Raw genomic sequence first — 55,877 nt, 5'->3', positions numbered from 1 at the left:
AGTGGCGAAGGCGAAGTTCGAGCGGACCAAGCCGCACGTGAACATCGGCACCATCGGTCACGTCGACCACGGCAAGACCACGCTGACCGCGGCCATCACCAAGGTGCTGCACGACAAGTTCCCGGAGCTCAACCAGAGCTTTGCGTTCGATCAGATCGACAAGGCTCCGGAAGAGAAGGCTCGTGGTATCACGATCAACATCTCGCACGTGGAGTACGAGACCGACAAGCGTCACTACGCACACGTTGACGCCCCCGGTCACGCTGACTACATCAAGAACATGATCACCGGTGCCGCTCAGATGGACGGCGCGATCCTCGTGGTCGCCGCCACTGACGGCCCGATGCCGCAGACCCGTGAGCACGTGCTGCTGGCCCGCCAGGTCGGTGTGCCCTACATCCTGGTCGCCCTGAACAAGGCCGACATGGTCGACGACGACGAGATCATCGAACTCGTCGAGATGGAGGTCCGCGAACTGCTGGCCGCCCAGGAGTTCGACGAGGAAGCACCGGTCGTGAAGGTCTCGGCGCTCAAGGCGCTCGAGGGCGACGCCCAGTGGGTCAAGTCGGTTGAGGAGCTCATGTCGGCCGTCGACGAGTCCATCCCGGACCCGGTCCGCGAGACCGACAAGCCGTTCCTGATGCCCGTCGAGGACGTCTTCACCATCACCGGCCGCGGCACCGTGGTCACCGGTCGTGTGGAGCGCGGCGAGGTCAACGTGAACGAGGAAGTCGAGATCGTCGGCATCCGTGACAAGTCCACCAAGACCACCGTCACCGGTATCGAGATGTTCCACAAGCTGCTCGACTCGGCACAGGCGGGCGACAACGCCGGTCTGCTGCTGCGCGGCCTCAAGCGTGAGGACGTCGAGCGCGGTCAGGTCATCGTGAAGCCGGGCACCACGACTCCGCACACGGAGTTCGAGGGCCAGGCCTACATCCTGAGCAAGGACGAGGGTGGTCGTCACACCCCGTTCTTCAACAACTACCGTCCGCAGTTCTACTTCCGTACCACCGACGTGACCGGCGTCGTGACCCTCCCCGAGGGCACCGAGATGGTCATGCCGGGCGACAACACCGAGATGAGCGTCAAGCTCATCCAGCCGGTCGCCATGGACGAGGGCCTGCGTTTCGCCATCCGTGAGGGTGGCCGCACCGTCGGTGCGGGTCGAGTCACGAAGATCAACAAGTGAGGTTCTCCTCCTGACGATCTGACTCACTGAGTCGAGAAGGCGCCCGGTCACGAGAGTGGCCGGGCGCCTTTCGCATGTCCGCCCGCCGGCGCGGGTCGGCCGGGTTCGCGCGGGTTCTCTTCGATCGCGCGGGTCGGTTCGGGTCACGCGAGTCGTCGACCAGCCGCGTTCTCCGAGGTGACCTGCGGCATCGAGAGAACCTGCGTCCTGTAGTCACTCCAGCAACATGCGCCACTTTGGTAACAGGCCGGTTTCGGTCTGTCGCTGCTCTGGTCACAGCTGTGGCGACCCAGTCGCGCAACGGATTACGGTTCTGCGGTGCCGGTACTCTCCATGCGCCCACGCCGTCTGGCGAAGAGGCGTCGATTACTCGTCTGTCTGCTCGTCATGGCCACCATCGTCGGGTTCGGCTCCTTGGAGGCCGGGAGCGCAAATGCGGCGTCCTTCGGGCGGTTCTATGTCTCGGGGTGCGGCATGCCGGCCACCCCGGTCGACATGTGGACGCGGTGGGGCAACTACAAGACCGTCATCGCCCTCGACGGGCTGCGCGCGACCGGCGACATCAGCGGTTGGCGGCATGAGACGAACATCCAACGAATAGCCAACACGGGCGTCAACGTCGTGGAGCCGGTCGGTGGTCTCGCGAGCTTCTACACCGACTGGAACGCCGCGAGCCCGCGAAGCAAGGTGAAATACCGCTATCGCTGGACGTGTCGGCTGAACACCATCATCCGCGAGCTCGATGCCCGCGGGTTGGCCGTGGGTCCCCGCGCCAAGTACGCGATGATGGGAATCTCCATGGGCGGCAACGCCGCCATGATCTTCGGCGCCTACCACCGCAAGCGGATCTCGCATGTCTTCTCGATGTCCGGGTTCCTCAACCCGTCGGCGCCGACCATGCGCACAGCCGTTCGGTTGGCCCTGATCGATGCGGGATTGGCGGCCGGCGTGGGGCCGTTCAGCGCCGACGCCATGTGGGGTCCGCCCTGGGATGCGCGCTGGATCGCCAATGACTCCGTGGCACAACTGCAACGTATGCGGGGTATGCGCATACGGGTCGGCGCGGCATCGGGGCTATGGGGCAAGTACAACACCGACGCCATCGGGTCGGTCAAGGGCACACCGCTCGAGGTCGTCTCGCTTGCGCAGACCCGTACGTTCGAGGTGGCGGCCGCTGTCCAGGGCATCCGCATCAGCACCGACTTCCCGGCGGTCGGTACCCACCAGTGGGGCTATTGGCAGGACATGGTGTTCACGGCCAAGCGCAGTGGGTGGTTCCGCGACTGATCAGGTTGACAGTCGACCGTCACGGATGGACACCGCGCTTGTTGAGCCAGACCTGCGGGTTGATCTTTGTGCCGTTGGCATCCCAGACCTCATAGTGCAGGTGGGGGCCGGTGGATTGGCCGCGGTTGCCGACGGTCGCGATCTTCTGACCGGCGCGTACCTTCTGGCCGGGATGAACGAAGCTCTGATCGACGTGACCGAAGACGCCGATGGTGCCGTCGTCCTGCTTCACGCGAACCCACTGCCCGAACCCGGAGGCCGGGCCGGACTCGAGGACCACGCCGTCGGTGACGGCGTAGATGGGTGTTCCGACCATGTTGGCGATGTCGACTCCGTTGTGGTGGGTGCCCCATCGGGGGCCGTAACCGGAGGTCACGGTGCCGCTGACCGGCTTAACTGCGCTCTTGATGCCTGGCGTGCCGGGGGCGAACGCCGACGGGGGCAGGACATCGTGGGCGAGGTCGTCGATCTCAGGCGGCAGTACCAGTCCGGCCGGTAGCTTGACGTCGTCGGGCAGCGCGATCTTCGTCGGGATCTGCGGCTGGGGAGCGGGCTGCGCATGTGCCTGTGCTGCGGTGCCGGCCGTCAGCCCGACGGCACCGACGAATGCCGCGAGCGCGCCGGTTCGGAGGGTCGTCCGGGTGCGGGACTGCGGGGTTGCCCGATGCCGACCGGGTGGCCGGGTTCGCGATGGTGCGTCGAGGAGTGCGCGGGTGGTGGGCCGCGTCGAGGTGTGGGGGTTCAGGCGGTGGTGAGGCACAGCGTCGTCCGTCTCGGTTGTCAGTCTCGGTTTGAATAACGTTTCGGTATCGGCAAGGACACGGCGAGGTTACCCATATGGACATAAGCAGAGCCTGAGAGGTGAGCCATCGCGTGCCAGAAAGCACTGGTCAGACGGTGTGGGAGAGGTAGGTCACGCCCGCCGAACATCTCCGTGGCACAGTGGAACTCGTGGCCGATCCAGAACGAACGCCAGACGGCCGGCATGTCATCGTCGACGGTCGGAAGTGGCGCGCGACCGATCCGCTGATCCCCGAGGAGCGGCGGTCTGAGTTGCAGTCGATCCTGATGGCATGGCGTCGCGAGGTGAGACGTACGAGGGGCGCGCCCGAGTCTCGGCGGGGTGTGCAGGCGGCGAAGGTTGCGTTGGGGGAGCGTGGTACGCCGTGGTGGGAGCAGACCGAGGACGAACGCCGGCGGAGGTGGGAGGCCGACGTCGCGCGACCGGGAGGCGAAGACTGACGTCGCAGTGTTCTGTTGCTCGTCGTGATGCTGACAGAGGCACACCCGAACTTGCGGTCCGTCCGTCGACTGGCGTAGGAGACAAGGGTGCGTGTGCTGCATCGATCGAGCTCGACCGGCGACCTGGCCCTGGCGGTTCGGGTGTCCGGTGACGACGAGCGCCGCCCGCCAGTGCTGCTGGTGCATGGCATGGCCGGCGATCACACGACGTGGCGTGGGTTCGCGGCTGCGCTCCGTCGCGAGGGTCGGCGGGTGATCTCGGTCGACCTGCGCGGACACGGTCGCAGCGGTCACGCGCAGACATATCTGCTCAACGACTTCCGCGACGACCTTCATTTTGTGCTCGACGAGCTCGACATCGGGGTGGCAGACATCGTCGCACATTCGCTGGGCGCGCACACCGCGCTCCGCTTGGCGATGGAGGCACCCGGACGCGTCCGCCGCCTCGTCCTCGAGGAGATACCGCCGATGCCGCGCGATCAGGCGCATGTGGACGAGGGCATTGTCGTCGCGGCGACGCTCGGTGAACGGGTACGTGGCATCGGTGCCGCGGTGCGTAACCCGTGGCCACTGATCCGGTTCGATCGGCGGGTGGGCGAGGAGGTGGCGCCACAGTTCGAGACCGCCGACCCTCAGTGGTGGGCACGGTTGGGCGTCGTCGCCGCTTCCACCCTGATCATCTCCGGTGGCGCGCGGAGCTTCTTGCCGTCACGTCATCTGCGCACCCTCAGCGAGGCGCTGCCGGATGCGCGGTTCGTCGCGATCGATGCGGGCCACAGCATACACCGCGACAAACCGGCCGAATTTGCTTCTGCTGCTGGGGGATTCCTACGGCAACACTAATCGGGGCAATTCGACGGAACCGGTCGGCCCTCGGCTGCGTCCAATGAACATGACATCCAAAGCCGTCCACCCGCCAACCGTCCTCACCGAATGGCTTGCCGCCGGCGACCGCGGCGCGGAGCTCCTCGCCGACTCCGTGGTGATTGACCGCCCCTGGTGGTCGGATCAACTTGCCGAGCATGGGTTACCCGGAGCGCTGATCGGTGACACCATCTCGCGCACACAGCTGTTCGGGCTCGCCGAGGCCGCGTTGGCATCACCCGAGGGCGCCATCAACCTGCTGTGGAACACCATTGCCTTCTGCCATGGTCGACGATGGAACGAGAACAAACGACGCATGGTCGCCGTGGCGACAGATCGTCAGCGGATCGGCGGCCTCCTGCAGGAGGCCGCGCAGGCGGGTCGGGAGGACCCGGCGGTGGCCTTTGATCTGCTCAAACCGGATCGCGGAAGCCAGGAGATCGATCGCCTCGGCCCAACCGGATTCACCTGGTTCCTCTACTTTGCCGGCGCCGGCGCTCCCCGCCATCCCAGTCAGGTACTCGACGGAAAGATCGCGCGCACCGTCCGACGTGCCGGATGGAAAAGGTTCTCGGCCACCAATTGGAATTCGCAGGACTACGCCGCCTACACCGAACTGGTGTCCCGCTGGCGAGTCGAGTGTGGCGCCGACCGCAACGACGTGATCGTCCGCGGGCTCTACTCGGTGTCACCACCCGCTGACGCCGACTACCCGTGGCAGGCCTGGCAGCGGGAGACCTGGCAGTCCGACAACTGGGTCAACGGTCCGCTGGCCGCCGACGACCTGCGTCAGATCCACCACTGGATGGCGTTGATCGCCGATGCCTATCCGATGTCCACGGCCGCTGCAGATTTCGCCAGGATCGGACCCATCATCAGCAAAGCGCTCGACGGGGATCTGGGCGCCTCGCCACGCGTCCGGCCCCCGCGGGAGACATACGTCGACGAGGACTCGTATCGCTACGACAGTCGCTACCGCGCGGGATGATGACCCACAAGACCAGGTTCTCGTGCCCAGTCGACCGAAAACGGCGCCCAGTCGACCGAAAACGGCGCCCAGTCAAACGCCGGAGCGGCGCCCGGTCGACCGGCGGTGGTCCCCGGGCGAGGAGACGTCGGTGCCTTTCAGGCGGCCGGCGTGTTGTGCAGTGGTCGCGGGTCCACGCCGACCTCCCGCCACGCGCGGTAGGCCCACGGCACGTAGAGCCACCGCAGCGGCAGACGGTTGAACACCGGGTTCAGGGTCCGCATGATCCGCGCGAAGCGTTGGAAGTTGCGCTCGCGCTTGTCGTTCCACTCGAGGCCGCAGACGTCACGCATCTGTTGCGGAAGGGTGCCGACGATGACGGTGCGCAGGAAGGCGTTCAGTGGTGCGGAGACGACATTCCACACCGGTGCCGGAACCTTCTTCGGCCGGGGGAGCCCCTGCCGGATGTAGCCCGTCGCGTAGACGACCGTCTTGTGCGGGATGAACCGGCTGAGCATGTCGTCCCAGTACGCGAGGAATTCCTCGTAGGTCTGCGGTTGACTGCGCGCGCTGACCCCGTAGAGCTCGTACCAGACCTTGCTTTCCTCGAAGATCTGTACCTTCTCGGCGTAGCTCAGCCGGCGGATGAAGGTGTCGGTGATGTAGAGGACCTGGTCGACGAACGTCGCATGTGCCCAGTAGAACAGTTCCGGGTTCAGGGCGTGATAGCGCGAGCCGTCGCTGATCTCACCCTTGATGTTGCGATGGAAGTCGCGGACTGTGCGCCCCCACTTCTGCGGCTCGGTGCTGTACACGGTCTTCATCACCGGGGGGCCGGTGCGCTTGGCCCGGCCGAGGAAGTCGTCGAAGATGACCGAATGGTCGAGCACGGCCTGGCCGAGCTGCTCGATGCAGTTCTCGGTACCGGCCAGCCGCTGGAACCCGAGAACGCCGCGGCTGTCTCCGTAGAACTTCCAGATCAGCGAATCCGCGCCCAGTCGTGGCGATGGCAGGGCAGAGTCCGGGTCGTCGGCGGCGATGACCGGCTCGGCTTCGCGGATTGCGCGCTCGTAGTCCTGGTTGACTGACATGACACGAACACTAACCCAGGTTGGAACGGAATGGAAGATTTGTTTCAACGCGAACCCCGTAGGGAGATGGAATTCGTGGCTGACCCGCCCGAGCTCGGCGTCCTGCTGGCCGACGCCCACGTCATCCGCCTGCCGATGCGGACCCGTTTCCGCGGGATCACCGAGCGCGAGCTGATGGTGTTCCGTGGGCCCGCCGGGTGGGGCGAATTCGGGCCGTTCACCGAGTACGGCGACCACGAGGCCGCGAACTGGTTGGCAGCCGGTATCGAGGCTGCCCATCTCGGTCCACCCGCACCGCGCCGCGATCGGGTGCCGATCAATGCGACGGTGCCCGCGGTCCCCGCCGACCAGGTCGCCGAGGTCCTGTCGCGGTACCCGGGTGCCGCGACGGCGAAGGTAAAGGTGGCCGAACACGGACAGAGTCTGGACGACGACGTGGCCCGGGTTGCGGCCGCGCGCGAGATCGTCGGCTCGGTGCGCGTCGATGCCAACGGCGGGTGGTCGGTGGACGAGGCCATTGCCGCGATCCGGACCATCGGCGAGGTGGAGTACGTCGAGCAGCCGTGCGCGACGGTGCCGGAACTGGCCGCGGTACGTCGCGCGGTCGACGTCCCGATCGCCGCCGACGAGTCGATTCGCAAGGCCGACGACCCCTATCGCGTGGTGGCCGCCGACGCAGCCGATATCGCGGTCGTCAAGGTCGCCCCGCTCGGCGGCATGCGCGCGACGCTGTCTCTGGCCGAATCGATCGGCCTACCCGTGGTGGTGTCCTCGGCGTTGGACTCGGCGGTCGGGATGGCGGCCGGGGTCGCCGCCGCGGCGGCGCTGCCGACCCTGGACCACGCGTGTGGGCTGGCCACCGGAACGCTCTTCACCAGCGATGTTGCGGAGCCGTTTGTGCCGTCCGAAGGGGCTGTGCTGCCACGGTGGTTGCGTGAGGACCTGGTCTTGCCGGCCGCGGTGCGCGCCCCGGCCGACCGCGATCGTTGGTGGCGGGAACGCCTCGGGCGATGCCACGCGATCCTGGCGTCCCGATCTGGCTGCTGAACGTCGTGAGGGCATGCGCGTATGTCCTCACCGGCACCATCGGTGTCCCGGGCCGGAACCCCTAGAAACATTTTGCGTTTTCTGTTCCAATAGAGTTCCATGCGATGCGGCTCACAGCTGTGCGCCGCGGTGCAGAGCATCGATGGTGATGTTTCGGGGAATGAGGAGAATGGCAATGGTCTCGACGGGTACGGCAGCCAAGTCCACGGTGTTCGCCGCGGCGCCTGCGGGCAGTGATCTGCTCGAGGTGCCCTGCGCGCAACGCAACGGTGTCCTGGAGATGATGGCGATGCGTCGCGACCCGTTCGCCTTTGGCGACGAACGCCTCGCCCGTCTCGGTCAGGTCTCCGGACTCAATGCGCTCGGCGTCAAGATGGTGATCGCTGCCGGACCCCGCGCCGCCGACGAAATCCTGATGAACCGCGACAAGGCTTTCGCCAATGGCCCTGCGTGGAGTTACTTCATCGGCCCGTTCTTCAACCGCGGCATCATGCTCCTCGATTTCGACGAGCACCGTCATCACCGCCACATCCTGCAGCAGGCCTTCACCCCGTCGGCACTCAAGGGCTACATGCAGGAGATGCAGCCGATGATCGCCGAGCGGGTCGCCGACCTCCCCACCGGCAACGTGAAGATGTTCGAGCAGTTCAAATCGCTGACCCTCGACGTCGCGCTCGAGGTGTTCCTCGGGCTGGAACTGCCGAAGGACCAGGCGGACAAGATCAACAAGGCGTTCATCGACACCGTGCGCGCCGGTGTCGCCTACGTCCGCAAGCCGGTGCCCGGTGGCCGGTGGTGGAAGGGATTGCGCGGACGCCGGGTGCTCGAGGAGTTCTTCTACGACAACATCGCGGCCAAGCGGGCTCGTGAGACCCCCGACCTGTTCTCCGTGCTGTGTCACGTCGAAGGCGATGAGGGGGAGCAGTTCACCGACGCCGATGTCGTCAACCACATGATCTTCGTGCTGATGGCCGCCCACGACACGTCGACGATCACGATGACCCAGATGGCGTATCGGATGGCGAAGTCGCCTGAATGGCAACGCCGGGCACGTGAACAGTCGCTGGAGCTCAACCCGGAGCTCGGCTACGACGATCTCGGAAAGCTCTCGGTTCTCGATCTGGTGCTCAAGGAGTCGCTGCGGATGTGTCCGCCGGTGCCGGCGCAGCCACGGATGGCGGTCAAGGACACCTCGGTGCAGGGATTCTTCGTGCCCAAGGGCTCGATGGTCACCGTGCCGCAGATGACCAATCACCGTGATCCGGAGTTCTTCACCAACCCCGACATGTTCGATCCCGAGCGCTTCAGCGCAGAGCGCAAAGAGGACAAGGGCCATCGCATGGCCTGGACCCCGTTCGGTGGCGGCGTGCACAAGTGCATCGGGCTGTATTTTGGCCAGATGGAGATCAAGACGATCCTGCATCACCTGCTGCGCAATTACGAATGGTCGGTGCCCGAGGGCTACCAGATCCCGATGGACTACAGCGCGTTGCCGGTCCCGAAGGACAAACTGCCCGTCGACCTCCGACGCCGATGAGCCCCGGGCGGATGTCGCAGACCAAAGCGCCGCGCAAGGCCCGCAACACGGCGAGCCCCGAGGACCAGGAACAAGCGATCCTGGCGGCCGCGGAGGTCGAGTTCACCGACGTCGGAGTGCGCCGCGCGAACATGGACGAGGTGGCCGCGCAGGCCGGCGTCAGCCGTAGCACCCTCTACCGCCGGTTTCCCAACAAGGAAGCGCTGCTGCTCGCGGTCGCCAACGACCTGTACGAGCGCGGTATGCAACGTCTGATGGCGGCGGTTGTGGGCCTCGGTCCGGCCGAAGCGGTGGTGGAGGCCTTCGCCGAAGGTGCGGTGATGATCTCCGAGGATCCGTTGATGCGACGGCTGGTGCTGACCGACGCGGAGATGCGACCGATCACGTCGGCGGTGACGTCGTTGTTCATCGACATGGTCACCGACCGGGTCGCAACCACACTGCGGGAGTCGGGGGCGACAATGCCCGACGACGACCTGCGTCAAGCCGTGGAATTGCATGTCCGCCTGGTCATCTCCTTTCTGGAGGTGCCTGCGACCGACGAGCGCAAACAACAGCCCGACGCGGTGCGCGAACTCGCTGCCAAGTACCTCGCGCCGATGATCTGGTGATACCCATCCGCGACCACGAACCCGTGGTCGGGGTCTGCTGATGGAGGGATTCTGATGGCCGTTCGAGATCTGCTGCGCCGCGGGCCGGATCACGGAGAAGTTCGTGATGCGCTGCGCGGCAAGGTGATCGCGATCACCGGTGGTGCGCGCGGTATCGGCTTCGAGACCGCGACACAGTTGTTCGAGGCGGGTGCGGTGGTCGCGCTCGGTGACATCGACGACGACGCGGTGGGCAAGGCCGCCGCCGATCTCGGCGTGGAGGGATTCGGTGTCGACGTGACCGACCGGTCCTCGTTCGAGGAGTTCCTCGACGCGGTGGAGTCCGCGGTCGGGCCGATCGACGTGCTGATCAACAACGCGGGCATCATGCCGGTCGGTGACTTCCTGTCCTACGACGAGGCGTTGATCCGCCGCACCTACGACATCGACGTGATCGGCGTGATCACCGGTACCCAACTGGCCGCTCGTCGCATGGTGGCCCGGGGTCGCGGCCAGATCGTCAACATCGCCTCGGTCGCCGGACGGCTGCCCACGCCCGGACTGACCATCTACAACGGCGCCAAGGCGGCCGTCATCGAGTTCTCCGAGGCCGTTGACGCCGAACTCGAGAAGACCGGCGTGCGGGTCAGCACCGTGTTGCCGACATTCACGCGCACAGGTCTGATCTCCGGGCTGCACACCAATTCGATGGTCCGCGCGATCGAACCCGAAGACGTGGCGGCCCAGGTGCTCGCCATCATCGCTCGTCCGCGGGTTCGCTTGACGGCTCCGCGATCGATGGCGTGGACGCATGCCAATGCCCTGTTCCCGCAACGGATGAAGCGGGCATCGCGGCGGATGACCAAGCTGGACAGCATGTTCCTCGACTATGACCACGAGCAGCGCGCCGCCTACTCGAAACGGATCGGTTCGCGATAGCGCGGCGCGCTCGATCCGACGGGTATCAGCGTGGCAGGATCAGCACCGGTACCGGCGAGTGACGGATCAGTTTGCTGGCCCGTGATCCGAGGAACACCTGCGCGAGTACGCCGTCGCGGGCGCTGCCGAGGAACAGCACCTCGCCACCGATCCACTCGATCGAGTCGAACGCCTCCCGGTAGCCGCGGCCGGCGGCCACCACACAGTCGGTGCCGGGGGCGATCACGCCGTCATCGAGCAGCATCCGGTGTGACTCGGCGGATTGTGCCTGCCATTGGGAGAGCACGTCGTCCTCCGTGCTCAGGCCGACCAGCGGCGGGTACATCGCCCCGCCGCGCACCGCAAACGACACCACCCGCAGTGGCGCATCCATCCGATCGCAGAGGCCCCGGGCGCGGGCAATGACCGACCGCGATTCGGGTCCCGATCCGCTGATCGCCGCGGTGACCCGGGTGAGCAGGCCGTCCTTGGGCGACCGGTAACCGCGCGGACTGATGCCCACCGGTACCGGCGAGCGATGCATCAGCGTGTCGGCGGTCGAGCCGAGCACGATCTGACCCAGCTGACCGTCACCGGTCGAGCTGATCGCGATCGCATCGGCGTCGAGGGCGCGGGCGTGCTCGATGAGTGCCGATGCCACCGTTCGATGATCGAGTCGGGTGAAGCGCCAGCTCAGCTCGGGCGGATAGATGGTCATGTACTCGGCGACCTCCGCCTCCGCCGTGGCCGCGACTTCGTCGGTCCACGAGGCGAACTCGGCATCGACCTTCGCCATCGACGGCGTGGTCCAGGGCTTGGGGACGACCGTGGCCACCACGAGGTCGGTGTGCAACGATTCGGCGGCCATCGCGCCGAGTTGCAGCCCGCCCAGGCCGCCCTCGCCCTGGACGTAGCCCACCAGGATCGTCATGTGTGAGCCCCGTCCGAGTTCGGTGTCGTCGCGTTCAGCTTGCTGTGGCGGCGTCCCCACAGGGCGTAGAACAGCAGGGCCGCGGCGACCCACGCGCCGAAGAAGGCGAAGGTGACCGGCGCCAGACCACTCAGAATCCACACACAGGCCGCCACCGACAGCACCGGCGTCACCGGGTAGCCGGGCACACGGAACGGTCGTGGCAGGTCGGTCATGGTGCGGCGCAGGATGATCACGCCGATCGACACCACGATGAATGCCGCCAGCGTGCCGACCGAGACCAGATCCCACAGCTTGTCGATCGGGACGAAGCCGCCGAGCACGGCGATCACCGCGCATACCACCACCGTGTTGTTCACCGGCACCATCGTTGTCGAACTGACCTTGGCGAAGGCGGATGGCAGCAGGCCATCTCGTCCCATCGCGAACAGAATGCGCGTCTGGCCGTAGATCACCACCAACGTCACCGAGAAGATGGAGATGACCGCACCCGCCGCGATGATGGTGCCGACCCAGGTGGAACCGGTTACCGAGTTGGCCAGCACCGACAGGCTGGCGCTGTCGTCGGGATCGAAATCGGTCCAGGCCTGTGCGCCGATCGACGCCACGGCGGTGAGCAGATAGATGCCGGTGACCACCAGGAGGGCGCCGATGATGGCCCGTGGCATGGCCTGCTGCGGGTTGCGCACCTCGTCGCCGGCCGTGGATACCGCGTCGAGGCCGATGAAGGTGAAGAAGATGACCGCGGCTGCCGACGTCACCCCGGCCATCCCCTCGGGCATGAACGGCGTGAAGTGGCTGGAGGTGAACGCGGTGAGGCAAACTGCCGCGAACAGCAGCAGCACACCGAGTTTGATCAACACCATCACCGTGTTGACGATCGCGGACTCGCTGGCGCCGCGAATGAGTAGCAGACCGCACAGGACGACGAGGATCACCGACGGCAGGTTCACGATTCCGGGATCATCGACGCCCCAGGGCGCGGCGTTGAGGGCATCGGGGATATGCCAGCCGAACAGGTTGTCGAGCAGCTCGTTGAGATATTGACCCCAGCCGATCGAGGTGGCTGCCGCCGACACCCCGTACTCGAGCATCAGGCATGCGCCGATGCCGACCGCCACCACCTCGCCCAGGGTCGCGTACGCATAGGAATAGCTCGACCCGGACACCGGTACCGCCGAAGCCATCTCGGCGTAGCAGATCGCCGCGAGGCCGGCCGCGACCCCGGCAACCACGAACGCGATCAGCACCGCCGGGCCGGCTTTGCTGATGGCCTCGGGGACGACGATGAAGATGCCGGTGCCGACCGTCGCACCGACACCGAAGAGGGTCAGTTGGAACGTGCCGATACTACGTTTGAGGTGCGGATCGTCGGTCGCCTCCCCGGGCGCCCCGGCACCCCGCACAGGTTTGCGGCGGAATATCGTGGCGGTGATCGATTGTGGTCGCGTCATCGGCGCCTCCTCGCAGGTAATAGACGATTCTGCGCCGGATTCGCCGGACTCGCAGCCCGATGGCCAGACCGGGTCGCCCGAGCGCTGCCGATGCCGTCGCCGGTGGCGTGTCTAGGGTGGAGTCCGCCGACACCGGTGAACGGGTCGGCGGAAAGGGGTGTTGGATGGCCCGGGACGCGGCGATCGAGGCCGAGCGGGCTGCCCGCGGTGAGTTGCGACGGGCCGTCGAGGCGCTCGGCGAGGCCCAGGTGGCCGCGGGGATGCGACGCCGGTCCCGCGCTCCCCGATGGGTGGCGCTGGCAGCCGCTGTTGCGGTTGTCGCTGCAGTGGTTTCGACGGTGCTGTGGGTACGGGGCGCCGACGCTTACACCGACGCCGACTACCAGCGCGCCGCCGTCGACCGCGTGACAATGCTGCTGAGCCCCGATCATCGACGCCCCGAGCAGGTGCGCCGGATCATCGACGGCGCGACCGGCGAGTTCCGGGACCAGTTCGCGCAATCCGCGGACGCCTACTCCCGGTTCGTCGCCTCGCAGGGCACGGTGGCGCGTGGAATCGTCGACGGCTCAGGTGTGGCTCGGCGTTCGGGCGATCGGGCTGTTGTCCTCGTCGCGTCGACGGTGGTCTTCGCCGGGGGCGACGACCCCGATGCCGTCGGCGACCCCGATCCTGTCGACGAGACGGTGCGCCGGTTCCGGTTGCGGGTCCTCGTCGAACCGGCCGATGGCGAACTCAAACTCGCGGCGGTGCAGTACCTCCCATGACGACCCCACCCGAGAAGAGTGCTCACGCAACGGTGTCTGCCAGTGCCGGCCGCGGTCTGCGCGCTGCCCGCGGGGTGATCCCCGTGCGGCGCGCCGTCGCGTTCGGCGGGGTGATCGCTGTCGTCGCGACCGCACTCGTGGTCGCCGTGGGTGTGCAGTGGCGGGAGTCGGTGATCGACTCCGCCACCGACCGGGCCCGCACCGAGTTGCGTCGGTCCGCCGGCGAGATCGTCGCTCACGTGTTCTCGGTGACCACGGCATCGTGGCAGGCCGACCGGCATCGTGCGCGCGGTCTCGTCGGCGGTGAGTTCGCGCGGCGCTATGCCACCGAGTTGACCCGGCCACCGGCCGACGGCGCCGTGCGGGTCACCTGGCGCCCGGATGTCGTCGGCGTGGTCGATGCCGAACCGGACAGCGGTACCACCCTGATCCGGGCGTCCGTGGAAACCGTCGCGACCCCCGACGCCCCACCGATCACCGAGAAACGTTCAGTGCAGGCCCGGTTCGACCGGGTCGGGGACATCTGGCAGCTGACCGGGATGGAGGTGTTGTCATGACGTCGTCGGACTCTCGCGGCGCCGGCGCCCCGGATCATGCCCTCGACGCGTCAGAGCATGCCCTCGACGATGCCCGCCGGCGCGTCGAACAGGCGACCCGCGCGGCCCGGCGTGCCCGCATCGACGCCTCGGATGCGTTGCGTGCCCGGGCCCGACGTCGATCGGCGTGGTTCCGGGGCGTCATCGCGATCGCGGGTGCCGTGATCATCGTCGCGAGCGGGGTGCTCGTCGCGGTGGTCATGCACAACCATGCATCGGCCGAGCGGTCGGCGGCGGCAGACGCGGCGCTGGCGGCAGCCAGTTCCTCGGTCGCGTCGTTACTGACCGCCGATCCCGCCGATGCCGGCGGCTACGTGAATCGCGCCGTCGCCGTGACGACCGGCGACCAGCGCGATCGGATCGAGGCGGCCCGCGACTCATTGGTGGCCGAGGTGACCGCGCAGGCCGAGCCCAGTTCCGGGCGGGTGCTGTCGGCGGGGCTGATCACCGACCCCGACTCGGATGCCGAGGGTGCCGAGGCGGCGGCACTTGTCGTGGCCGAGGCCTCCGATCCGCAATTGATCGGCGCCCAGGGTGATGACACCCGCGTCACCATCGAGGTGACGATGATCCGAGCCGGCCAGGACTGGCTGATCAGCCGGGCGGTGCTGACATGACCGCCGGCGCAGCTCCCGGTCCGGCGCGGCGGCCTGGCGCGCACCTGGGCAGACGTGGACGTCGCCGCGTCATCGTTGCCACGGCGATCGCGTTCGTGGCCGTCGTGGTGACGGTGGTGGGTCTGATCGGTGCCGCGCGGTCGCGTCCGGTGCCCGACGACACGCAACGTACCGCTGTGCTCACGGCGACCGATGCGGCGGTGACCGCACTGTTGTCCTACACCCCGGACGAGACCGAGCGCGACCGGCACGAGGTCCTCGCACAGCTCACCGCGCCGATCGACGAGGCATACCGTGCGCAGGGCGTCGACGTGGTGTTACCTGGCGCGATCGAGGCCGGGATGACGTTGTCGGCGCAGGTGGTGGGTGCCGGGGTCGAGGAGTTCACCGCCGAACGCGCGCGGGTGCTGGTGTTCGTCGACCAGACGGTGAGTATCCCCGCAGCGACCGATACCGGTGATCGAGACGACGACCGTACCCCTACCGCTCGATGGGCCACTATGCGTAATGTCGAGGGGAATTGGCGTCTTGCCGACCTCGCAATGGTCGGCGACGTCACCCGGTGAGGAAGTGCATTTCGCGCACTTCCCGGTCGGCTTCGGAAAGGCCGGCACCCGCGCTGCCGCATGTCGCGACATCGCGGACAAGGACGTGTCAGGAGGAATTCGGGATGAGCGCATCATCGGCAGGTGTGGTTGTGGTGGGTGCGGGGCTCGGAGGTATCCGCGTGGCGGAGAGCCTGCGCAGCAACGAGTACACCGGACCCATCACGCTGATCGGCGAGGAAGCCCACCCGCCGTATGACCGTCCGCCGTTGTCGAAGTCCGTGCTGCTCGGTAAGGACGACCGGGTCGATCTGAAGCCGGCCGACTACTTCGGTGAGGCATCGGTGCAGCTGCGTGTCGGTGAACGCGTGTGTGCTATCTCGCCGGAGACCCGCACCGTGACCGTCGAACGGCTCGACGCCCCCACCGAGCGTGCGGAGGTCGCCTACGACTCACTCGTCTTGGCAACCGGACTGCGCCCGCGGTCGCTGCCGGGTACCGAGGGGGTGGCCGGTGTCCACGTGCTGCGCACCATCGACGACGCCCTCGCGCTGCGCAGCGAGATCGAGAATGCCTCGCGCGCAGTGATCGTCGGCGCCGGTTTCATCGGTTGCGAGGTCGCGGCCAGCCTCAACCAGCGCGGCCTGGCGGTGACGCTGGTCGAGCCCGCGCCGACGCCGTTGGCCGCTGCGCTGGGAACCGGGGTGGGGGAGTTGATCACCCGGATGCATCAGGCCAACGGGGTCGATGTCCGCGCCGGGGTCGGCGTCGACGAGGTGCGCTCGGCCGACGGTAAGGTCACCGGCGTGCGGCTCGCCGACGGCGACGAGGTGGCCGCCGACATCGTGGTGGTGGGTATCGGGTCGATCCCGGTGACCGATTACCTCGATGGTTCCGGGATCGAACTCGCGCCACGCGAATCCGGCGGCGGGATCGCCTGCGACGAGCACGGCCGCGCCTCCGCGCCGGACGTTTACGCGCTCGGCGACGTGGCGAACTGGCGCACAGAGACCGGCGGCACGCGCCGCGCGGAGCACTGGACGCACACGGTGGAGCAGGCCACCGTCGTCGCCCACCGGATCGCGCAGACCGACGCCATGATTCCGGCTGCGCCGCCGTACTTCTGGAGCGACCAGTACAACCTGAAGATCCAGGTGCTGGGTCGGCCCGAGGCCGGCGACGAACTCCATCTGGTCGACGACGACGGCACGAAGTTCCTGGCCTATTACAGCCGTGACGGCATCCTCACCGGCGTCGTCGGCGCGGGCAAGGTGGGTGCGGTGATGAAGACGCGGCCGAAACTGCTCACACCGACGCCGATCGCCGACGTGCTCGGCTGAGTTACCGGTGCCCCGACCGCACCCCGATATGGTCGAAGCCGTCGAACGCGCGATCGGCGACCTCGCCGACCCCCAGCGGGCGGTGTCCTCGGCGCGCTTCTTCAAAACCGGGCCGGGCGAGTACGGCGAAGGTGACCGGTTCGTCGGCGTGACCGTGCCGCAGCTACGCATGGTGGCCAAGAGGTTTCGTGGGGCCGGGGCCGACGTCGTATGGCGTCTGCTGGCCTCGGAAGTCCACGAACATCGCCTGACCGCCCTGTTCCTGCTGCGCGGCGAGTACGAACGTGCCGATGACGACACGGCGCGCCGGCGCTGGGTGGATCTCTACCTGCAAGCGTTGTCGGCCGGGCGTGTGAACAACTGGGATCTGGTCGATACCTCCGCCGATCCGGTGCTCGGTGCGTGGCTGGTGCGGACCGACGAATTCGGTCTGCTCGTGGAGTTGGCCGAACACGATGACCTGTGGACACGGCGGGCCGGTATCGTCGGCACCTTCGCCTTCCTGAAATGTGGTGTCGCGGATGCCACGCTCGCGGTGGTACCGGTGGTCATCGACGATCGCCGGGACCTGATCCAGAAGGCCACCGGCTGGATGTTGCGGGAGATGGGAAAGCGCGTCGACCGTGACCTGTTGACCGACTACCTCCACCAGCACGCCGCCGAGATGGGGCGTACCGCATTGAGTTACGCGACCGAACACCTCATGCCCGAGGAGCGTGCCCACTACCGCTCGTTGCGTTAGGGGTGTCGGGGGCCTGGTCTCGATACGCCTCGTCGCAGGCTCCTCGGCTACTCGACCAGCGGATCTGGCGTTACTGTCCGGCCGGGCGCAGCTCTTTTCACGGGTGAGGTGGTCTGGTCTCGATACGCCTCGTCGCAGGCTCCTCGGCTACTCGACCAGCGGATCTGGAGTCGAGTAGCGACGAACGGAGTTCTCCTGCTGGTCGAGTAGCGACGAACGGAGTTCTCCTGCTGGTCGAGTAGCGACGAACGGAGTGAGGAGCGTATCGAGACCTGCCCGACCACCTCTACCGCGAACCGCGAAACACCTTGACCGCGGCCCAGATCATCGGGAACTGGAAAGGCAGACGCGCGATGGCGACCGCACGCATGGGCAGCGGCTTGTCCTTCCACAGACGCACCATGTTGAGATTGGCCGGGTAGACCGCCACGAACAGTGCGGCCGCGAGCGCAGCGCTGACCCGCCGGGTGCGCGGCGCCAGCAGACCGGCGCCGATCGCGACCTCCGCAACCCCGGACGCGTAGGTCAGCGTCCTCGGGTCCGCCGGGATCTCCTCGGGAATGATGTCGTCGAATGGTTTCGGCGCCACGAAATGCAGTGCGCCGATGGACAAGAGCATTCCGGCGAGCAGCCGGGCCAATCGGTCGGGACTCATCGTGTTCACCCTTCGTCGCGTGTGTGGCCGCCCGTCAGAACTCGATCTTGAGCGCATCCGACGTCGGGTGCGCCTGACAGCCAAGGATGTAGCCGTCGGCGATGTCCTCCGGATCGAGTGCGCCGGTGTTGTCCATCTCGACCGTACCCTCGGTGAGCGTGCAGGCACATGAACCACACTCGCCCTCCTGGCAGGAGTAGGGGGCGTCGAGTCCGGCGGCCAGCATGATGTCGACCAGTGAGCGCTTGCGCGGCCAGCGGAGATTGTGTGTCTCGCCGTCCAACTCGACCTCGACGGTGGCCGCCTCGGCGTCCTCGGCCTCGCTGACCTCCTCGAGCTCGACGTCGGCGAACGGATCTCCGGACAGCGAGTTGTACACCTCGGTGTGCACGTTGTGATGGCCGAAGCCCGCGCCTGCAAGCGCTTTGTGGACAGCATCCATGAACGGGCCGGGCCCGCACAAGTATGCGGTGTGGTCGGCGTAGGCGCGGAAAACCGTGGTCAGCGACCGGTCGTCGGGAAGTCCCTGCAGGGATTCGAGCCAGTGGATGAGCGTCAGCCGGTCGGCATGGGCACGCTGCAGGTCGCGTAGTTCGTCGGCGAAGATGACATCGTCGACGCTGCGGTTGGCGTAGAAAAACGTGATCGGTGCGGTGCCGGTGTGCAAGGCCGCCTTCAGAATCGACATCACCGGCGTGACACCGCTTCCGGCGGCGATCAACAGCAGCGGCGTGTCGAGGTCCTTGGGCGTGAACACCCCGGACGGTGGCAGCACCTCGATCTGCGTGCCGACCGCGAGGTTGTCGCACACCCAGTTCGAGCCGTAGCCATCCACCGTGCGCTTGACCGTCACCTTGGGCCGGCGATCGGTGACCGGTGACGACGCGAGTGAGTAACAGCGGGCCACCGACCCGGTGCGGTCGCTCGGGATACGCAGCGTCAGGAACTGGCCCGGCTTGTAGTCGGTGAAAGGGTCGCGATGGGTATCGGGCAGATCGAACACGATCGAGCGGGCCTCGGCGGTCTCGTCGATGACGTCCGCGACCGTGAGGATCACGCTGCGCGAGCCATGCGGTGTCAGCTCGGTCATCTCCCACCTCTCCACCGGCTCTGTGCCGGCGCCTCGTTCACCGGGCGGCGTCACGCACCGCGCCGTGGTCCAACGTCCAATGTGCCGTGGTCTCGTGCGCCATGCTCCTGGCATCGTCACCGCAGTTCAGGCGAAAATAAGAACACGTTCTAGTTTAGTCTAGCGTAAGGCTCGCCGATCATGACAGTGCACCGACGCCCTCTGCAAGCGTACGGCTGCCGGCGATGATCAGGGTCTCCAGATCCGCTCCGGGCTCGGCGAGCCACTGCTCGTAGGCGGCCAGCGCGATTCCCAGACACATCCAGGCGATGGTCTGCGGCAGATGATCGGCGTCGCGCAGGCCCAGTCGGTGCGCGCAGAACTCCGCGATGACCTGACGCCATTCGGCATACATCAGCATCGAATGCGCCTGCAGGGCGGGCACGCCGAGGAGCAGTGCCATCCGCCGTCGGTGGCCCGCCAACTCGGTTGATGGCACCCGGTTGAACGAGATGAGCGCTTGCTGCAGGGCGTCGGCGATCGGCTCGGTGGGCGGGATCTGGGCGAGCAACGTGCGCATCGCGTATAGGTGGGAATCGAAGTCGCCCCAGGCGATCGCGTTCTTGGACGGGTAATAGCGGAACAGGGTGCGGCGAGCGATGCCGACCGCTTCCGCGACATCGTCGACGCTGGTCTCCTCGAAGCCGCGGGTGCTGAACAGGTCGATCGCGATCGCGCTGATCTGGGCGCGCGAGGTGACCGGGCGCCGGCCGGGCTGGTTCGCCGAGGTGAGGGACGGTGGCGCTACGTCCGGTGGGCTCATCTTCACCTGTCCATCTGATCAGTTTTGCCGCAGGGGTGTTTTTCTGCACCGAGTGCCATTATAGTATCCGGTGATCCACATCACGACCAGAAGAAAGAGGAGGTTGGATCATGGCCGATCAGTCCGTTACGTCGGATCACGACGAACTCGTGGGTGAGTCGTTGGTCGAGGAAGTGTCGATCGACGGGATGTGCGGGGTCTACTGATGTCGATCACGACATCGAGTCCGGTGGCCGGCGGTCGCGTTGATGCGACCGCCGGGCCCGGCGCACCCCAGTCCGATGTACCCACCCAGTCCGAGGCAGCCACCCAGTCCGAAGCGCCCGGCACGTCCGAGCGCGCCACCCGCTTCGACGTCGACGCCGCGTGGCAGCTCAACCCGAAGGTGGCGTTGCGTCCTGAGCCGTTCGGCGCGCTGCTCTATCACTTCGGCACCCGCAAGCTGTCATTCCTCAAGAACCTCACGGTCGTCGGAATCGTGGGTTCGCTCGCCGATCATCCGACCGCCGGCGCCGCGCTCGACTATGCCGGTATCGACACCGCCGATCGGCCGCTGTACTTGCATGCGCTGCGCGCGCTTGCCGATTCGGGGATGATCGCGCGTCGTCCCGTGGCCTGACGCCCGATGATGCTCGACCTGCAGACGCCCGACCCCGCACCCGCCAGACTCGCCACGCCCCCAGGAGTCCAACGATGACAACACTCGAAATGCCGCCCACCACAACCGCCTCGGCCGCCGTGTCAGCGGCGAGTAGCCCGTCGAAGGTGGGTCGGCTCGTCGATCAGTTCGAGAAGGGGCTTGATGCCCCGATCTGTTTGACGTGGGAATTGACCTATGCCTGCAATCTCGCCTGTGTGCACTGCCTGTCGTCGTCGGGTAAACGTGATCCGCGGGAGTTGTCGACTGAACAGTGCAAGGCGATCATCGATGAGCTGCAGCGGATGCAGGTCTTCTACGTCAACATCGGTGGTGGTGAGCCGACCGTACGACCGGATTTCTGGGAGCTGGTCGATTACGCGACCAGCCATCAGGTGGGGGTGAAGTTCTCCACCAATGGTTTACGGATCGACAAGCAGGTCGCGGCGCGGTTGGCAGCGTCGGACTATGTGGATGTGCAGATCTCGCTGGACGGCGCGACCGCCGAGGTCAACGACGCGGTTCGTGGTCCGGGGTCGTTCGACATGGCGGTGCGTGCGTTGGAGAACCTGCACGAGGCGGGCTTCGCCGACGCCAAGATCAGCGTGGTGATGACGCGGGAGAACGTCGCGCAGCTCGACGAGTTCAAGGCGCTCGCCGATCGCTACGGCGCCACTTTGCGCATCACCCGTTTGCGTCCGTCGGGGCGTGGTGCCGACGTATGGGACGATCTGCATCCGTTGCCCGAGCAGCAGCTCGAGCTGTACAACTGGCTTGTCGCACATGGCGACAACGTGTTGACCGGTGACTCGTTCTTCCACCTGTCGGCCTTCGGCGGCGGTGACGGTGGTGGCGCGTTGCCGGGGTTGAACCTGTGTGGTGCCGGTCGGGTGGTGTGTCTGATCGATCCGGTTGGTGATGTGTATGCGTGTCCGTTCGCGATCCACGAGAACTTCCTGGCCGGCAACATCACCACCGACGGTGGCTTCCAGCAGATCTGGCAGAATTCGGATCTGTTCCTCGAACTGCGTGAGCCGCAGAATGCAGGTGCGTGCACCAAGTGCGCTCACTTCGACGCGTGTCGTGGGGGCTGCATGGCCGCCAAGTTCTTCACCGGCCTGCCGCTGGCTGGGCCCGACCCGGAATGTGTGCAGGGTTACGGCGAGCAGTTGCTGGCCGGTGACCGTACCAAACCGACTGCCAACAAAGATCATTCGCGCGGCACCCCGTTGACGCTGATGACGCGGCGTCCCGACGGGGACCTGCTACCGGTGGGTGCCCCACCGTCGAAGAGTTGCGATGAGAATCCGCTGGCGGGGTTCACCCCCGACAGTCTGTAGCTGAAGAAGAGATAGGTAAGGACATGCCGAAGAATCCGTGGGCCCGAAATCCCTGGTTCGAAACCGTGCACGAGGCGCAACGGCGCGCCAAGAAGCGTCTGCCCAAGTCGGTGTACTCCTCGCTGGTCGCCGGTACCCAGGCGGGTATCACCGTCAACGACAACACGGCCGCGTTCAACGAACTCGGGTTTGCGCCGCACGTGGTGGGCACCCAGCCCGATCGGGAACTGTCGACCACCGTGATGGGCCAGGAGATCTCGTTCCCGGTGATGATCAGCCCGACCGGTGTGCAGGCGGTGGATCCCGACGGCGAAGTGGCCGTGGCCCGGGCTGCCGCAGCTCGTGGCACCGCGATGGGGTTGTCGAGCTTTGCATCCCATCCAGTGGAAGAGGTGGCCGCGGCCAACGACAAGTTCTTCTTCCAGATCTACTGGCTGGGGTCGCGCGAGGAGATCCTGGCCCGGGCCGAGCGTGCGAAGGCGGCCGGCGCCAAGGGGCTCATCGTCACCACCGACTGGGTGTTCAACGTCGGCCGTGACTGGGGCAGCCCGGAGATCCCGGAGAAGGTCGACTTCGCGGCACTGCTCAAACTCGCGCCGGAGATCGCGGTCAAACCGCGCTACGCCCTGGACTGGGTCAAGGGCGGCACGATCAACATTCCCGATCTGACCGCGCCCAACCTCACCCCGCCCGGTGAACCGGGTCCCACGTTCTTCGGCGCCTACGGTCAGTGGATGAACACCCCGCCGCCGACCTGGGAAGATCTCAAGTGGCTGCGTGAGCAGTGGGATGGGCCGTTCATGGTCAAGGGCATCACCCGCCTCGACGACGCCAAGCGGGCCGTCGACATCGGCGCCTCGGCCATCTCGGTGTCCAACCACGGTGGCAACAACCTCGATGGCACCCCGGCCACCATCCGGGTGCTGGGCCCGATCGCCGACGCCGTCGGGCATGACATCGAGGTGCTCCTCGACGGTGGCATCCGACGCGGTAGTGACGTCACCAAGGCACTGGCCCTCGGCGCGCGTGCGGTGATGATCGGTCGCGCCTACCTGTGGGGCCTGGCCGCCAACGGCCAAGCCGGCGTGGAGAATGTACTCGACCTGCTCCGCATGGGCCTGGACTCCAGCCTGATGGGACTGGGACGCAAAAGCATTCACGAACTCTTCCGCGACGACCTCGTCATACCGGAAGACTTCGAACGCTCCTTCGGCCACGTGTGAGGCGAGGCGCCGTCGCCGTTCACCCACCACAAAGTAGAACGTGTTACAGTTTTTCGACACCGTTCACCTGTGGTGGGTGACGCGACGAGAGAACGAGGGCTCATCGGATGGGGCAGTTCGACGGCAAGGTCGTCTACATCACCGGAATGGCGCGCGGGCAGGGGCGCAACCACGCGCTGCGCTTCGCGCGCGAGGGGGCCGCGATCATCGGTATGGACATCGCCGGTCCGGTCGCCGACCACACCACCTATCCGGCCGCGACGGCCGAGGACTTCGGTGACACCGTCCGCCTTGTCGAGGAGGCCGGCGGAAAAATCCTTGCCCGACAAGGTGATACCCGCGACTTGGCGTTCCAGGAACAACTGGTAGCCGATGGCGTCGAACAATTCGGGCGTCTCGACATCGTGGTGGCCAACGCCGGCCTACTCACCTGGGGCAAGGTCTGGGAGCTGAGCGAAGAGCAGTTCACCGACGTCGTCGACATCAACCTGGTCGGGACCTGGAAAACCCTGCGCGCCTCGATCCCCGCCATGCTAGACGCCGGCAACGGCGGGTCGATCGTGGTGATCAGCTCGTCGGCCGGCCTCAAAGCGATGCCGCTGCAGGCCTCCTACTCGGCGTCGAAATTCGGTCTCCGTGGCCTCACCCAGACTGCTGCCAAGGAACTCGGCCACTATCGCATCCGGGTCAACAGCGTGCATCCCTATGCCGTCGACACCCCCATGGGCGTGGCCGACACCGAGGCCCACCGGATTTTCGGTATCGGATGGGTCGCACCACATCTGAGCTCGATGATGAACCATCACCCGGTGGCCTCGCTCGACGAGATCTCCGACGCGGTGCTCTACCTGGCCTCCGACGGCGCCAAGGCGATCACCGGGTCCGAGTTCTCGATCGACATGGGAGCCACAAAGGTCTGACGGCTTCCCGCGCCGACAGAACCTGGTTTCGCGCCGACGGAACCCGGTTTCGCGCCGACAGAACCCCAGAATTCGCCGAGAGCATCCGCGGAGTGTGCGGATGCTCTCGGTCAGACGCCGGGGCGGATGCTCTCGACGAATTCTGGGGTTCTGTCGGCTGCCGTGCTGAGAGTTTGGGAGCCAGGGTGCGGTGGGTGCGGGTCCTAGTCTTGCCAGAGGGTGGCGGGATCGGTGGCCTCGCGGTCCGGGGCGGTCGGCGTCTGCGTCGACGTACGGGAGAACCGGGGCGCCACCTGTGCTTGGGTCACGCCGTCGATCTCCACCAGGTTGGCGCGAGCGGCCATATGCGGATCCGACGGCGCCTCGGCGAAGTCGAGGACCGGTGAGGTGCAGGCGTCGGTGCCCTCGAACACCTTGGTCCATTCGTCGCGGGTGCGGGATTTGAACGTTTCGGTGAAGATCCGTTCCAGCTCCGGCCACTTCGCGATGTCGTTCTGCGCGGGCAGATCTGCGTCGGCGAGGCCCAGGCCGGAGATGAGTTGGGCATAGAACTGCGGCTCGATCGCGCCGACGGCCATGTACTTGCCGTCCGACGTCTCGTACACCTCGTAGTAGGGGGCGCCTGTGTCGAGCATGTTCACCCCGCGCTCGTCGCTCCACAGGCCGGTGCCGCGGAAGGCCCACATCATCTGTCCGAGTACCGAGGCGCCGTCGACCATCGCCGCGTCGACGACCTGCCCCTGACCGGAGATCCCGCGCTCCAGCAGGGCGGCGAGTACGCCGACGACCAGGAACATCGAACCACCGCCGAAGTCGCCCGCCAGGTTCAGTGGCGGCACCGGCCGATCTTCCTTGCGGCCGATGGCATGCAACATGCCGGTCAGCGAGATGTAGTTGATGTCGTGGCCGGCGCGGTCGGCACGAGGCCCTTCCTGCCCCCAACCGGTCATTCGGCCGTAGACGAGGCCGGGATTGATCTCCGCCAGATCGTCGGGCCCGAACCCGAGTCGTTCCATGACGCCCGGGCGGAAACCCTCGAGGATCACGTCAGCCTTGGCTACCAATCCGAGGATGGTGTCGCGGTCGGCGGGGTCCTTCAGGTTCGCCTCCACGACCCGGCGTCCACGCAGCAGTGCGTCGGCTTTGCGGTCCGGCGCCGGCAGCGAACCGGGCCGCTGCACCCGCACCACGTCGGCACCCAGGTCGGCCAACAGCATCGCCGCGTGTGGTCCCGGCCCGATCCCGGCGAACTCGATCACCCGGATTGCGCTGAGGGGTCCGCTCTTTCCGCTGCTGCGCGGTGTCGTCGACGTCATGGTGTCCTCCCGATCAGTACCCGCCCCATGTGTCGGGTCTCACGCTTTTCCGGTCCAGCATCCCACAACCGATCGAGCGCTCGGACAGGCGGTCCATCCGATCGGATGGATGTGGGATTTCTATCGAACAAATGCGCCGACCCGGTTAACAGTGGCGCACCGCATCGCTAGAGTTGAACGAATGGAGCGTCGGGCCGCATTGGGACAGCTGTCGTGGCCCGAATTGTCAGACTGCACGGTCACCCTCCTGGTCCCGCTGGGTGCGACCGAACAACACGGGCCGCACCTGCCCCTGGACACCGACACCCGGATCGCCCAGGCGGTCGCCGAGCGGGTGGCGGAGGGCGGGCATCGAGATGCCGGACCCTCGGGCGATGCGGCGTCGGTGCTGACGGCTCCGGCACTGAACTACGGCGCCAGCGGAGAGCACGAGGGTTTTCCCGGCACCATCTCGCTCGGTCATGCCGCGTTGGAGTTGCTGTTGGTGGAGTACGGACGAAGCGCCTGTCGCTGGGCCGATCGCCTGCTGTTCGTCAACGGACACGGCGGCAACGCGAACACTCTCGCGACGGCCGTGCGTCGACTGCGCTACGAGGGGCGTGACGCTGCCTGGTTCCCCTGCGCTTTTCCCGAAGCCGACGCCCACGCCGGACACACCGAAACATCGGTGTTGCTGCACTTTTCGCCGTCAGAGGTCTGCGCGACCGCGGCGCAGGCGGGCAACACGGCCCCGGTGGCGACACTGCTGCCGGCCATGCGCACCGGTGGGGTGGCCGCGGTCAGCGCCAACGGCGTACTCGGCGACCCGACCGGAGCCAACGGCGAGCACGGGGCCCGGTTGCTCGACGAACTCGTGGCACGGCTCGATTCGGCGTTGGCCGACTGGCACGTTGACGAGAGCGGGCGGCTCGGATGACCGCACTCGACCGGCCGCCCGAGGCCGTGGCCACCGTCGACCACGCGCTGCCCGACGGGTTCCAGGTGCAGATCGACATGCGCTGCGCGCGTCGGCGTGACCTGCGGTTCCTTGTCGGGGGTTCCCCGACCCGCATGCTGCGGCTGACCGACACCGCACTCGGCATGACCTCTGCCGACGGCCGTATCGAGGTATGTGACCCGGCCACGCGACGCCTCGCGCGGCGCTTGCTCGACAGCGGAATCGCCAACCCCCGGCCCATGTTCGGGCCTTCGCCCGACGACGTCACGATCGTGGTGCCGGTTCGTGACAATCAAGCGGGCGTGGACCGACTGCTGCGCTCGGTCGACGGCGTCAAGGTGATCGTCGTCGACGACGGGTCGCGCACGCCGATCCGGGTCGACGGGCCTGACGTCGAGCTCATCCGGTTCGACGGCAATCGTGGCCCGTCGTCGGCGCGCAATGCCGGTGCAGCGGCCGCCACCACAGACTTCGTCGCCTTCCTCGACTCCGACGTCGTCCCGACCGCCGATTGGCTGACCATGCTGCTCGGGCACTTCTCGGACCCGTCGGTCGCCATCGTCGCCCCGCGCATCGTCGGCCTCTCCCGCGCCGCGCGCGAGGCATCGAAGGTCGAGCGATATGAGAACGGACATTCTTCGCTCGACATGGGCCCCGAAGAGTGCTCGGTGGTGCCCGGCAGCCGGGTCCCGTATGTGCCGAGCGCGGCGATGGTGGTGCGCCGCAAAGCTTTCTGTCAGTTCGACGAGTCGCTGCGGGTGGCCGAGGACGTGGACCTGTGCTGGCGCACCCACAAGGCCGGCTGGCGAGTTCGGTACGACCCGGTCGCGCGGGTGGCCCACGATCACCGCTCGGATGTCCGGTCGGTGCTCGGGCGTCGTCGTTACTACGGGACCGGCGCGGCGCACCTGGCCGACCGTCACGGTGGGTTCGCCGCACCGGTGGTGATGTCGATCCCCATGGCGGTGGCCGTCGGCGCATTGCTCACCCGCACTCGAATCGGGCTGGCCATCGCGATGATCATCGTCGTATACACGGGTGCGCGGCTGCGGCGACGCCTCGGCGAGCTGCCGGACGCGCCGTTGGTTGCCACGCAGATGACGGGCCGAGCCGTGGGGTTCGGCCTGCTGCAGGCGGCAGGTGCGATCTGCCGGCACTACTGGCCCGTCGCGGTCCTGCTGGCGTTGTTCTCCGCACGCTTCCGGCGGCTCGCTGTGGAGGTCGCGCTGGTCGAGGGGGTCGTGTCATGGGCGCGTGAGGTCGTCGCGGACCCGGCGTCGGGTCCAGCCCTGGGGCCGCTCTGGTACACCGTGTTTCGGCGACTCGACGATCTGGCCTACGGAGCCGGGTTGTGGCAGGGTGCCATCGCGCAGCGCGACCTCGGGGCGCTGCGGCCGGTGTTGACCACATAAAGGTGACGACGCGACGACTTCCGACGACCGCCGACGTGGTGGTGGTGGGTGCGGGCAGTGCCGGATGCGTCATCGCCGAGCGGCTCTCGCGTGACCCCGGGCGCGCCGTCGTCGTGCTCGAGCGCGGACCGCGTGACTGGCCGCCCCCGGCCGTTCGCGATCTACAGGTGTTGCCGATCGAGCACGGCGCCGGCTTCGCCCGGGGCCACACCGAGGCCACGGGACTCCCGGTGGTGCGGGGCAGCGCGCTCGGTGGGTCGTCGGCTGTCAACGGGGGGTACTTCCTGCGCTGGCATCGCGATGACTTCGATGACTGGCCGGCGCAATGGTCACCAGAGGCGATCGCACACGCCTATGACGAACTCGACGCACCGGACGGCACCATGGGAGTGACTGCCTTCGCAGACGACGAACTCGTCGATGTGGTGCGTCTTTTCGAGTCTTACTGGGCCCAGGCCATGCCGGTGCGTGCCACCGCGGATCCGTGGCCCATCGTCGGCGTGAATCGTGTGCGGTCCAACCGGGAGGGGCCGCTGCGGCGCACGTCGGCCGAAGCGTATCTCCGGCCCGCGATCGACCGACCCAACCTGACGGTGATTACCGATGCAGAGGTGGCGGAAGTGATGGTGGCCGGCCGTCGGGTCACCGGGGTGCGCGTGGGTGCCGACCGGATGTCGGTCGGTGAGGTCGTGCTGAGCGCGGGCACGCTCGGTACCGCCGGGATCCTGCTCCGCTCCGGACTGGGGAGCCTCATCGGGTCCGGCGGCACGCTGCCGCTCCACGAACATCGTGAGGTGCTGGTGCACTACCGGCGCCACGTGGACCCTCAGGTGATGCCGACGGCGTTGCTGCAGTCGGTGGTCCACACCGCCGACGACGTGGAGATACGTTGTTACAGCACCGATATGGCGAGATTCGTGAAAGGTGTGGAACCGGTCGGCCCGGCCGTGGGGGTGGCGGGGATGCGACCTGGGTCCCTCGGCGCGGTTCGGGTCGGCGACACCGGACTCCTCGTCGACCTCGGCACGGTCGATCCAGCCAGTGCGCGCCGGATGGCGCTCGGCGCCGAGTCGGTGCGAGATATGTTGAACTCGTCGACATTCGGCGGCGTCGTCGAACCGGGGTCGATCGTCGTCGACCCAGTGGTGCGGACCTCCCAGCACGCCTGGGGGAGCCTTCCGATGGGAGTACGGACCGATGACCTCGGAGGGCTCGACGGACTCACCGGCCTTCGGGTCGTGGACGGCTCCATCCTGCCGGCCGCCGGACGCAGCGGACCGCACGCGACGATCATGATGATCGCCGTGCGAATCGGCGACGTGTTGGCGGCGCGCTGAAACCGCCCGATGCGTAGGCTGGCGCCATGACCGCGTCACTGAATGACCCCGAGATCCGTGAGTTCCTCACCGCCGGCACCCGGACGGGGCACCTCGGATGGGTGGCCGGTGACGGAAGGCCGCTGGCGGCGCCCGTGTGGTTTGTGCTCGACGGTGACCGGATCGCGTTCAACACCGGTGCCACGACCGCGAAAGCACGTGCGATGAGCCGAGATCCGCGTGTGGTGTTGACGGTCGACCTGCCTGGTCCGCCGTATGCCTTCGTGCAGATCCAGGGCCTGGCGGTCACCGCCGACGACCTACCGGAAGTGCGTCGGATCGCGACCGAATGCGGCCGTCGGTACATGGGAGCCGATCGCGCCGAGGAGTTCGGCGCACGCAACGGTGTGCCGGGCGAACTCGTCGTGTGGGTCGAGCCGACGAAGATCGTCGCCGCGCTTGATGTATCGGCCTGACTCCGCCGAACTCCGCCAATGGCGCCCAGTCAACGGTAAACGGCGCCCAGTCAACGGTAAACGGCGCCAGCCAACGGGAAGGGGCTGCGGTGGATCTGGGAGGTCAGATCAAGGTCGACCAGTAGTCCCAGAACTCCACGCCGATGGCGACGATCACGACCGCGTACCAGACGGGCAGCAACACCCACAGCCATGAACGGATCTCGCGTCCGACGCGCGACGATCCGAACACCCGACCGGCGCTCAGCACCAGGATCAACGGTGTCACGGTCCACACCACCATGCAGTACGGGCACAAGGCGTGGATGCGATACAGACTCTGGAAGACGAGCCAGTTGATCATCACGAACCCGGCGAGGGTGCCCAGGGTCTGACCGAGCCAATACCACCGGGGCAGTTGAACTCCCGCGGTCGCAAGGGCACCGGTCACCACGATGACCGAGAAGGCCGCGATGCCGATCAGTGGGTTCGGGAAGCCGAAGATGGCTGCCTGATCGGTCACCATGACCGAGCCGCATGAGAGCACCGGGTTGATGCTGCAGCTCGGCGTGTACGACGGATCGATGGCCAGTTCGAAGCGCTCGATCGTCAACGTGGCGGACGCGATCAGGCCGATCACGCCTGCAACGAGCACGATCACCCCGATCACTCGTGATGCCGGCATCAGCCTCGTCCACCCGCGGACTGCGGCGTCGTCTGCGTCGTCGGGAGGTGTGGGTGTGCCGCCGTACTGGTCGGTGGTCTCGGTCATGATGCGGTGTTCTCCGGGATGATTCAGTTCGTGGCCGCGAGAACTGCGTCGCGTAACGCCTCCGGCGTCGACAGCTGCACGTCTTCACCGTTGAGCCGAACGGTCGGGGTGGCGGTGACGGCGGCTTGCTGGGTGGTGTCGGCGACCCAGTCGGCGAACTGCTGGTCGTCGATGCACTGCCGGACGTTGTTCGCTCCGGCCTGGGTGGCGAGATTGTTCAGCTGGTCGTCGGACAGGCCGGCGCCGCCCTCACTGGGCTGCTGGGCATACAGCGTGTTGTGGAACTGCAACCAGGTCGTGAAATCGCCGTTCGTCGCGGTCGACTCTGCGACACACGCCGATGCGTTCGCCGCGCGTGTGGAGTAGTCGGTGGTCGACATCCGGTCGAGGATCGCGATCGGCATGTAGTCCACGGCGACCTGTGGGTTGTTGCGCAACTCCTCGAGGACCGGCCCGAATTGCTCTTCGAACTGGCGGCACGCAGGGCACTGGAAATCCTCGGCGATGGTCAACACGGCGGGCGGCGTGCTGCCCGCCGGGGCGGTGGTGATCCGGAAGGCGTTGTCGTCGGTGGCGACGGTGACCTCCGATGAGCTGCCGGTGCTCGACTCGTTGGACAGCACGGCCCACAATCCGATGCCCACGGCGATGGCGATCAACACAACCGCTGCGCCGATCTTGAGGAGCGTTGATCGGCGCTTCTCCGCCTGGCGGGGATCGACGATGACCTTCTTCGAGTTCTGGGCCATGGGGTACTGATGCCTCTGCTTCGTGGGTTGGACGGATGCGTGGTCGGGGTCTTCCCCCGAACAGGCTACTTGGTTCGACCGGAGGGCCGAATCAAGGTTGAACAAACATGGGATGTTAGGTTGTTTGCCGTGTCCGATGTCATCCCGCCACCGCCCCGAACCAGCGAACTCGTGGTGGTCCGGATGCAGGAGCTGATCCGGAGTGGGCAGTGGCCGGTCGGGGAGCGGATCCCGGCCGAGCCGGAACTCGTGGAGCAATTCGCGGTGGGCCGGAACTCGATCCGCGAGGCCGTGCGGGCGCTCGAGCATTCCGGGATGTTGGTGCCCCGACGGGGTGACGGCACCTATGTGCGCAGTGCCAACATGCTCACCGCGGCCATCGCGCGGTGCGTGCCCGAGCGGGCACAGCTGGAGTTGTTGGGCGCGCGGCAGGCGATCGAGGCGGAAGCGGCCGCCGAGGCGGCTGTTGTCGCGGATGCAGGATGTGTTGCCGATCTGTATGCCTGTCTGGCGCGTGCGGAACGCACCCTCGCCAGTGGCGACATGGCGGCATATACCCAGGCTGACATAGCCTTTCACGTCGCAGTCGTGAACGCGTCGGGCAATGGTCTGCTCATCGAACTCTACGGCGGCATCATCGAGGTGATGGCGCACATGCACCAGCAGGTCGTCGACGCGACGATCGCCGACGGGGTGCATCCTCCCGGGCATCGGGCGCTGGTGGATGCGGTTGCGGCCGGGGACGCCGCCGCGGCGCGTGCCGCCGTGCATTCCTACCTCGACCACGCGCGTCGCGGGCTGTCGGCATGATCGACCCCGCGCGGCCACCGCCCCGAGAAGTAGTTCTTCTGCAACCGCGCAGCCACCCCACAACCGCGCAAGTCGCGGCGGACGCAGGGCCGAAGCGAGTATGCGGTTGCCGCGGATGAAACCTGCGGTCCGCCCATCGGTGAACGGACGGTCGCTGAGTGCGGTGGTCGCCGCGATCGGCATCATGCTCGTCGCGGCGAATCTTCGTCCGCCGGTGGTCTCGGTGGCCCCGCTGATCGACGACATCATGCGTGATCTCGGTTTCAGCAGCGCCACCGCGGGTCTGCTGACCACGCTGCCGGTGCTGTTCTTCGGCCTCAGCGCGCCGTTTGCCCCACGGGTGGCCGCCCGGTTCGGCATCGAACGGACGGTGTTCGGCGCCCTGGTGCTGTTGATCGGCGGAATGGGGCTGCGGTTCGTTTCGAACGTGATGTGTCTGCTCGCGGGTTCGGCGGTGATCGGCGCGGCGATCGGCGTCTGCAACGTCGTCTTGCCGGCCTTGATCAAACGGGATTTCGCGCACCGATCGGGTCTGATGACCGGGCTGTACTCGATGACACTGTCCGGTGGTGCTGCGGTCGCCGCCGGCCTGACCGTGCCCATCGACACCCGTTTGGATGGCAATTGGCAACTGACACTGACGTGTTGGACGTTGCTGGTACTCCTGGCGCTGATCGTCTGGTTGCCTCAGCTGGGGCAGGTACATCGTGTCGTGGTCGCCGGCACATCGCGACAGCTGCTGCGCAACCGGATCGCCTGGGCGATCACGGTGTTCATGGGCGCCCAATCGTTGGTCTTCTACACGTTCACCGCGTGGCTGCCGCAGTTCCTTATCGACCAGGGACGCAGCACCGCCGAGGCAGGCACGATTCTCGCGCTGGGGCAGGTCGTGGCATTACTGGCGTCGCTGCTGGTCCCGATCGTCGCCGGTCGCCGCGCCGATCAACGACTGGTGACGTTACTCGTGGTGGCGGTGTGCGCGATCGGTTTCGTGGGCCTGTTGTGCACCGATCACCTCACCACTGTGTGGGTCATGCTCGTCATGTCCGGTCCGGGTGCGTCGATCAGCCTGGCATTGCTGTTCATGGTGGTGCGTAGTCCATCGACCGCGGTCACCGGCCAGGTGTCTGGGATGGCCCAGTCGATCGGGTATGTCGTGGCCGCCGCGGGGCCGTTCCTGATCGGTGCGCTGCACGATGTCACCGGCTCGTGGACCATCGCGATGGCGGTGTTGGCGATGGCTTTGGTGCCACAGGCGTTGTCGGCACTCACCGCGGCTCGCGACGTCACGATGCGGGTGTGAGTGCTCAATTGGCTCAGCTGATCTCGAAGTCTTGCAAAGCGCCCGAGTAGCGTTTGCGCGGCGGTGCCCGGAACTCGCCCGAAGCCGTTCCGGTACGTCCGCCCATCGCGGCCAGCGCGGCGAGCATCCCCACGCCGGCGGCGACGCCGTCGATGACGGGCGCATCGATGGCGGCGCCGATCCGCTGGGCGAGGTCGGCCATCCCGGCGCAGCCGAGGACGATGGCGTCCGACCCGTCGGTGCGCAGCGCCTCGCTGCAGGCCTTCTCCAGGATGTCCGCGGTGGCCGGGTTGGTCTCCAGTTCCAGGACCGGGATGTCACAGGCGTGTACACCGCCGCACTGGCCGGCGAATCCGTAATGCGCCACCAGGTCGACGGCCCGGCCGATGGTGCGGTCGAGAGTGGTGACGATAGAGAATGTCCGTCCCAGCGGGGCGGCGAGATGCATTGCTGCCTCTGCGATCCCGAGAACCGGGGCGTCGGCCACTTCCCGGGCGGCGTCGAGGCCGGGATCGCCGAAGCAGGCGACGAGGTAGCCGTCGGCGCCGGGGTTGTCGGCGATGGCCCGCAGCAGGCCGGGCACCGCAAGCGCTTCGTCGTAGTGACTTTCGATCGACTCCGGCCCCATGGTGGAGGTGACGGCGACGATCTCGCAGTCGGGTCGCGCGACCGACCGCGCCGCGGCGGCGATGACCTCGGTCATCGCCGCCGCGGTGTTGGGATTGATGACGCAGATGCGCATCGTGTGTCGTACTCCTAGAGGGCCGACGGCTCGAGCTTGCCGTCTTTCGCGGTGGAGAGCACCGGCGGCTCTTCGCCGGTGTCGTAGATGAAGCTCTTGGGCGCGAAGGTCATGCCCAGCCAGTAGACGACCGCCCCGGCCGCGGCGCCCATGAACCAGGTGAAGCTGGCCTGATACGCGGTGCCCCAGATGACGAAGCTGATCGGCAGGATGGACGCGACGACGACCGAGATGATCGCCACCGGGTTCCATCCGTTGCGGTAGGAGTAGGACTTGCCGGGGTCCATGCTGAAGAGGTCGTCGACTTCGATCTTCTGTTTCTTGATGAGATAGAAGTCGACGATCAGGATGCCGAACAGCGGGCCGATCACCGCTCCCAGGGTGTCCATCGTGTAATGAATTGCCGTCGGGTTGTTGAACAGGTTCCAGGGGGTGATCAGGACCGACCCGACTGCGGCGATCATGCCGCCGGTGCGCCAGGAGATCTTGGTGGGGGCCACATTCGAGAAGTCGAAGGCGGGCGAGACGAAGTTGGCCACGATGTTGATTCCGATCGTGGCGATGGCGAAGGTCAGCACACCCAGGACCGCGGCGGTGGTGTTGTCGATCCGGTCGACGATGTGCACGGGATCGGTGATGATGTTGCCGTCGTCGTCACGGCCGATCACGGTGGCGCCCGCCGAGACGGTGCACACAACCAGGATCGAGAAGAACAGGAAGTTGACCGGCAGACCCCAGAAGTTGCCCTTCTTGACCTCGCTGAACGTCTTGCCGTAGCGAGAGAAGTCACCGAAGTTCAGCATGGGCCCGGAGAAGTAGGAGACCACCAGTGCGATGGCGCTGATCATCTGGGTGACCGACGACCAGCCGGACAGACCGGGGCCGGTCGACAGATCGAAACTCACATTGTCCCAACCCGCCTCGACGATCAGGTAAGCCGCGAGCGCGATCATCACCACATAGACGGCCGGACCGCAGAAGTCGATGAATTTGCGGATGGTGTCCATTCCGTTCCAGAACACGAACGCCTGCAGAATCCACATCAAGATGAAGCCGGCCCAGCCGAGAATGCTCAGACCCAGGAAGCCATGCTGATCGACATCACCCCAGGGTTCCAGGCCCGGCCAGAACTTGAGCGCGAGCAGACCGAATGCGACCGATGCCAGATATGTCTGAATTCCGTACCAGACCACCGCGATACATCCGCGGATGATGGCCGGTATGTTGGCGCCCTTGACCCCGAACGAGACGCGTGTGGTGACCGGGTAGGGGACCCCGGCGAGTTGCGACGGTTTCGCGACGAGGTTGCACAGGACATTGACGATGACGATGCCGACCACCAGGGCGACGAGCACCTGCCAGGCAGCGATTCCCAACGCGAACAGACTGCCGGCGAAGACATATCCACCGACACTGTGCACATCCGACATCCAGAAGGCAAAGATGTTGTACCAGGTCCACTTCTGTGCTTTCAGTGGCGCGAGGTCGGAATTGGTGAGGTTCTGGTGATACCCGAGTTTGATGACGCTCTCACCGGCCGCGCTTTCATGCGCGGTCACGGTGTCGGCAGATGGTGCTGACATGTGCAATCTCCCTGATGGTGACCGTCAGCGCGGGTCGGGGATGCGCTGATGAGTAAGAAGTTAGGAACGCATTGTTACCCGGCAATTAACGAAGGGATATATTTTCTCCGGTTGGTCCGGCTCTGCCGGAGTGAGGTTCCATGGAGCCTTCCGCTACCGTCCGTAGTCGCGATCTGTGCCGCTCAAAGCGAAATTGTGTGCCACAACGGCGCCGTCCCAACTGGTGGCGACCGTCGTCGATGAGCAAGTCCGTGCCATGCCGACGGCCAATTTGTTCCGACGGTGCCGTAGTTGTGGAGTCGGCATCGGGCTGCTGGTGGGATTGAAAGTTTGAGCGCTGTCGGCATTGCGCTCGTGGCACGTTGTCGAAGCAACCGATCAACCCTCCCACCTGCAGTTTTGTCTCAATATGTGGCCTCTGGGTCGCCGCGCTACTCCGGCGTCGAGATCTGCTGCGAGAGCGCGACTGTCGAGTTTGTACCGCACCCGGTGGCGTCCTAGCCTTCAGCGCATGCCGACAGCTTCAGCAAACTCACGGTTGGTGATCCGTAATGTGAGGGTCTTCGACGGCCTCTCCGACGCAGCCGTCGACTCCTGCGACGTCCTCGTCGAAGGCGACCAGGTCAGCGCTGTGTCCACATCTCCGATCGGCGATGCGCCAGGTCACGAGACCGTCGAGATCGACGGTGGCGGCCGCTTTGTGATGCCGGGAATGAGCGATGCTCATGTGCATCTGATGGGAAACGCCAACTCGTACCTCGACTTCGTGATGGGTGCGACCGGGCTGCTCGTGGCCAACACCCTTGCCGAGGCCAAGCGGATGCTGCACCGCGGCTTCACCTCGGTGCGCGACATGGGGGGGCGACACCGCGCCCCTCAAGACCGTGATCGATCGTGGCGACTTCGAGGGCCCGCGCATCTTCCCCAGTCAGGCGATGATCTCGCAGACTTCCGGCCATGGGGACTTCGCCTTCGTCTATGAGACGCCGTATGCGTTCGGGGGCGGCCCGAGCCGGACGGATTCGATCGGGTTCACGCGCACGGTCGACGGCGTCGAACGGGTATTGACAGCGGTGCGCGAACAGCTACGCAAAGGTGCGTCGCAGATCAAACTCACCATCGGGGGTGGGGCCGCGTCCATGTACGACCCGCTCTACACCCTGCAGTTCACGGCAGAGGAGATGCGGGCGGCCGTCAATGCCGCCGAGGACTACGGAACCTACGTCGCCACCCACGTGTACACGGTGCCCGGCATCACCCGCGCCATCGAAGCCGGTGTGCGGTCGATCGAGCACGGTCACCTCGCCGACGAATCGGCCGTCGCGCTGATCGGGGAGAAGGGGGTCTGGCTGTCGATGCAGCCGTTCGCCGAGGACGATCATCACTACCCGGATCCCGATCGCGCAGAGAAGAACCGGCAGATCTGCAATGGCACCGAGGATGTGTACAGCTGGGCGAAGAAGTACGGCGTGAAGGTGGCGTTCGGCACGGACCTGTTGCTCGAGCCGCAGTCGGCAGCCCGGCAGAGTGTCATGGCCGCACGCATGGGCGAGTTCTACTCCAACGCGGAATCGCTGCGGATGCTCACCTCGGGCAACGCCGAGCTGTTCGAGATGGCCGGCGAGCGCAATCCGTACGGGGCCGCACGTCTGGGTGTGCTGACGCCCGGCGCCTGGGCCGATCTGATCGTGGTGGACGGGGATCCCCTCGCCGATCTGTCGGTGCTGTCAGACCCGGATACCAACCTGAAGCTGATCATCAAGGGCGGCAGGGTTTTCAAGAACACCCTCTGAGGAACGGCCAGCGACCGGACCGTGTGGCCAATGCCCGAACAGCCTGCGCCGCCGGGATGTGCCCTGCCGGCCGCGCGCCGGCGATATCGAGGAGTAACAAATGAGTACGAACGACGGCTGGTCGGACACCAGTCAACCGAGCGGTTCGCGTGATGCCGGGGTGGCCACCACGTACCCCGCGACGGCACTGCTCGTCGCCGAGGACATCTCGGTCGAGGCGACCTGGGGTCACATCTTCGGCCCCACCAGCCTCCGGGTGGCCGAAGGCGGGGTGACAGTGCTCGTGGGCTCCGGTGGGCGTGGGCGCACGGCGCTGCTGTTGACCCTGGCCGGGCGCATGAAACCGTCCTCGGGAGACCTGACCGCATTCGGTCGGCGTAACGACGCCCACCATTTGTTCGACCAGGCCGCGATCGCCGACATCGACGAGGTCGACGGCATCGAACAGGCCATCCGAGTCCACGACGTGGTCACCGAGCAGATCCGCTGGCGCGCACCGTGGTACAAGTGGGTCACGCAGTCGGCCCAGGCCGACCTCGAACGGATCTGCCGTCCGGTGTTCGGTGACCTCGCGCTGCCGTCAATGGATGCCTTCGTCGAAAAACTGCCCGAGCTGACCGCCAGTCTGTTCCGAATCGCGGTCGCCAACGTGCACCGGCCGCCACTGCTGGTGGTCGGCGGCGTCGATCGGCTCACCCGCATCGACAGCAGCCGAATCCTCACCGAGCGGCTCGTCGCCTTGGGGCGCACGCAGACCGTCATCACCGCTGATGTCAACGGTGTGCATCCGGGCGTCGGTGTCCGCGAGTCGATACGCGTGGAGAACCTCACCGACAACGAGTTCACGATGCTTGAACAACAAGAACGGATGCCCTGACATGCTTGCTGCCTTCTCCCCGGGTAGCGATTTCAAGCGCTACTACCGCGGCCGCATGCCGCGCCTGGCCCTGATCGTCATCGTGCTGATGCCGCTCATGTACGGTGCGCTCTACCTATGGGCCTTCTGGAATCCCTTCGACGCGGTCAACAAGATCCCGGTGGCGCTGGTGAACTCCGATCGCGGCGCGACCGTGCAGGGGGAACCGCTCGACGCCGGCAAACAAGTGGCCGACGGGCTCATCGCCTCCGATCAACTCGACCTCCACGTGGTCTCCGCGCAGGAGGCCGCCGACGGGCTCTAACACGGCAAGTACTACTTCTCGATCACCCTGCCCGAGGACTTCAGCGCCGACATAGCCTCTCCGGCAAGCGGAGACGCACACTCGGCTCAGCTGATCTTCACCTACAACGACGCCAACAACTATCTGTCGACGGTGATGGGACAGGACGCCGCAGAGCAGGTGGTGAACCAGGTGGGCGCGCAGGTGGGCGCCACCACCTTCGACATCGTCATCAACGATCTCAGCGGACTCATGCCGAAGCTCGCTGCGGCCCAAGCGGGCGTGGACGAACTGAATACCGGTATGCAGCAGGCCAACACAGGCGCTGATGAGCTCGCCACCAACCTGGTCACGGCCCGCGACGGCGCGGCCGAACTCGCCGGGGGCCTGTCCACACTGGACGACGCCGTCATCCGCGCCACCGACCCGGTCCTGACCGCGCTGAACAATTCCGGCAACGGTGCGATGAGCCCGGCGGAGATGTCGGCATTGGCCACGCGTCTTGGTGCCACCACGTCGGCCGTGGCCGACGGGCTCGGTAGCGCCGAGAACACGCAGACGCAGGCGTCACGGGCGGTCTCGAGTGTGCTGACCGAGCTGCGTGCCAATCCGGATCCGAATGTCCGCCGACTCGCCGAAGTTCTTGCTCCAGCTCAGGGATTCCTGACCACCCAGGGACTCGGACCCGAGGCGAACAATCAACTCACTGCGATCCAGGCGGACTCGGCTGCCCTGGCCCAACAACTCGGTAATCCGCAGAGTCCGGTACGGATTGCGATGGGGTTGCTGCAGAACGGCGGACTGGAATCCGACATCGTCGCGGCACGGGGAGCGGCCGACGAGCTCAGCTCCGGCGCAAACCAATTGAGTTCGGGCTTGGTCGAGCTGAGCAACGGTGCCGATCAACTCGCTGCGGGTACACAACAACTGGCGGCCGGTACCAGTGAACTGGCCGGTCAGGTCGACGAAGGGGTGAAGGCGGTTCCGCAATGGTCTCAGGAACAGAAGACGGCGCTGGCCGACACCCTGTCGCAGCCGGTGAAGCTCACCGAACACACGCTCAACGAGGCAGATACCTTCGGCACCGGCTTCGCGCCCTTCTTCCTGGGCTTGGCGCTGTTCGTGGGCAGCATCATCGCGTGGATGCTGTTCACTCCGTTGCAGTCCCGGCCCATCGCGCAAGGATTGGGCTCGCTGCGTGCGGTCCTCGCTTCCTTCGCCCCGACCTTCTTCGTCGGGTTTCTCCAGGCGGCGATCCTGTATCTGGTTGTCGTGTTCGCGGTAGGGCTGCGTCCGGCCTACCCCATCGCCACATTCGGCTTCATGCTGCTGATGGTCGCGGTGTTCCTGGCGATGATCCAGATGCTCAACGCCGTGTTCGGGCCGGCCGTCGGCCGTGTGGTCACCCTCGCCTTCCTGATGGTGATGCTGACCTCGGCCGGTGGCATCTATCCGGTACCCACCACCACCAAGCCGTTCCAGTACATCCACTGGGTGGACCCGATGACATACACGGTCAACGGCTTACGACAACTGACTGTTGGTGGCGTCGACCATCGGTTGTGGATCGCCGTCGCGGTGCTGTCGGTGCTGACGGTGGTGTTCCTGGCCATCTCGACCTGGGCGGCACGGCGAAACCGGCAGTACACCATGGATCGCCTGTATCCGCCGGTCGAAGTGTAGGTGGCGCCGCCATGTAGCACGGTCATCGCGACGCCCAGATCCCCGTCCTGCCGAGACGTCCCGCGGCGTGATCCGCGGCACCCGACCCATCCGTCCCCACTGCTCGAGGAGAACATCCATGACCGACCGCACGCACACCAACGCGCGCTCCACCACCAACATCGGTGACACCCTCACCCTCAACCCGGTTTTCGTCCGGCCGGGGGAAGCCACCGAACTGCCCAAGTTCACCATCCCCGAGGACATGAGTCTGCCGGAGACGGCCTATCAGATCGTGCATGACGAGGCGATGCTCGACGGGAATGCTCGCCTGAACCTCGCCACCTTCGTGTCCACGTGGATGGACGACGAGGCGAACAAGCTGTACGCCGAGACCTACGACAAGAACATGATCGACAAGGATGAGTATCCGCAGACCGCGGCCATCGAGGACCGCTGCTGGAAGATCATCGCCGACCTCTGGCACGTCCCGGACGTCGACAACTCCATCGGGACCTCGACCATCGGCTCGTCGGAGGCCGCGATGCTGGGTGGACTCGCCTTGAAGCGTCACTGGCAGGCTCGTCGCAAGGCAGAGGGTAAGTCGATCGAGAAGCCCAACTTGGTGCTGTCCACCGCCGTCCAGGTGTGCTGGGAGAAGTTCCTCAACTACTTCGAGGTGGAACCGCGCTGGGTCCCGGTGAGTGAGGAGCACATTCTGCTCGACGGACACGACCTGGAGAACTACGTCGACGAGAACACCATCGGTGTCGTGGCGATCATGGGTGTCACCTATAACGGTCTCTACGAACCGGTCAAGGAGATCTCGGCCAAGCTCGACGAGATCGAGGAGCAAACCGGACTCGACATCAAGATCCACGTCGACGGTGCCTCGGGCGCCATGATCGCACCGTTCTGCCAGCCCGAACTCGAGTGGGACTTCCGTGTGCCACGGGTGGTGTCGATCAACACCTCCGGCCACAAGTACGGGCTGGTCTATCCCGGCCTGGGGTGGATCATCTGGCGCGACAAGGCCGCGCTGCCGGAGAGCATGATCTTCCACTGCAGCTACCTGGGTGGCGACATGCCCACCCTGGCGTTGAACTTCTCCCGCCCCGGTGCGCAGGCGCTGCTGCAGTACTACCAGTTCCTGCGGCTGGGCCGGGAAGGATATCGCCAGGTGCAGCAAGGCTCCCTCGACGTCGCGCAGTACCTGTCGTCCGCGATCGCCGAGATCGGCCCCTTCGAACTGGTCAGCAAAGGCGACACCATCCCGGTCTTCGCGTGGAAGTTGAAGGCCGACCACACCGACAAGTGGACGCTGTATGACCTCTCGGATCGGCTGCGGATGAAGGGGTGGCTGGTGCCGGCCTATCCGATGGCCGACGATCTCGCGGACCTGACCCTGCAGCGCATCGTCGTTCGGGCCGGCCTGAGCCGCGACCTGGCCGATGCACTGTTGCGCGATCTCGAAAGTGAGGTCGCGTTCCTGGACAATCTCTCGGCGCCGATGCCGAGCGAGGGGACCGGGTCACACTTTCATCACTGAGCTGGACGTCGGCGCGACCCGGAGCCTGTCCCGGTCGCGCCGACGACTCTTCGACGGAGGAGACCGCCGATGCATCCTCGACACCGCTGCCGACCCCGGGCGACGCGGTTCTTCACCGGTGCCGCGTTCATCCAACTCGTCACCAGCGGGCCGGTCACCGTGGCGGTCGGATATGCGCCGGGAACGATGGTCCGGGCCCAGTGGCTGGCGGCAGCGACCCAGTTTGTCGGGACCTTGCTGTTCAACGTCAGTACCGGCGCGGCGCTCGCGGCACACTCGATCGCCGAACAGAAACATCTGGTGTGGACCCCGAACGCGGAGGGTTCGGTTGCGTTCCTCATCAGCGGGTTCTTCGTGCTGATCGCCTACTCGCACACCGACCGGGCGTGGGCACCGCGCAAGCGCGACTGGTGGTCGGGTCAGATCAACATGTTGGGTTGCATCGCTTTCGGGGTGTCGGCGGTCGGCGCCTACATAACCACGAACGGCGTCACCGTGGACGCAGTGCTGGCGAACCTCGGTACGTTCATCGGCGCGATCTGCTTCTTTGTCGCCTCCGCGATCGTGCTGCCGGAGGCGGACGACACATGACCGATGACGCCGTAGAACAGGGCCAAAGTCCATGTCTGTGTCCACGTCGCGATGGGAGGATGAGACGCCGGTCGGGGACCCGTGAGAAAGGCCGCATGTGACGTGACGGGCTCTGGACTCGACCCAGCGGTCGTCGATCATTGGCGCCGACTGAACGGACCAGCACACGAATTGGGGAGTCTGCGTTCCCGCCAGGTTCGTACTCGCGGTCGGCACGGTATCGACACCTATGCCGATCTCGTCGAACTCGAAGCCGACGATCCCGACGAGTTCGAGCAGTTGGCCCTGTGGCGCCCGTTCTCGAAGATCATCGCCTTCAGTATTCTGCAGACGGCCGTGCGGACACGACGTACCAGCGCACGGATTCGTGAGTATCCATCGAATTTTCTGATCGTGGCGTGTCAGACGATCGGACGCACCACCGGGGACGCCAACGGCCACCGGGTGTCGCTCGAACCCGGTCAGATGTCGATCACCGATAGCCGACGGCCGTATGACCTACGCACCCACGGAGTGACCGACGCCACCGGGATCTGGGTGCCCACGGAGCTGATGGGCACCCAGATTGCTGGTGGCGCAACAGTATCGCCGATCGCACCCGACACGGTGCTGAGCCGGTCGTGTGCATCGCTGGTGGTCCGGTTGGCCCGCGATGCCGCGTTCGGCGGCGCCGACATCGACCTCGACACCGAACTCGCGGCCATCGAAGTGGTGCGCGCGACGCTCGAACAGGAGTACGCCGGTGACGAACTGCGCGGCAATCCGCTGTTCTTGCGGGAGGCGGTCATCGACCTGATCGAGCGCAACTTCCGCGACCCGGATTTCGGGGTGGACGCCATCGCCCGCCACCTTCACATCAGCAAACGACACCTCTACCGCGGGCTCGAGGGACAGGGACTCTCGCTGCCGGAGATGATCGCCGATCGTCGGTTGGACTGGGCGTGTACGTTGCTTGCGCAACCCGCACGGGTCCGACTCGACGGGGTCGCGCAGGCGGCGGGGTTCACCTCCGCGGCCACCCTGCGCAACAGATTCCGGGCGAAGTTCGGCGTCGGTCCCGCGACATATCGGCGACAGCTGCAGTCAGGTGCACTCGACGGTGGCGAGGTGGATCGATGACCCAGGGGTGTACCGATGACCGGGGCGTGCCGATGACCGAGGTGTGCGCGGGACCGCGTGGCCACATCGTGCCCGTCGGCTCGCTTCCGCCGTACTTCGCGGATTCGGGCGCCCTCGGGGTGGCACAGCCATCGGGAATTGACCGCGATCGGGTGGATCGCTGGCGATCGGCAGCAGGAGCCGACGATCCCGGTGTGACGATTCGCCGTTTCCGGGGCCGCCGCGGTCTGGCTGAGTTCCTGGGTCCGCTGCGGGTCGTATCGAGGAGTGCCGACAGCTTCGAGGCACTGGTCAGAGTCCATCAGGTGGGTGCGATCACCATTGTCGACGCGCTCGCGATGCCGTGTTCGGTGATTCGCTCGCGGCGTGAGGTCGATCCGGCCGTGGATGCCGAACTCGTCTTGCTGATCACCTCCGCCCCGGGCCGGTTGTCGCTGGCCGGGCGACCCGAGGAAGACTTTCGGGCCGGGCAGCTCATCGTCCTCAGCACCGCGGAGCCGGCGACGATGACGGTGGACGACATCTGCGAGACTGTCCAGCTCACGGTGAAGGCCTCCGTGCTCGGTCGGGATGTCGTGCAGGCGTTGCACCGGTCGCGCCCGGTCTCGCCGGACACGGCACTGGTTCGGGCCGCGACCACTTTTCTCCGACGGTTCGGACAGACCGCAGCAGCAGGGACATCGACCGAGGTCACCAATGTCCTCGCCCAACGCGCAGCCGTCGGGCTACTGAGATCGGTTCTGGCGCAGCAGGCCTACCGCACGCACAGCGTAGACGACACGAGCCGAGCGGTTCGTGAACGCACCCTGCAACTGGTGGAACGACGCTTCGCCGACCCGGACTTCGCGGTGGCGGATGTGGCCCGCGAGCTGCACGTGAGCCGGCGTCAGCTGTATCGCCACTTCGCCGATTCCGGCGAATCGTTGGCGGCGGTTATCGCCGAGCGACGACTCGAGGAGGTGCGGATCCTGCTTGACGCACGGCCGGAGTTGCGCCTCACCGACGTCGCGGCCCGGTCGGGCTTCTCGTGTCGGCGACGATGCGCAACCGTTTTCGCGCAGCGTTCGGCGTGACGCCGACCGAATACCGGGCCGGGCACACCATCGCAGGTGCCCCGGCCGGCCGTTTCGGTCCCGGCGAGGTGGCCGACCTCTGAGGCTCTCGCCCACCAGCGTCCCGGAGTGATTCAGTCGCCGCCCTGACGGTCACCCGTCGTGGCGGACGTCGAGCGACGCGGCGGTCTCGATGACCGCACTCTCCAGACGCCGATGATGTGTTTGCGCCACCTCCAGCACTGCTTCGGTGTCGCCGGCGACGAACCCCTCGAGCATGTTCGCGTGATCGGTGTTGAGTGCTTCCTGGACGGTGGTGCCCACCGAGCGCATCACCTGGAAGGGCTCGGTGAGATTCCAGGTCGCCTCGAACATGTTGAGCAGACGCGGCATCGCGCACGGTGCGGTCAACTCGCGATGGAACTCGCGCGAGATGTCGTGGAAAGCCTTGCGATCGCTGTATTTGACCGCGGTGACCAGTTCGTCGTGATGGCGTCGGGCACGCTCGATGCCGGCGGCGTCGATACGCGACACGGCTTGTGCCAGTGCAGCCTGCTCGAGAGTGCCCCGCACGAAGTAGATCTCGCGCAGCTCGTCGATGGACAGCTGGCTCACGCGATATCCGGCGTTGCGCTGATGTACCACGAGGCCCTCACCCACCAAGGTCTTGAGGGCCTCGCGCACCGGGATCGGACTCACCTGGAAGGCGTCGGCGAGCTCGCCGGGCGGGAGTTGGATGCCCGGTGGCGCGCCGCCGGACAGGATCAGCCGACGCAGCTCTTCGAGGACGTTCGCACGCGCACTGTCCGAACGGGTTTCGACGAGTTGTGCGATCAGCCGTTCGGTCATCCGGGAGGTCATCGGCGGGCTCCGGTGGCGCGCGAGGGATGTGCGTGAATCCATCCGGCCACGGCTTCGGTGAGGATCTGTTGGTTGTGCCGTTTGACGATCTCGTGCCCTTCGTCGTTGAACAGCAACAGCTCGGCGACCGCGCCGCGCGCACGCAGCTCGTCGACCATCTGTTGGGATTCACTGACCGGGACGTTGGTGTCGTGCGCCCCGTGGATGACCAGCAGGGGTGCGCGGACGTCGTCGATCCGGTGGATCGGGGAGAGGTCGGCGAGCAGTTCGCGGTCGGACTCGGGGTGCCCGTACTTGGTGTAGGCGGCCACCGCGATCCACGGTTCGGTGTTGCGGAAGAACGACTCCAGATCACTCATGCCGCAAATCGCGATCCCGGCGGCGAACATGTCGGGATGAAAGGTCAGACACGCCAGGGTGAGATAGCCACCGTAACTGCGTCCCGCGCAGTACACCGCGTCGGGATCGGCGATGCCGTGGTCGATCAGATATTCGGCACAGTCTGCCGCGTCGTCGATGCCGGCGTAGCGCCCGTAACGGTCGTCGGCGTGAGAGAACAGTCGGCCGTAGCCCGACGATCCGCGCACGTTGGGGGCAAACACGGTGATGCCGGCGTCGACGAGCGGTCCGAACAGGAAGTTGTACTCGGGCCGGGTCTGGCCCTCGGGACCGCCGTGGAAGTACACCAGCGTCGGACCGGGGCCCGATCCGTCGTTCGGTGTTGCCCGAAACAGCCATCCGGACAGAGGCATACCGTCCCGTGCGGAGAACTGCACGAGTTCGGGCCGCAACGCGGCCGACGGTCCGTCGCCGGCGACCACGTCGTCGCGGACCGCAACCACATCGCGGCTGATCGTGTTGATCAGGTGGACGAGTGGAGAGCGCTGCGGGCTGGAGACGGTGACCGCGACGAGTTTGCCGGCGGCGCTGATGGACAGCTCGTGCGCCACCTCGCCGGGCAATCGGATCGGTTCGTGCAGCGTCTGATCGGGCAGGGTGAGGATCTGAAGTTCACTGCGGCCGGCATGATTCCACAGGAGCACGACGGTGGACTGGTCATGCGACACGGCGAACTCGTCGACGCCGACGTCCGGCCGTTGGGCCAACACCCGGAACCGCACCCCGCGATCGGCCACTTCCACGCCGAGCAGACGCGGGAATTTGGCGTCGAAGTCGCTGACTACCAACGCCTGCACACTGTCGAGATCGCGTTGTTCGTCCTGCGGCGGACCCACGAACACCAGGGACGGATGGTCGAAACCCTGATCGAGGATGTAGCCCTGATCGGTGACCGAGCCGGGATCGTTCGGCAGCAGCGGCGTCATGGCGATGGCGTCCTCGACGGTGTCGATCCGGCGACGGATGAGGACGATGTCGCGATACCCCCGGGGGCCGACCCGCACGAGTGTTGCGCCCTTCCACGAGTCGATGAGGGCCCCGCCGACGCGGACGTCGAGGGTCATCGTCGTGCCCGTACCGGGGTGCACCCGCAGACTGTGGGCGGTGCCATCGGGTTCGGTGGCGGTGATCAGCACCCAATCGGTGTCCCAGCCGACCAGCGACACAGTTCCGAACGAGCGTCCGTCAGGCCTGGTGGCGCCGACCCGATAGGCGGTGTCGTCCTCGGCGTCGGTGGTGACCACCCACACCTGGTGATGCTCGCCGCCGCTGGGGGCGATCTCCACGGCCAGCCAGCGGCTGTCGGTGGAGTGGATCACCCGGCGCACCGGGCCGTTGGCACGAAGTCGCACCCAGCGGAGTTCGCCGACGCCGTCGGTGGACAACGACCGCTGGGCCGCGCGTGGATAGCCGTCGCCGTCGTCGACGATGTAGGCGAAAGCCGACCCGTCCGGAGAGACCGATGCGCCATAGGTGTGCCAGCCCCGGTCGTCGAACCGGACCCGACTGGTCGGTGCGGTGGCCCGCGGGTCGATGGTGGGGCCTGACGCGAACGGCTCGCGAGCGGTCATCGAGCGGTGATCGCTTCCATACTCTGCAACCACATCTCCAGCAGCGCGACCTGCCAGAGTTCGTTGCCGTCGAGGGTGGTACGGATTCCGTTGGGGTCGGCGAAGAGTCGGTCGAGGGCCGCCGGCCGGTACAGACCGCGGTCCACTGCCGAGCTCGACCGCAGCGTGTCGGTGACCAGGTCGAGCAGTCCGCCGTCGAGATGGCGGATTCCCGGTACCGGGAAATAGCCCTTGGTGCGGTCGATCACCGCAGCGGGCAGCAGGGATCGGCTGGCCTGCTTCAGAACTCCCTTTCCGCCGTGGGCCAGCTTGAGGTCGGGCGGACAGGTCGCGGCCAGTTCCACGAACTCGTGATCGAGGAATGGCACCCGGGCCTCCAGACCCCACGCCATCGTCATCGTGTCGACGCGCTTGACCGGGTCGTCGACCAGCATCACGGTGGTGTCGAGCCGCAGTGCGGCGTCGACGGCCGTACGCGCGCCCGGCGCGGACTGGTGGGCCAGCGCGAACTCCCAACTCGGGTCGTAGTCGGCGTCAACGTGATAGCGCTCGTCGAGGATGTCCAGGACAGCGCGATGGCCGCGGTCGAAGAATGCGTTGGCGTAGGCCTTGGTGGTGTCGGAGCGTGGGGTGTCACGCAAAGGTGGATACCAGGAGTATCCGCCCAGGATCTCGTCGGCGCCCTGCCCGGATTGCACCACCTTGATCGACTTGCTGACCTCCTCGGAGAGCAGGTAGAAGGCAACACAATCGTGGCTGACCATCGGCTCGCCCATCGCGGCGACGGTGTCGGGGACCGCCGGCAGCAGGCGGTCGGTGCCGATGTGGATCTTGTGGTGATCGGTGGCGAAGGTGTCGGCGATCAGATCGGAGTAGGCGTACTCGTCGCCGGATTCTCCTCCGGCCGAATCGAACCCGATGCTGAAGGTGGCCAGATCGTGCTGCCCCTGCTCGGCCAGCAGCGCCACCACCAGCGAGGAGTCGACCCCTCCGGACAGCAGGACGCCCACCGGGACGTCGGCGACCATGCGGCGCCGGACCGACGTGCGCAGCGACTCCAGGATCTCGTGCTGCCAGCGCCGTTCGTCCCAGTCGGCTCGATCCGGATGCGGTTCGAAACTCGGTTCCCAGTAGCGTCGTTCGGTGCTGCGCCCGTCCGGTGTGATGGTGCGCACCGTGGCCGGAGGCAGTTTCCGGATGCCGTTGTAGATGGTGTGCGGTGCGGGCACCACCGCGTGGAAGCTGAAGTAGTGATGGAGTGCGAATCGGTCGATCGAGGTATCGACATCACCGGCACGTAACAGCGCTTGCACCGACGAGGCGAACCGGAGCCGTCCGGGGGTCTCGGCGATGTAGAGCGGCTTGATGCCGAGGCGGTCGCGCGCCAGGGTCACCGTGCCGCTGTCGGTGTCGACGACGGCGAAGGCGAACATTCCGATGAGATGGTCGACGCAGTCGGGGCCCCACGCATGGAAGGCCTTGAGGATCACCTCGCTGTCGGCATGGGAGAAGAAGCGGTAGCCCTTGGCCTCGAGTTCGCCGCGTAGTTCGCGATGGTTGTAGATGCAGCCGTTGAACACCAGTGCCAGGGCCAGTTCCGGGTCGACCATCGGCTGGCCGCCGCGTTCGGTGAGGTCGATGATCTTCAACCGCCGATGGCCCAGTGCAACCGAGCCCTTGGCGAACACGCCGGAGCCGTCGGGGCCGCGTCGGGTCATCTCGCAGGTCATCGCGTCAACCGCCGAGATGTCCGGAGAAGTTGCGTCGAACCGGATCTCACCACATACGCCGCACATTTCTGAGTCCTCTCCCGTTGCCCCGTCGCCAGGCGCCCTCGCCTGCACAGCCGCCGGTGCGACGTGTCCACTGCGCATCCCCGCCGTCTCAGCCTAGAAGTATGTGGCGGGGGTGGCAGAGTGAACGATCAGTTGTGCGGCGTGACCCATGTGGTGATGTCGCAATGCACCGCCTCGGTGCCGTGCTTGTCGAGCACTCGGACATCGATCACCACATCGGTCCCCTCGACGATGCTCGCGAAGTCAACGTCGGCGGGCAGGGTTGCCTCAGCGGTCAGCCGCGTGGTGGCCTTGGCGAGGTAGCGGGTGGACATCGCCTTGGGTATCCACCGATGGGTGGTCGGGGTGCTGGCCTCCATGAGCATTCCCATCGCCGCCTCGGCGAGGTTGCAGGCGGCGATCGCGTGGAACGTGCCGAGATGGTTGTGCACGCCGAACCAGTTCGGGCCGGTGACCCGGCAGTAGCCGGGTCGCATGTCGGTGACGTAGGGCAGCACCGTGCCGAAGTAGGGCACCCGGGCGACCATGCCCAGCGAGAACAGGGTGTGGCCGACGACGTTGTCGGGCAGCCGGCGACGGAGGCTGTAGGTCGGGGAGTGGGTCATGGAGCTACCTTACCCGTGGGTAAGGTGCAGTTCTGTTCGCCGACAGAACCCTGTTTCGCGTCGACAGAACCCTTTTTCGCGTCGACAGAACCCGGAATCTCGCCGAGCGAACCTTCAGGGGGGCCGGGTCTGGTGGTGGTTGGGGCGGTTCTCTCGGCGAGATTCCGGGTTCTGTCGACCGCCGTGCCAAGGCCTGGTGAGTCGGGTTCCGGAGTGGATTTGAATCTGCGCCCCGGGGTGGTGCATACTGTTCGGGTTGCCTTGACCGGCGGACGCAGGATCACTGCGGCCTCGATCAGGTGAATGACTCCCAGGCCCCGGATTCCGGGCCAGGGCGTGTAACGCGTGCGCTGAATCAGGCGTACGGACACGACACGCCCGACCGCGGGTGCCGGAGCACAGCCGGTTCGCTCAAGTGGCGAGCCAACGTACAACGATAGATGAACAGCGTCGATCCCCGAATCTCACGCGGGTGGTCATGTGTCCAGCGGCGAATTGCGCCGGCTTGTCCTTCGGGGCGGCATCAGGTCACGCGGTGTTTGTCTGTCGAGAACAACTGACGGAAGAGGACACAGCGTGGCGGGACAGAAGATCCGCATCAGGCTCAAGGCCTACGACCACGAGGCGATCGACGCTTCGGCGCGCAAGATCGTGGAAACCGTGACCCGCACCGGGGCACGGGTGGTCGGCCCGGTGCCGTTGCCCACCGAGAAGAACGTCTACTGCGTCATCCGTTCGCCGCACAAGTACAAGGACAGCCGCGAACACTTCGAGATGCGCACCCACAAACGACTCATCGACATCCTCGACCCGACGCCGAAGACGGTCGACGCGCTGATGCGCATCGACCTGCCGGCCAGCGTCGACGTCAACATCCAGTAGGCGGGGGGCGAGAAGAAATCATGAGCAATCAGAGCGCGACCAACCATCAAAGTGCCACACGGGGAATTCTGGGCACCAAGCTCGGGATGACCCAGGTCTTCGACGAGAACAACCGTGTCGTCCCGGTGACGGTCATCCAGGCCGGACCGAACGTCATCACCCAGCTCCGGACCGCCGACCGCGACGGCTACACCGCCGTGCAGCTGGCCTACGGCGCCATCGACCCGCGCAAGGTCAACAAGCCCGTCGCCGGCCAGTACGCCAAGGCCGGTGTCACCCCGCGCCGTCATCTCGCCGAGATCCGCATCGCGGACGTCTCGGAACTCGAGATCGGCCAGGAGCTGACCGCCGAGATCTTCGAGAACGGCACCAAGGTCGACGTCACCGGCACCTCCAAGGGCAAGGGATTCGCCGGCGCGATGAAGCGCCACGGCTTCTCCGGTCTCGGTGCCAGCCACGGCGCGCACCGCGTGCACCGTGCACCCGGCTCGATCGGTGGCTGTGCCACCCCGGGTCGCGTGTTCAAGGGCATGCGGATGGCCGGCCGGATGGGTAACGACACCGTGACCACACAGAACCTGACCGTGCATGCGGTGGACGCCGAAGCCGGTCTGCTGTTGATCAAGGGCGCGATCCCCGGCCGCAAGGGCGGCATCGTGGTGATCCGCGACGCAGTGAAGGGTGGTGCGACCAAGTGAGCACCGAGACAACGACAAAGCTGACGCTGGACGTGAAGACGGCCGACGGCACGACCAACGGCACCGTTGATCTGCCCGCCGAGCTGTTCGACGCACCGGCCAACATCTCGCTGATGCACCAGGTGGTCGTGGCCCAGCAGGCCGCAGGCCGTCAGGGCACCCATGCGACCAAGACCCGTGGCGCGGTCTCCGGCGGCGGCGCCAAGCCGTACCGCCAAAAGGGCACCGGTCGCGCCCGACAGGGTTCGACCCGCGCACCGCAGTTCGCCGGCGGTGGCACCGTGCACGGTCCGCAGCCGCGTGACTACAGCCAGCGCACGCCCAAGAAGATGAAGGCCGCCGCCCTGCGTGGCGCCCTCTCGGACCGGGCCCGCAACGAGCGTATCCACGTGATCACCGAACTGGTGGCCGGGCAGACCCCGTCGACCAAGTCGGCACGTCTGTTCCTCGAGGCACTCAGCGACCGTCGCAAGTTCCTGGTGGTCCTCGGCCGTGAGGACGTGACCGCCTGGAAGAGCGTCGCGAACCTGCAGAACGTTCTGCCGATCGCACCGGATCAGCTCAACACCTACGACGTCCTGGACTCGGACGAGGTGGTGTTCAGCGTCGAGACGCTCAACGCGTTCATCGAGCAGAACACCCAGAAGAAGGAGGCCTGAGATGGCTACGCAGGCAGACCCGCGTGACATCATCCTGGGGCCGGTGATCTCCGAGAAGTCCTACGGGCTCATGGAGGACAACGTGTACACCTTCCTGGTGCACCCGGAGTCGAACAAGACCGAGATCAAGATCGCGGTCGAGAAGATCTTCGACGTCACGGTCACCAGCGTGAACACCGCCAACCGGCAGGGCAAGCGCAAGCGCACCCGCTTCGGCTACGGCAAGCGCAAGGACACCAAGCGCGCGATCGTGACCCTGGCCGCCGACAGCAAGCCCATCGAGATCTTCGGAGGACCGGTCGGCTGACCGGGACTCGCAGAACTGAGGGACTAGAACATGGCTATTCGTAGATACAAGCCGACGACCCCGGGTCGTCGTGGTGCCAGTGGCGCCGACTTCGCCGAGGTCACCCGTGACCATCCGGAGAAGTCGCTGGTTCGCCCGTTGCACGGCCACGGTGGACGTAACGCCCACGGCCGCATCACCACCCGGCACAAGGGTGGCGGTCACAAGCGCGCCTACCGCGTCATCGACTTCCGTCGCAACGACAAAGACGGCATCGACGCCAAGGTCGCACACATCGAGTACGACCCGAACCGCACCGCGCGGATCGCGTTGCTGCACTACGTGGACGGCGAGAAGCGCTACATCATCGCCCCGCGCGGCCTGAACCAGGGCGACGTGGTGGAAAGCGGTGCCGGCGCAGACATCAAGCCCGGCAACAACCTGCCGCTGCGCAACATCCCGACCGGTACCCAGATCCACGCCGTGGAGCTGCGTCCGGGTGGTGGCGCGAAGATGGCCCGTAGCGCCGGTGCCGCCATCCAGCTGCTCGGTAAGGAGGGCACCTACGCGACCCTGCGTATGCCGTCCGGCGAGATCCGTCGTGTCGACGTGCGCTGCCGCGCCACCGTCGGTGAGGTCGGCAACGCCGAGCAGAGCAACATCAACTGGGGCAAGGCCGGCCGTATGCGTTGGAAGGGCAAGCGCCCGACCGTGCGTGGCGTCGTGATGAACCCGGTCGACCACCCGCATGGTGGCGGCGAGGGCAAGACCTCGGGTGGTCGTCACCCGGTGAGCCCGTGGGGCCAGCCTGAGGGCCGGACCCGTAAGAACAAGGCCAGCGACCAGCTGATCGTTCGGCGTCGTCGCACCGGCAAGAACAAGCGATAAGCACAGGAGGGAGTTAGAGAATGCCACGCAGCCTCAAGAAGGGCCCGTTCGTCGACGACCACCTGCTTGCCAAGGTGGACACGCAGAACGAGAAGGGCACCAAGCAGGTCATCAAGACCTGGTCGCGCCGTTCGACCATCATCCCCGACTTCATCGGTCACACCTTCGCCGTCCACGACGGACGCAAGCATGTGCCGGTGTTCGTCTCGGAGTCCATGGTCGGGCACAAGCTGGGCGAGTTCGCCCCCACCCGTACCTTCAAGGGTCACATCAAGGATGACCGGAAAGCGAAGCGCCGGTAATGACTACGCAGACCGATAATCCCACGGCCAAGGCCACCGCACGGTTCGTGCGCGTCACCCCGATGAAGGCACGCCGGGTGCTGGACCTGATCCGCGGCAAGAACGTGGACGAGGCCCTCGACATCCTGCGGTTCGCTCCGCAGTCGGCCTCCGAGCCGGTGTACAAGGTGCTCGCCAGCGCCGTCGCCAACGCGGAGAACAACCTGGACCTCGATCGCCGGAGTCTCGTGGTTGCGACCGCGTTCGCCGACGAGGGCCCCACGCTCAAGCGGTTCCAGCCGCGTGCGCAGGGCCGTGCGTTCCGCATCCGCAAGCGCACCAGCCACATCACCGTCGTCGTCGAGAGCCTTCCCGAGAAGGCCCCCGCCGGCCGCGGACGCTCACGTCAGCCGAAGAAGGGAGCTCAGTAGTGGGCCAGAAAATCAACCCGCACGGCTTCCGTCTGGGCATCACCACCGACTGGAGTTCGCGGTGGTACGCCGACAAGCAGTACGCGGACTACGTGAAAGAGGATGTCGCCATCCGCAAGCTCCTGTCCACGGGACTCGAGCGCGCCGGCATCGCCAAGGTGGAGATCGAGCGCACCCGTGACCGGGTCCGCGTCGACATCCACACCGCCCGTCCGGGCATCGTCATCGGTCGCCGCGGCGCCGAGGCCGACCGGATCCGTGGTGACCTGGAGAAGCTGACCGGCAAGCAGGTACAGCTGAACATCCTCGAGGTGAAGAACGCAGAGTCCGAGGCCCAGCTGGTGGCCCAGGGCGTCGCCGAGCAGCTGAGCAACCGTGTGGCCTTCCGCCGCGCGATGCGCAAGGCGATCCAGTCGGCGATGCGTCAGCCGAACGTGAAGGGCATCCGGGTCCAGTGCTCGGGTCGCCTGGGTGGCGCAGAGATGAGCCGCAGTGAGTTCTACCGCGAAGGTCGGGTGCCGCTGCACACGCTGCGCGCCGACATCGACTACGGACTCTATGAAGCCAAGACCACCTTCGGCCGCATCGGCGTGAAGGTGTGGATCTACAAGGGCGACATCGTCGGCGGCAAGCGCGAGCTCAGTGCAGCTGCGCCGGCCACCGAGGACCGTCGTCCCCGCCGGCCCAGCCGGCCCCGTCGCAGCGGTGCTTCGGGCACCACTGCCACGAGCACCGACGCGGGACGCGCGGCGGAGGCTCCGGCAGAGGCGACCGCGGGTGCTGGTGCGGCCACCGAGAAGCAGGAGGGCTGATCATGCTGATCCCCCGTCGGGTCAAGCACCGCAAGCAGCATCACCCCAGCCTGAAGGGCCAGGCCAAGGGCGGCACCAAGGTGACGTTCGGCGATTACGGCATCCAGGCTCTCGAGGGTGCGTACATCACCAACCGGCAGATCGAGTCCGCTCGTATCGCCATCAACCGGCACATCAAGCGTGGCGGCAAGGTGTGGATCAACATCTTCCCGGACCGTCCGCTGACCAAGAAGCCTGCCGAGACCCGTATGGGTTCGGGTAAGGGTTCGCCGGAATGGTGGGTGGCCCCGGTCAAGCCGGGCCGTGTGCTGTTCGAGATGACCTACCCCAACGAGGAGACCGCTCGCGAGGCTTTGCGTCGCGCGCAGCACAAGCTCCCGATCAAGACCCGCATCGTGACCAGAGAGGAGCAGTTCTGATGGCACTCGGAGTGGCTGCGTCTGAGCTGCGCGAGCTCAATGACACCGATCTGGTCGATCGTCTGCGTGAGTCGAAGGAAGAGCTGTTCAACCTTCGTTTCCAGATGGCCACCGGCCAGCTCGACAACAACCGTCGTCTGCGGACTGTGCGTCGCGAGATCGCGCGGATCTACACGGTGATGCGTGAGCGTGAGCTGGGTCTGGCGTCGGGACCGGATGGTGATGACGCATGAGTGAGGACCAGACAGTGAGCGCAAGCCAGAACGTCGCGAGCAACCCGCGTGCGAGCCGCAAGGAGCGGATCGGCTATGTGGTGAGCGACAAGATGCAGAAGACCATCGTGGTCGAGCTGGAAGATCGTACGCGGCATCCGCTGTACGGCAAGATCATCCGGACCACGAGCAAGGTCAAGGCACACGACGAGAACGAGATCGCCGGTATCGGCGACCGCGTGCGGATCATGGAGACCCGCCCGCTGTCGGCGACCAAGCACTGGCGCATCGTCGAGGTGCTGGAGAAGGCCAAGTAGGCCGTTCTCCGACGCGAGACGTACACGCGGCCCGTTCCCCGATGGGGG

At 66.3% G+C, this 55,877-nt stretch carries 58 protein-coding genes and 2 pseudogenes; 44 read left to right on the top strand and 16 right to left on the bottom strand.

What is annotated here, in order from left to right:
• Window position 1: 1 nt before the first annotated feature.
• Entirely contained in the window at window positions 2-1,192 is a 1,191-nt protein-coding gene (tuf, locus tag OSB52_RS10645) for an elongation factor Tu (RefSeq protein ID WP_266061613.1), read from the top strand.
• A 387-nt stretch (window positions 1,193-1,579) separates the two neighbouring features.
• Window positions 1,580-2,479: an alpha/beta hydrolase gene (locus tag OSB52_RS10640; protein ID WP_372512399.1), complete on the top strand. Its 900-nt coding sequence runs from the start codon at window positions 1,580-1,582 to the stop codon at window positions 2,477-2,479.
• Between the two features lie 19 nt (window positions 2,480-2,498).
• Here the strand turns inward: OSB52_RS10640 and OSB52_RS10635 are convergent, their stop codons facing one another.
• Window positions 2,499-3,239 (bottom strand): M23 family metallopeptidase, encoded by a 741-nt coding sequence (locus tag OSB52_RS10635; RefSeq protein ID WP_266061612.1) that lies wholly within the window; start codon window positions 3,237-3,239, stop codon window positions 2,499-2,501.
• 191 nt (window positions 3,240-3,430) lie between these two features.
• On the opposite strand from OSB52_RS10635, the gene OSB52_RS10630 reads away from it, so the two are divergent.
• From OSB52_RS10630 to OSB52_RS10620, 3 genes are all read left to right on the top strand, one after another.
• Window positions 3,431-3,721, top strand: a complete 291-nt coding sequence (locus OSB52_RS10630; protein WP_266061611.1) for a hypothetical protein — start codon at window positions 3,431-3,433, stop codon at window positions 3,719-3,721.
• 87 nt (window positions 3,722-3,808) lie between these two features.
• Window positions 3,809-4,564, top strand: coding sequence for an alpha/beta fold hydrolase (locus OSB52_RS10625; protein ID WP_266061610.1), 756 nt, complete (start codon window positions 3,809-3,811; stop codon window positions 4,562-4,564).
• A gap of 43 nt (window positions 4,565-4,607) precedes the next feature.
• Window positions 4,608-5,573: an 8-oxoguanine DNA glycosylase OGG fold protein gene (locus tag OSB52_RS10620; protein WP_266061609.1), complete on the top strand. Its 966-nt coding sequence runs from the start codon at window positions 4,608-4,610 to the stop codon at window positions 5,571-5,573.
• Between the two features lie 137 nt (window positions 5,574-5,710).
• On the opposite strand, the gene OSB52_RS10615 is transcribed toward OSB52_RS10620, so the two are convergent.
• Window positions 5,711-6,643: an oxygenase MpaB family protein gene (locus OSB52_RS10615; protein WP_266061607.1), complete on the bottom strand. Its 933-nt coding sequence runs from the start codon at window positions 6,641-6,643 to the stop codon at window positions 5,711-5,713.
• Between the two features lie 135 nt (window positions 6,644-6,778).
• On the opposite strand from OSB52_RS10615, the gene OSB52_RS10610 reads away from it, so the two are divergent.
• The 4 genes from OSB52_RS10610 (at window position 6,779) to OSB52_RS10595 (ending at window position 10,756) form a co-directional block, all read left to right on the top strand.
• On the top strand, window positions 6,779-7,690 hold the full coding sequence (locus tag OSB52_RS10610) for an o-succinylbenzoate synthase (protein ID WP_372512398.1): 912 nt from the start codon (window positions 6,779-6,781) through the stop codon (window positions 7,688-7,690).
• Between the two features lie 175 nt (window positions 7,691-7,865).
• A complete protein-coding gene (locus OSB52_RS10605) occupies window positions 7,866-9,227 on the top strand; it encodes a cytochrome P450 (RefSeq protein ID WP_266061605.1) in 1,362 nt (453 codons plus the stop codon).
• An 11-nt stretch (window positions 9,228-9,238) separates the two neighbouring features.
• The gene (locus OSB52_RS10600; protein ID WP_235723564.1) at window positions 9,239-9,838 is read left to right on the top strand and encodes a TetR/AcrR family transcriptional regulator; all 600 of its coding nucleotides are present in this window, start codon (window positions 9,239-9,241) and stop codon (window positions 9,836-9,838) included.
• Between the two features lie 54 nt (window positions 9,839-9,892).
• Complete coding sequence (locus OSB52_RS10595) at window positions 9,893-10,756, top strand: SDR family oxidoreductase (protein WP_266061604.1); 864 nt, start codon at window positions 9,893-9,895, stop codon at window positions 10,754-10,756.
• Between the two features lie 25 nt (window positions 10,757-10,781).
• On the opposite strand, the gene OSB52_RS10590 is transcribed toward OSB52_RS10595, so the two are convergent.
• Together OSB52_RS10590 and OSB52_RS10585 are read right to left on the bottom strand one after the other, a co-directional pair.
• Window positions 10,782-11,666, bottom strand: a complete 885-nt coding sequence (locus tag OSB52_RS10590) for a universal stress protein (protein WP_266061603.1) — start codon at window positions 11,664-11,666, stop codon at window positions 10,782-10,784.
• Window positions 11,663-13,120 carry an amino acid permease gene (locus OSB52_RS10585; protein WP_266061602.1) on the bottom strand — a complete coding sequence of 486 codons (1,458 nt, stop codon included), beginning with the start codon at window positions 13,118-13,120 and terminating at the stop codon, window positions 11,663-11,665. Before OSB52_RS10585 ends, OSB52_RS10590 begins: the two co-directional genes overlap by 4 nt.
• Before the next feature lie 59 nt (window positions 13,121-13,179).
• On the opposite strand from OSB52_RS10585, the gene OSB52_RS10580 reads away from it, so the two are divergent.
• From OSB52_RS10580 to OSB52_RS10555, 6 genes are all read left to right on the top strand, one after another.
• A complete protein-coding gene (locus OSB52_RS10580) occupies window positions 13,180-13,884 on the top strand; it encodes an Rv1363c family protein (RefSeq protein WP_308203666.1) in 705 nt (234 codons plus the stop codon).
• The gene (locus tag OSB52_RS10575) at window positions 13,881-14,441 is read left to right on the top strand and encodes a hypothetical protein (protein WP_235723568.1); all 561 of its coding nucleotides are present in this window, start codon (window positions 13,881-13,883) and stop codon (window positions 14,439-14,441) included. The genes OSB52_RS10580 and OSB52_RS10575 overlap by 4 nt, the downstream gene beginning before the upstream one ends.
• A complete protein-coding gene (locus OSB52_RS10570; RefSeq protein ID WP_235723569.1) occupies window positions 14,438-15,097 on the top strand; it encodes a hypothetical protein in 660 nt (219 codons plus the stop codon). The genes OSB52_RS10575 and OSB52_RS10570 overlap by 4 nt, the downstream gene beginning before the upstream one ends.
• Entirely contained in the window at window positions 15,094-15,663 is a 570-nt protein-coding gene (locus OSB52_RS10565; RefSeq protein WP_266061601.1) for a hypothetical protein, read from the top strand. Before OSB52_RS10570 ends, OSB52_RS10565 begins: the two co-directional genes overlap by 4 nt.
• 104 nt (window positions 15,664-15,767) lie before the next feature.
• A complete protein-coding gene (locus OSB52_RS10560; protein ID WP_235723571.1) occupies window positions 15,768-16,982 on the top strand; it encodes an NAD(P)/FAD-dependent oxidoreductase in 1,215 nt (404 codons plus the stop codon).
• Between the two features lie 28 nt (window positions 16,983-17,010).
• Complete coding sequence (locus OSB52_RS10555) at window positions 17,011-17,724, top strand: DNA alkylation repair protein (protein ID WP_266061673.1); 714 nt, start codon at window positions 17,011-17,013, stop codon at window positions 17,722-17,724.
• 286 nt (window positions 17,725-18,010) lie between these two features.
• On the opposite strand, the gene OSB52_RS10550 is transcribed toward OSB52_RS10555, so the two are convergent.
• From OSB52_RS10550 to mftR, 3 genes are all read right to left on the bottom strand, one after another.
• Window positions 18,011-18,379, bottom strand: coding sequence for a DoxX family protein (locus tag OSB52_RS10550; RefSeq protein WP_235723572.1), 369 nt, complete (start codon window positions 18,377-18,379; stop codon window positions 18,011-18,013).
• A gap of 34 nt (window positions 18,380-18,413) precedes the next feature.
• Entirely contained in the window at window positions 18,414-19,469 is a 1,056-nt protein-coding gene (locus OSB52_RS10545; protein ID WP_235723573.1) for a ferredoxin--NADP reductase, read from the bottom strand.
• Between the two features lie 178 nt (window positions 19,470-19,647).
• The gene (mftR, locus tag OSB52_RS10540) at window positions 19,648-20,271 is read right to left on the bottom strand and encodes a mycofactocin system transcriptional regulator MftR (protein WP_266061600.1); all 624 of its coding nucleotides are present in this window, start codon (window positions 20,269-20,271) and stop codon (window positions 19,648-19,650) included.
• 110 nt (window positions 20,272-20,381) lie between these two features.
• Between mftR and mftA the strand changes: the two genes are divergently transcribed.
• The 5 genes from mftA (at window position 20,382) to OSB52_RS10515 (ending at window position 24,391) form a co-directional block, all read left to right on the top strand.
• Window positions 20,382-20,477, top strand: coding sequence for a mycofactocin precursor MftA (mftA, locus tag OSB52_RS10535; RefSeq protein ID WP_160900601.1), 96 nt, complete (start codon window positions 20,382-20,384; stop codon window positions 20,475-20,477).
• Complete coding sequence (gene mftB, locus OSB52_RS10530; RefSeq protein ID WP_266061599.1) at window positions 20,477-20,890, top strand: mycofactocin biosynthesis chaperone MftB; 414 nt, start codon at window positions 20,477-20,479, stop codon at window positions 20,888-20,890. Before mftA ends, mftB begins: the two co-directional genes overlap by 1 nt.
• A gap of 74 nt (window positions 20,891-20,964) precedes the next feature.
• Window positions 20,965-22,248, top strand: a complete 1,284-nt coding sequence (mftC, locus tag OSB52_RS10525) for a mycofactocin radical SAM maturase (protein WP_266061598.1) — start codon at window positions 20,965-20,967, stop codon at window positions 22,246-22,248.
• Between the two features lie 23 nt (window positions 22,249-22,271).
• Entirely contained in the window at window positions 22,272-23,471 is a 1,200-nt protein-coding gene (gene mftD, locus OSB52_RS10520; protein ID WP_266061597.1) for a pre-mycofactocin synthase MftD, read from the top strand.
• 107 nt (window positions 23,472-23,578) lie between these two features.
• Window positions 23,579-24,391 carry a mycofactocin-coupled SDR family oxidoreductase gene (locus OSB52_RS10515; protein ID WP_235723578.1) on the top strand — a complete coding sequence of 271 codons (813 nt, stop codon included), beginning with the start codon at window positions 23,579-23,581 and terminating at the stop codon, window positions 24,389-24,391.
• Window positions 24,392-24,594: 203 nt separating this feature from the next.
• Here OSB52_RS10515 and OSB52_RS10510 read toward each other — a convergent pair whose 3' ends face one another.
• Entirely contained in the window at window positions 24,595-25,707 is a 1,113-nt protein-coding gene (locus tag OSB52_RS10510; protein ID WP_266061596.1) for a CaiB/BaiF CoA transferase family protein, read from the bottom strand.
• A gap of 181 nt (window positions 25,708-25,888) precedes the next feature.
• Between OSB52_RS10510 and mftE the strand changes: the two genes are divergently transcribed.
• The 4 genes from mftE to OSB52_RS10490 are packed head-to-tail and all read left to right on the top strand — an operon-like array spanning window position 25,889 to window position 29,848.
• Complete coding sequence (mftE, locus tag OSB52_RS10505; protein WP_235723580.1) at window positions 25,889-26,623, top strand: mycofactocin biosynthesis peptidyl-dipeptidase MftE; 735 nt, start codon at window positions 25,889-25,891, stop codon at window positions 26,621-26,623.
• Entirely contained in the window at window positions 26,620-28,056 is a 1,437-nt protein-coding gene (mftF, locus tag OSB52_RS10500; protein ID WP_235723581.1) for a mycofactocin biosynthesis glycosyltransferase MftF, read from the top strand. The genes mftE and mftF overlap by 4 nt, the downstream gene beginning before the upstream one ends.
• Window positions 28,057-28,058: 2 nt before the next feature.
• A complete protein-coding gene (mftG, locus tag OSB52_RS10495) occupies window positions 28,059-29,393 on the top strand; it encodes a mycofactocin system GMC family oxidoreductase MftG (protein ID WP_266061595.1) in 1,335 nt (444 codons plus the stop codon).
• A gap of 26 nt (window positions 29,394-29,419) precedes the next feature.
• Window positions 29,420-29,848, top strand: a complete 429-nt coding sequence (locus tag OSB52_RS10490; protein WP_266061594.1) for a PPOX class F420-dependent oxidoreductase — start codon at window positions 29,420-29,422, stop codon at window positions 29,846-29,848.
• 103 nt (window positions 29,849-29,951) lie between these two features.
• Here the strand turns inward: OSB52_RS10490 and OSB52_RS10485 are convergent, their stop codons facing one another.
• Window positions 29,952-30,599, bottom strand: coding sequence for a vitamin K epoxide reductase family protein (locus OSB52_RS10485; protein WP_266061593.1), 648 nt, complete (start codon window positions 30,597-30,599; stop codon window positions 29,952-29,954).
• Between the two features lie 23 nt (window positions 30,600-30,622).
• Complete coding sequence (locus OSB52_RS10480) at window positions 30,623-31,348, bottom strand: DsbA family protein (RefSeq protein ID WP_266061592.1); 726 nt, start codon at window positions 31,346-31,348, stop codon at window positions 30,623-30,625.
• 129 nt (window positions 31,349-31,477) lie between these two features.
• Here OSB52_RS10480 and OSB52_RS10475 point away from each other — a divergent pair, with 129 nt between their 5' ends.
• Both OSB52_RS10475 and OSB52_RS10470 read left to right on the top strand, forming a co-directional pair.
• Window positions 31,478-32,158 carry a FadR/GntR family transcriptional regulator gene (locus OSB52_RS10475; RefSeq protein ID WP_266061591.1) on the top strand — a complete coding sequence of 227 codons (681 nt, stop codon included), beginning with the start codon at window positions 31,478-31,480 and terminating at the stop codon, window positions 32,156-32,158.
• Between the two features lie 115 nt (window positions 32,159-32,273).
• Entirely contained in the window at window positions 32,274-33,461 is a 1,188-nt protein-coding gene (locus OSB52_RS10470; protein WP_235723586.1) for a CynX/NimT family MFS transporter, read from the top strand.
• A 13-nt stretch (window positions 33,462-33,474) separates the two neighbouring features.
• Here the strand turns inward: OSB52_RS10470 and OSB52_RS10465 are convergent, their stop codons facing one another.
• Both OSB52_RS10465 and OSB52_RS10460 read right to left on the bottom strand, forming a co-directional pair.
• A complete protein-coding gene (locus OSB52_RS10465) occupies window positions 33,475-34,203 on the bottom strand; it encodes an aspartate/glutamate racemase family protein (protein ID WP_266061590.1) in 729 nt (242 codons plus the stop codon).
• Window positions 34,204-34,217: 14 nt separating this feature from the next.
• The gene (locus OSB52_RS10460) at window positions 34,218-35,786 is read right to left on the bottom strand and encodes an NCS1 family nucleobase:cation symporter-1 (RefSeq protein WP_235725538.1); all 1,569 of its coding nucleotides are present in this window, start codon (window positions 35,784-35,786) and stop codon (window positions 34,218-34,220) included.
• A 511-nt stretch (window positions 35,787-36,297) separates the two neighbouring features.
• Between OSB52_RS10460 and OSB52_RS10455 the strand changes: the two are divergent.
• From OSB52_RS10455 to OSB52_RS10425, 7 genes and pseudogenes are all read left to right on the top strand, one after another.
• A pseudogene (locus tag OSB52_RS10455) lies at window positions 36,298-37,579 on the top strand (metal-dependent hydrolase family protein).
• A 100-nt stretch (window positions 37,580-37,679) separates the two neighbouring features.
• On the top strand, window positions 37,680-38,456 hold the full coding sequence (locus OSB52_RS10450; RefSeq protein ID WP_266061589.1) for an ATP-binding cassette domain-containing protein: 777 nt from the start codon (window positions 37,680-37,682) through the stop codon (window positions 38,454-38,456).
• A 1-nt stretch (window position 38,457) separates the two neighbouring features.
• A pseudogene (locus OSB52_RS10445) lies at window positions 38,458-40,422 on the top strand (YhgE/Pip family protein).
• Between the two features lie 118 nt (window positions 40,423-40,540).
• The gene (gene gad / locus OSB52_RS10440; RefSeq protein ID WP_266061588.1) at window positions 40,541-41,950 is read left to right on the top strand and encodes a glutamate decarboxylase; all 1,410 of its coding nucleotides are present in this window, start codon (window positions 40,541-40,543) and stop codon (window positions 41,948-41,950) included.
• A gap of 69 nt (window positions 41,951-42,019) precedes the next feature.
• Entirely contained in the window at window positions 42,020-42,541 is a 522-nt protein-coding gene (locus tag OSB52_RS10435) for a hypothetical protein (protein WP_266061587.1), read from the top strand.
• A gap of 102 nt (window positions 42,542-42,643) precedes the next feature.
• Window positions 42,644-43,660, top strand: a complete 1,017-nt coding sequence (locus OSB52_RS10430; RefSeq protein WP_266061586.1) for a helix-turn-helix domain-containing protein — start codon at window positions 42,644-42,646, stop codon at window positions 43,658-43,660.
• Window positions 43,657-44,733, top strand: coding sequence for an AraC-like ligand-binding domain-containing protein (locus OSB52_RS10425; protein ID WP_266061585.1), 1,077 nt, complete (start codon window positions 43,657-43,659; stop codon window positions 44,731-44,733). Before OSB52_RS10430 ends, OSB52_RS10425 begins: the two co-directional genes overlap by 4 nt.
• A gap of 132 nt (window positions 44,734-44,865) precedes the next feature.
• On the opposite strand, the gene OSB52_RS10420 is transcribed toward OSB52_RS10425, so the two are convergent.
• The 4 genes from OSB52_RS10420 to OSB52_RS10405 all read right to left on the bottom strand — a co-directional run bounded on the left by OSB52_RS10420 (window position 44,866) and on the right by OSB52_RS10405 (window position 49,944).
• Window positions 44,866-45,573: a GntR family transcriptional regulator gene (locus OSB52_RS10420; protein ID WP_372475343.1), complete on the bottom strand. Its 708-nt coding sequence runs from the start codon at window positions 45,571-45,573 to the stop codon at window positions 44,866-44,868.
• Window positions 45,570-47,543: a S9 family peptidase gene (locus OSB52_RS10415; protein WP_266061584.1), complete on the bottom strand. Its 1,974-nt coding sequence runs from the start codon at window positions 47,541-47,543 to the stop codon at window positions 45,570-45,572. The genes OSB52_RS10420 and OSB52_RS10415 overlap by 4 nt, the downstream gene beginning before the upstream one ends.
• Window positions 47,540-49,339 carry an N-acetylglutaminylglutamine amidotransferase gene (locus OSB52_RS10410; RefSeq protein ID WP_266061583.1) on the bottom strand — a complete coding sequence of 600 codons (1,800 nt, stop codon included), beginning with the start codon at window positions 49,337-49,339 and terminating at the stop codon, window positions 47,540-47,542. The genes OSB52_RS10415 and OSB52_RS10410 overlap by 4 nt, the downstream gene beginning before the upstream one ends.
• A gap of 128 nt (window positions 49,340-49,467) precedes the next feature.
• A complete protein-coding gene (locus OSB52_RS10405) occupies window positions 49,468-49,944 on the bottom strand; it encodes a hotdog fold domain-containing protein (protein ID WP_235725548.1) in 477 nt (158 codons plus the stop codon).
• Window positions 49,945-50,520: 576 nt separating this feature from the next.
• Between OSB52_RS10405 and rpsJ the strand changes: the two genes are divergently transcribed.
• Genes rpsJ through rpsQ form a run of 11 tightly spaced genes read left to right on the top strand, consistent with a single transcriptional unit; the run spans window position 50,521 to window position 55,829 of the window.
• Window positions 50,521-50,826 (top strand): 30S ribosomal protein S10, encoded by a 306-nt coding sequence (gene rpsJ / locus OSB52_RS10400; protein WP_003938093.1) that lies wholly within the window; start codon window positions 50,521-50,523, stop codon window positions 50,824-50,826.
• Window positions 50,827-50,846: 20 nt separating this feature from the next.
• Window positions 50,847-51,524, top strand: coding sequence for a 50S ribosomal protein L3 (gene rplC / locus OSB52_RS10395; RefSeq protein WP_235725549.1), 678 nt, complete (start codon window positions 50,847-50,849; stop codon window positions 51,522-51,524).
• Complete coding sequence (rplD, locus tag OSB52_RS10390) at window positions 51,521-52,183, top strand: 50S ribosomal protein L4 (protein WP_235725550.1); 663 nt, start codon at window positions 51,521-51,523, stop codon at window positions 52,181-52,183. The genes rplC and rplD overlap by 4 nt, the downstream gene beginning before the upstream one ends.
• A gap of 1 nt (window position 52,184) precedes the next feature.
• Entirely contained in the window at window positions 52,185-52,490 is a 306-nt protein-coding gene (gene rplW / locus OSB52_RS10385; RefSeq protein ID WP_235725551.1) for a 50S ribosomal protein L23, read from the top strand.
• A 30-nt stretch (window positions 52,491-52,520) separates the two neighbouring features.
• Window positions 52,521-53,357 carry a 50S ribosomal protein L2 gene (gene rplB / locus OSB52_RS10380; protein ID WP_235725553.1) on the top strand — a complete coding sequence of 279 codons (837 nt, stop codon included), beginning with the start codon at window positions 52,521-52,523 and terminating at the stop codon, window positions 53,355-53,357.
• Window positions 53,358-53,377: 20 nt separating this feature from the next.
• Window positions 53,378-53,659: a 30S ribosomal protein S19 gene (rpsS, locus tag OSB52_RS10375; protein WP_005170311.1), complete on the top strand. Its 282-nt coding sequence runs from the start codon at window positions 53,378-53,380 to the stop codon at window positions 53,657-53,659.
• On the top strand, window positions 53,659-54,069 hold the full coding sequence (gene rplV / locus OSB52_RS10370; RefSeq protein ID WP_235725554.1) for a 50S ribosomal protein L22: 411 nt from the start codon (window positions 53,659-53,661) through the stop codon (window positions 54,067-54,069). The genes rpsS and rplV overlap by 1 nt, the downstream gene beginning before the upstream one ends.
• On the top strand, window positions 54,069-54,881 hold the full coding sequence (gene rpsC, locus OSB52_RS10365; protein ID WP_160900623.1) for a 30S ribosomal protein S3: 813 nt from the start codon (window positions 54,069-54,071) through the stop codon (window positions 54,879-54,881). Before rplV ends, rpsC begins: the two co-directional genes overlap by 1 nt.
• Before the next feature lie 2 nt (window positions 54,882-54,883).
• Complete coding sequence (gene rplP / locus OSB52_RS10360; protein ID WP_086534385.1) at window positions 54,884-55,300, top strand: 50S ribosomal protein L16; 417 nt, start codon at window positions 54,884-54,886, stop codon at window positions 55,298-55,300.
• Window positions 55,300-55,533 carry a 50S ribosomal protein L29 gene (rpmC, locus tag OSB52_RS10355; RefSeq protein ID WP_235725556.1) on the top strand — a complete coding sequence of 78 codons (234 nt, stop codon included), beginning with the start codon at window positions 55,300-55,302 and terminating at the stop codon, window positions 55,531-55,533. The genes rplP and rpmC overlap by 1 nt, the downstream gene beginning before the upstream one ends.
• Window positions 55,530-55,829, top strand: coding sequence for a 30S ribosomal protein S17 (gene rpsQ, locus OSB52_RS10350; protein WP_235725558.1), 300 nt, complete (start codon window positions 55,530-55,532; stop codon window positions 55,827-55,829). Before rpmC ends, rpsQ begins: the two co-directional genes overlap by 4 nt.
• Window positions 55,830-55,877 lie beyond the last annotated feature (48 nt).

The organism is Gordonia aquimaris, from assembly GCF_026262595.1.
Taxonomy (GTDB): domain Bacteria; phylum Actinomycetota; class Actinomycetes; order Mycobacteriales; family Mycobacteriaceae; genus Gordonia; species Gordonia tangerina.
This window is presented reverse-complemented; position numbering and strand designations above follow the sequence as displayed.

Bases quoted from the DNA above. Each gene is read 5' to 3' on its own strand.
- rpsQ (WP_235725558.1), top strand. From the start codon at position 55,530: ATGAGTGAGGACCAGACAGTGAGCGCAAGCCAGAACGTCGCGAGCAAC.
- OSB52_RS10590 (WP_266061603.1), bottom strand. From the start codon at position 11,666: ATGACGATCCTGGTGGGCTACGTCCAGGGCGAGGGCGGCCTGGGCGGG.
- mftC (WP_266061598.1), top strand. From the start codon at position 20,965: ATGACAACACTCGAAATGCCGCCCACCACAACCGCCTCGGCCGCCGTG.
- OSB52_RS10480 (WP_266061592.1), bottom strand. From the start codon at position 31,348: ATGGCCCAGAACTCGAAGAAGGTCATCGTCGATCCCCGCCAGGCGGAG.
- mftF (WP_235723581.1), top strand. From the start codon at position 26,620: ATGACCGCACTCGACCGGCCGCCCGAGGCCGTGGCCACCGTCGACCAC.
- OSB52_RS10620 (WP_266061609.1), top strand. From the start codon at position 4,608: ATGAACATGACATCCAAAGCCGTCCACCCGCCAACCGTCCTCACCGAA.
- OSB52_RS10640 (WP_372512399.1), top strand. From the start codon at position 1,580: ATGGCCACCATCGTCGGGTTCGGCTCCTTGGAGGCCGGGAGCGCAAAT.
- OSB52_RS10600 (WP_235723564.1), top strand. From the start codon at position 9,239: ATGTCGCAGACCAAAGCGCCGCGCAAGGCCCGCAACACGGCGAGCCCC.
- OSB52_RS10545 (WP_235723573.1), bottom strand. From the start codon at position 19,469: ATGACCGAGCTGACACCGCATGGCTCGCGCAGCGTGATCCTCACGGTC.
- OSB52_RS10410 (WP_266061583.1), bottom strand. From the start codon at position 49,339: ATGTGCGGCGTATGTGGTGAGATCCGGTTCGACGCAACTTCTCCGGAC.
- OSB52_RS10555 (WP_266061673.1), top strand. From the start codon at position 17,011: ATGGTCGAAGCCGTCGAACGCGCGATCGGCGACCTCGCCGACCCCCAG.
- OSB52_RS10460 (WP_235725538.1), bottom strand. From the start codon at position 35,786: ATGTCAGCACCATCTGCCGACACCGTGACCGCGCATGAAAGCGCGGCC.
- OSB52_RS10510 (WP_266061596.1), bottom strand. From the start codon at position 25,707: ATGACGTCGACGACACCGCGCAGCAGCGGAAAGAGCGGACCCCTCAGC.
- rplP (WP_086534385.1), top strand. From the start codon at position 54,884: ATGCTGATCCCCCGTCGGGTCAAGCACCGCAAGCAGCATCACCCCAGC.
- OSB52_RS10450 (WP_266061589.1), top strand. From the start codon at position 37,680: ATGAGTACGAACGACGGCTGGTCGGACACCAGTCAACCGAGCGGTTCG.
- OSB52_RS10490 (WP_266061594.1), top strand. From the start codon at position 29,420: ATGACCGCGTCACTGAATGACCCCGAGATCCGTGAGTTCCTCACCGCC.
- OSB52_RS10485 (WP_266061593.1), bottom strand. From the start codon at position 30,599: ATGACCGAGACCACCGACCAGTACGGCGGCACACCCACACCTCCCGAC.
- OSB52_RS10570 (WP_235723569.1), top strand. From the start codon at position 14,438: ATGACGTCGTCGGACTCTCGCGGCGCCGGCGCCCCGGATCATGCCCTC.
- rplW (WP_235725551.1), top strand. From the start codon at position 52,185: ATGGCTACGCAGGCAGACCCGCGTGACATCATCCTGGGGCCGGTGATC.
- OSB52_RS10585 (WP_266061602.1), bottom strand. From the start codon at position 13,120: ATGACGCGACCACAATCGATCACCGCCACGATATTCCGCCGCAAACCT.
- OSB52_RS10610 (WP_372512398.1), top strand. From the start codon at position 6,779: ATGCGGACCCGTTTCCGCGGGATCACCGAGCGCGAGCTGATGGTGTTC.
- gad (WP_266061588.1), top strand. From the start codon at position 40,541: ATGACCGACCGCACGCACACCAACGCGCGCTCCACCACCAACATCGGT.
- OSB52_RS10515 (WP_235723578.1), top strand. From the start codon at position 23,579: ATGGGGCAGTTCGACGGCAAGGTCGTCTACATCACCGGAATGGCGCGC.
- rplV (WP_235725554.1), top strand. From the start codon at position 53,659: ATGACTACGCAGACCGATAATCCCACGGCCAAGGCCACCGCACGGTTC.
- OSB52_RS10435 (WP_266061587.1), top strand. From the start codon at position 42,020: ATGCATCCTCGACACCGCTGCCGACCCCGGGCGACGCGGTTCTTCACC.
- mftE (WP_235723580.1), top strand. From the start codon at position 25,889: ATGGAGCGTCGGGCCGCATTGGGACAGCTGTCGTGGCCCGAATTGTCA.
- OSB52_RS10565 (WP_266061601.1), top strand. From the start codon at position 15,094: ATGACCGCCGGCGCAGCTCCCGGTCCGGCGCGGCGGCCTGGCGCGCAC.
- OSB52_RS10415 (WP_266061584.1), bottom strand. From the start codon at position 47,543: ATGACCGCTCGCGAGCCGTTCGCGTCAGGCCCCACCATCGACCCGCGG.
- OSB52_RS10605 (WP_266061605.1), top strand. From the start codon at position 7,866: ATGGTCTCGACGGGTACGGCAGCCAAGTCCACGGTGTTCGCCGCGGCG.
- OSB52_RS10465 (WP_266061590.1), bottom strand. From the start codon at position 34,203: ATGCGCATCTGCGTCATCAATCCCAACACCGCGGCGGCGATGACCGAG.
- OSB52_RS10615 (WP_266061607.1), bottom strand. From the start codon at position 6,643: ATGTCAGTCAACCAGGACTACGAGCGCGCAATCCGCGAAGCCGAGCCG.
- rpsS (WP_005170311.1), top strand. From the start codon at position 53,378: ATGCCACGCAGCCTCAAGAAGGGCCCGTTCGTCGACGACCACCTGCTT.
- OSB52_RS10470 (WP_235723586.1), top strand. From the start codon at position 32,274: ATGAAACCTGCGGTCCGCCCATCGGTGAACGGACGGTCGCTGAGTGCG.
- OSB52_RS10405 (WP_235725548.1), bottom strand. From the start codon at position 49,944: ATGACCCACTCCCCGACCTACAGCCTCCGTCGCCGGCTGCCCGACAAC.
- rplC (WP_235725549.1), top strand. From the start codon at position 50,847: ATGAGCAATCAGAGCGCGACCAACCATCAAAGTGCCACACGGGGAATT.
- rplB (WP_235725553.1), top strand. From the start codon at position 52,521: ATGGCTATTCGTAGATACAAGCCGACGACCCCGGGTCGTCGTGGTGCC.
- OSB52_RS10575 (WP_235723568.1), top strand. From the start codon at position 13,881: ATGACGACCCCACCCGAGAAGAGTGCTCACGCAACGGTGTCTGCCAGT.
- OSB52_RS10580 (WP_308203666.1), top strand. From the start codon at position 13,180: ATGGCCAGACCGGGTCGCCCGAGCGCTGCCGATGCCGTCGCCGGTGGC.
- mftB (WP_266061599.1), top strand. From the start codon at position 20,477: ATGTCGATCACGACATCGAGTCCGGTGGCCGGCGGTCGCGTTGATGCG.
- OSB52_RS10595 (WP_266061604.1), top strand. From the start codon at position 9,893: ATGGCCGTTCGAGATCTGCTGCGCCGCGGGCCGGATCACGGAGAAGTT.
- mftD (WP_266061597.1), top strand. From the start codon at position 22,272: ATGCCGAAGAATCCGTGGGCCCGAAATCCCTGGTTCGAAACCGTGCAC.
- mftR (WP_266061600.1), bottom strand. From the start codon at position 20,271: ATGAGCCCACCGGACGTAGCGCCACCGTCCCTCACCTCGGCGAACCAG.
- rpmC (WP_235725556.1), top strand. From the start codon at position 55,300: ATGGCACTCGGAGTGGCTGCGTCTGAGCTGCGCGAGCTCAATGACACC.
- OSB52_RS10425 (WP_266061585.1), top strand. From the start codon at position 43,657: ATGACCCAGGGGTGTACCGATGACCGGGGCGTGCCGATGACCGAGGTG.
- OSB52_RS10420 (WP_372475343.1), bottom strand. From the start codon at position 45,573: ATGACCTCCCGGATGACCGAACGGCTGATCGCACAACTCGTCGAAACC.
- OSB52_RS10560 (WP_235723571.1), top strand. From the start codon at position 15,768: ATGAGCGCATCATCGGCAGGTGTGGTTGTGGTGGGTGCGGGGCTCGGA.
- mftA (WP_160900601.1), top strand. From the start codon at position 20,382: ATGGCCGATCAGTCCGTTACGTCGGATCACGACGAACTCGTGGGTGAG.
- OSB52_RS10550 (WP_235723572.1), bottom strand. From the start codon at position 18,379: ATGAGTCCCGACCGATTGGCCCGGCTGCTCGCCGGAATGCTCTTGTCC.